This window comes from Streptomyces tendae, from assembly GCF_014650435.1.
GTDB lineage: Bacteria > Actinomycetota > Actinomycetes > Streptomycetales > Streptomycetaceae > Streptomyces > Streptomyces tendae.
In genome coordinates, this window is record NZ_BMUY01000011.1 from 57,672 (window position 1) to 113,962 (window position 56,291).

Genomic DNA, 56,291 nt, shown 5'->3' on the forward strand with positions numbered 1-56,291 from the left:
CCGTGGGCGCGCATCACGTGGTGGCATGCCTCGCGCAGGTCCTGACGCAGGTCGTGGTGGAGGACGACGGACAGGCGCCGCTCGCGCAGCAGCCGGGTGTTGTCCTGGTCGAGGTCGTGGGCGACGAACACCTCGCAACTGCGGCCGAGGTCCTCGAAGGCGCGCAGGGTGGCGATGTTGCCGCCGCCCATCGAGTAGACCGCCCGGATGTCCGGGTCGCGTTCGAGCGCGGCCCGCACCAGGTCGTACTGGGTGGCGTCCAGGCCCTGCCCCTCGGCGATCTCGACGAGCCCCCGCCCGGGGTGGCGGGCCCGCATGACGCCGCGGAAGCCCATCTCGCGCTCCTCCTCGTTGCGGAAGAAGCCGCTGCTGAGGCTGGTGAGGACGTTGCCGGGGCGGTCGCCGAGCCACTGGCCCATGAGGTAGGCGGCGGTCGCGCCCGCCGCCCGGTCGTCGATGCCGACGTAGGCGACCCGGGGGCTGGCCGGGAGGTCCGTCGCCAGGGTGACGACGGGGACGCCCGCGGCGGTCAGCCGGGCAACGGCGGCGGTCACCTCGGGGACGTCCGGGGCCTTCAGGATCACCCCCTGGGAGCCGCGCCGGGCGATCCGGTCCAGGGTGTCGGTCAGCCCGCCGGCCGGGCCCGTCTCGCGGAAGTGGAAGCGGCAGCGCACCACGGCCGGGTGCAGCGCGGGCAGTTCCGCCTCCAGCGCCGCACGCACCGCGGTGGTGAAGCGCTCCGGTGCCTGCATCACGATGTCGCACATGAACGTGCGGCCGACCAGCCGGACCTGGGTGCGCTGGCGGTCCAGGTCGGTGATGGCCCGTCGGACCTCGTACGCGGTGCTCTCGCGCACGCCGCCGCGGCCGTTGAGCACCCGGTCGACGGTGGCCTCGCTCAGGCCCGCCTGCCGTGCGATCTCCCGGATCGGGAAGGGGTGCCCCATGTCCGGCTCCTCGGCTTGGTCGGCGCAGCGCGCCATGATGGGTTTTTGATGGCCCGCTGATGGTTGTTCGACGCGTTTGTCAGGACAAGAATGACAGCACCGCGTCGCCCCTGTCAGCGAAAGGACGACGATGCCCGCAGCGCCCGTCCCCGCCCACCGCGCCCACCTGTCCGCAGGCGACTGCGATCTCGCCGCCTTCCGCGAGCTCGTCGAGCAGTCGACCGACCCGGCCGCCTACCCGCGGGCCGCCGCCGTGGAGCGGAACGTCCCCGTGTACGACGCCGGTGAGCTGCGCGATGACGAGGGCACGGCGGCCGAACTCGTCCACGCCCTCGCCGAGGGCCCCGGCATCGTCGTCCTCGAGGGAGCCTTTCCGGACCCGGCGGTGGTGGACCGGGCGACCGCGGTGTTCGACGCGCTGATCGCCGAGCAGCGCGCCTCGGGGGCCGCCGCCGGAGACCACTTCGCCGCGCCCGGGGCCAACGACCGGGTGTGGAACGCGCTGGAGAAGGCGGCCCTGCGCGATCCGGAGGCGTTCGCCGAGTACTACGCCAACGACGCCCTGGCCCTGGTGGCCCGCGCCTGGCTCGGCCCCGGCCACCAGGTCACCTCCCAGATCAACGTGGTCAACCCGGGCGGTGCCGCCCAGACCGTGCACCGCGACTACCACCTGGGCTTCCTCTCGGGCGAGGCCGCCGCCGCGTACCCGGCGCACGTGCACCGCCTCTCCCCGGTGCTCACGCTCCAGGGCGCGGTCGCGCACTGCGACATGCCGGTGGAGTCGGGTCCCACGCTGTACCTGCCGCACTCCCAGAAGTACGAGCCGGGCTACCTGGCCTGGCGACTGCCGGAGTTCCGGGCCTACTTCGAGGCGCACCACGTGCAGTTGCCGCTGGCCAAGGGCGACGCCGTGTTCTTCAATCCCGCGCTGTTCCACGCGGCGGGCGCCAACCGCTCCGCGGACGTCCGCCGCATGGCCAACCTGCTGCAGGTCTCCTCCGCGTTCGGCCGGGCCATGGAGACCGTGGACCGGGAGGCGGTGGTGAACGCCGTCTACCCGGTGCTGCTGCGGCGGAAGGCCGAGGGCGTGGGCGAGCGGTGGCTGGAGCAGGTGGTCGCCGCGAGCGCGGAGGGGTACGCCTTCCCCACCAACCTCGACCGCGACCCACCGGTCGACGGCCTGGCCCCACCCTCCCAGGCGGACGTCGTACGGCGGGCGCTGCGCGAGGAGTGGACTCCGCAGGCGCTCCGTGCGCGGCTGCGGGCGGACCGGATACGGCGCGAGAGCCGATGAACGGGGGCGCGCGGGGCACCGGCCCCGGCACGCACACCCCACACACCGAGCAAGGAGCAACACAGCACATGCGTATCGGAATCCTCGGCCTCGGCCGCATCGGCGCCTTCCACGCCGAGACCCTCGCCGGACTCGACGCCGTCGACTCGCTCGTCGTCGCCGACCCGTTCGCGGACGCCGCGCAGGCCGCCGCCGAGCGGTTCGGCGCCGAGGTCGCGGACTCGCCCGAGGCGGTGCTGGCCGCGGGCGTGGACGGGGTGGTGGTCGCGGCGGCGACCGACGCCCACCCCGACCTGATCCGCGCCGCCGTCGAGGCCCGTGTGCCCGTCTTCTGCGAGAAGCCCGTCGCCCGCACCATGACGGAGGGCGTCGAGGTGCTCAAGGCGCTCGCGGGCCACGACGTGCCGGTCCAGATCGGTTACCAGCGCCGCTTCGACGCCGGGTTCGCCGCGGCGCGGGCCGCCGTGCGAAGCGGTGAGCTGGGGCCGCTGCACACCGTACGGTCGACCACGCTGGACCCGGCGCCGCCGCCCGCCGCGTACGTCGCCGCCTCCGGGGGCATCTTCCGGGACTGCTCGGTGCACGACTTCGACTCGATCCGCTGGGTGACCGGCCGGGAGGTGAGCGAGGTCTACGCCGTCGGCGGCAACCGAGGCGCCGACTACATCAGGGAGGTGGGCGACGCGGACACCACCGGCGCGATCCTCACCCTGGACGACGGCACCATCGCCGTGGTCTCCAACAGCCGCCACAACGCCCGTGGTTACGACGTGCGGATGGAGGTCCACGGCTTCGACGACTCGATCGCCGTCGGCCTGGAGGACAGGCTGCCGCTGCGCTCGGTCGAGCCGGGCGTGACGTTCCCGGCCGGTACTCCGCACGACTTCTTCATGGACCGCTTCACGGCCGCCTACCGTGCGGAGCTGACCGCGTTCACCGAGGTGATCGCCGGTGCCCGCACCTCCCCCTGCACGGTCGAGGACGCGCTGGAGGCGGGCTGGATCGCGGAAGCGTGCACGCTGTCGCTGCGCGAGCACCGGCCGGTGACGATCGCGGAGGTACGGCGCGGCTGAACGGGGCCGGTCGCGGTCCGGCGGGCCGGTGGGTCAGCTCGCCGGCTCGCTGATGTTCACCATCCAGGGGACGCCGAACCGGTCCGTGCACATGCCGAAGACGTCGCCCCACATCTGCTTCTCCAGGGGCACGGCGACGGAACCGCCGGCGGAGAGCTTCTCCCAGTAGCCGCGCAGCTCGGTCGCGTCGTCGCCGCTGAGGCTCACCGAGAAGTTGCTGCCCGGCCGGTACTCCATCCCGGGCGGGGTGTCGGAGGCCATCAGGGTGAAGCCGCCCGGCGTCTCCAACATGGCGTGCATGACCTTGTCGGCGTACGCGGGGTCCGGCATGCCGGACTCGCCGAAGGTGTTCAGCGACAGCGTGCCGCCGAACACCTGCTCGTAGAACTCCATCGCCTGACGGGCGTCGCCGTCGAAGCTGAGGTACGGGTTGAGACGCGAGGACATGGGTGCCTCCCGGAACGGGACGAGGTGTCAGTGCTCGCACGCTAGCGCGCGCCACCGACAACGGCCCGCCGAGCGGCGCACCGGCGGGACGCTCCCCGCCGGCGCGGCCCGTCTCAGGCGCCGCAGGAGCGCAGGAACTTCCGGGTGCGCACCGCGATGGGCAGCGGCTTGTCCGGCTCGCAGGGATACATGTCCTGCTCGACGATGGCGAACAGGTCGACGCCGAGCTCCTGGGCGGCCGTGAGCACCGGGCCCAGCTCCGGCACACCTCCGGGCGGCTCGCACATCACGCCGCGCTGCACGGCGGGCCCGAACGGCACCCCGCCCTCGCGCACCCCGGCGAGGATCTCCGGGTCGACCTGCTTGAGGTGGAGGTAGCCGATGCGCTCGCCGTAGGTCTCGATCAGCTTGACGCTGTCGCCGCCGCAGTAGGCGTAGTGGCCGGTGTCCAGGCAGAGGTTCACCAGGTCGGAGTCGGTGGCGTCGAGGAAGCGCTCGACGTGCTCCTCGGTGTCGATGTGGGTGTCGGCGTGCGGGTGGACGACGATGTCCAGACCGTAGGCGTCCCGCACCTCGCGGCCCAGGCGCTCCATGCCCCGGGTGAGGTGGCCCCACTGCTCGCCGGTCAGCTCCGGCGGCTCCAGGATCTCGGCGGTCTTGTCGTCGCGCCAGAAGGACGGGATGACGACGAGGTGCTTCGCGTCCATGGCCTTGGTGAGGGCGGCGACGCGGCCGACCTGTTCCCAGGTGGCGTCCCATTCGGAGGGGCCGCGGTGCAGGCCGCAGAAGATGGTGCCCGCGGAGACCTTGAGGCCGCGCCGGGTCACCTCGTCGGTGAGCCGGGCCGGGTCGGTGGGGAGGTAGCCGTAGGGGCCCAGCTCGATCCAGTCGTAGCCGGCCTCGGTGACCTCGTCCAGGAACCGTTCCCACGGCACCTGCCGGGGGTCGTCGGGGAACCAGACGCCCCAGGAGTCGGGGGCCGAGCCGACGCGGATGCGGTCGAGGGCAGAGGGCATGCTCAGGCCTTCCCTTCGGCGGTGCCGGATGCGGTGCTGTCGGATGCCGCGGCATCGGACTTCGCGGCGTCGGTCCTGTCGGCAGTATCGGGTGCGGCGGGCTTCACCGCAGCGCCCGCGTCGTCGGGCAGCGCCTCCACGTCGACGCCGCCGACCTGGGCCAGCTCGTGCTTGAGGGCGGCCAGTTCGGCGCCGCCCGCCATGTGGTTGGTGAGCGCCTCGAGGGTGATGCCGGCGCGGGCCGCGCTCAGTTCGAGGGTGCCCAGGCGCAGCACGCTGAAGTGGTCGCCGACCATGTAGGCGTGGTGGGGGTTGTGGGTGATGAAGATGACGCCGAGTCCGCGTTCGCGGGCGGCGGCGATGTACTTGAGGACCACGCCGGACTGCTTGACGCCCAGCGCGGCGGTGGGTTCGTCGAGGATGAGGACGCGGGCGCCGAAGTAGACGGCGCGGGCGATGGCGACGCACTGGCGCTGGCCGCCGGATAGGGTGCCGATGGGCTGTTCGAGGTCGTCCAGGACGATGCCCATGTTGCGCAGTTCCTCGTCGGCGGTCCGCTTCATGCGGTCGATGTCGAGGCGGCGCACGGGCCAGGGGCCCTTGGTCATCTCGGAGCCGAGGAAGAAGTTCCGCCACACCGGCATCAGCGGGATCGTGGCGAGGTCCTGGTAGACCGTGGCGATGCCGCGGGCCAGCGCGTCGCGCGGGGTGGCGAAGCGCACGGCCTCGCCGTCGACGAGGAACTCGCCCTCGGTGTGCTGGTGCAGCCCGGAGATGATCTTGATGAGGGTGGACTTGCCGGCACCGTTGTCACCGAGCACGCAGGTCACCCGGCCGGGATGGACGGTGAGGTCGACTCCGTGCAGGGCGCGGATGTTGCCGTAGGACTTGCCGGCCCGGCGCAGTTCGACCAGGGGGCGGTCCTGCTCGGGTGCGGGGTCGGCCAGGACGGCGCCGTGGGTGCCGGGGGCTGCGGGGGTCTTGCTGGTCATTTCCGATCACCTCCGGGTCGCGGCGCGGCGGACGTACAGGTTGATGAGGACGGCGCCGAGGAGCATCACGCCGAGGAATGCCTTGAACCAGTCGGGGTTCCAGCCGGCGAAGACGATGCCCTGGTTCACCATGCCGAACATGAAGGCGCCGAAGACGGGGCCGATCGCGGAGCCGTAGCCGCCGGTGAGCAGACAGCCGCCGATGACCGCCGCGGCGATGTAGATCAGCTCCTGGCCGACACCCTCACCCGACTGCACGGTGTTGAAGGAGAACAGCTGGTGCATGCCGACGAACCAGGCGCCGAAGCCGACCAGCATGAACAGCGTGATCTTGGTGAAGGTGACCGGCACGCCGACCGCGCGGGCGGACTCCTGGCTGCCGCCGACGGCGAAGATCCAGTTGCCGTACTTGGTGCGCAGCAGGACCCAGGTGGCCAGGGCCGCGAAGACCAGCCACCACACCACCGTGATCTTCACCTCGACGCCGCCGACGTCGAAGGACGAGGCGAACAGGGCCTTGGCCTGGTCGAAGCCGTCCATGTCGCTGATGTCGTCGGTGGCGACGTTGCCGGTGACGAGCTTGGTGACGGCGAGGTTGACGCCCTGGAGGACCAGGAAGGTGGCCAGCGTGACCAGGAAGCTCGGCAGGCCGGTCTTCACCAGCACCCAGCCGTTGAAGGCGCCGACGGCGAGCGAGGCGACGAGGGCGACGACCACGCCCATCCAGACGTTCATGGTCAGCTGGTAGCTGAGCATGCCCGCGGTGAGCGCCGAGGTGACCACGGCGACACCGGCGGAGAGGTCGAACTCGCCGCCGATCATCAGCAGGGCGACGGGCAGCGCCATGATGCCGATGGTGGACGACTGGTACAGCACCGTCGCCATGGAGCCGCCGTCGCGGAGGGTGGGCGCGGCGATCAGGAAGAAGACGAACACGGCGACGGCGCCGAGGAAGACCCCGACCTCGGGCCGGGCGAGCACCCGCAGCGCCACGGAGCGCTCACGGGTGCGCCCGTCGGTCTGCTTGGGGCCGGGGGCCGGCGGTGTGGTCACCGCCGGCTCAGCCTGTTGGGCCATGCTCATCACCGGGTGCCCTTCGAGGCGAACTCGGCGACGGCCTTGACGTTGGTCTTGTCGACGAAGGCCGGACCGGTCAGCACCGGCTGCTCACCGCCGCCGCTGTAGTTGCCGTTGTTCTTGTAGAGCCACAGCCCGTCGACCGCGAGGTAGCCCTGGAGGTAGGGCTGCTGGTCGACGGCGAACTCGATGTCGCCCTTCTCGATGGCGCCGGTCAGTTCCTTGTTGAGGTCGAAGGTGGCGACCTTGGCCTTGCTGCCGGACTCGTCCACCGACTGCACGGCGGTCATGGCGAAGGGGGCGCCGAGCGTGATCAGGTGGTCGATGGCGCCGTCCTGCTTGAGCTTGGCGGTGATGGTCGACTTCACCGAGGGCATGTCGGTGCCGTTGACGTAGAGGTTCTCGATGGACCCCTCGAAGGTCTTCTTCACGCCGTCGCAGCGCTGGGTCAGGCCGACGTTGCCCTGCTCGTGGATGACGCAGACGGCGTTCTTCGCCCCGTCCTCGTTGAGCCGCTTGCCGAGCGCCTCGCCGGCCACGCTCTCGTCCTGGCCGAAGAACTCCATCAGGCCGAGCTTCTTCCAGTCCGCCAGACCGGAGTTGAGCCCGACCACGGGTATGCCGGCCTTCTCCGCCTTGTCGAGGACGCCGCGCAGGGCGTCCGGCTTGGCGAGGGTGACGGCGATGCCGTCGACCTTCTGGTCGATCGCGTTCTGCACCAGGTTGGCCTGGTTGCCCGCGTTCGGGTCGGCGGAGTAGACGAGCTTGACGTTGTCCTTGTCGGCGGCGGCCTGGGCGCCCTTGCGGACGATGTCCCAGAAGGTGTCGCCGGGCGCCTGGTGGGTGACCAGGGCGACCGTCATGCGGGGGGTGTTCGCCTTGCCCGCGGAGGCGCCCGAGTCGCTCTCCTCGTCGGCCTTCTTCCCGCCCGAGCTGCTGGAGCAGCCGGCGAGGGTCAGGGCCGCGGCGGCGGCGAGGGCCACGGCAGGGGCGAATCTGCGGGAGCGGGCGTGCGAAGAGCGGTCCATCTTTTCCTGCACCTCACTGTGCGACTGTGCGACGGGAGAGCCGTGTGCCAGACCCGAGTGCCAGACCCGAGAAGAATGGCTGTTGCTGCGCTGGGACCGGATACAAGTCCTTGGGACGCCCACTGTCAATACTTTGTCAAGACATCATTTCACTCGCAGGTCCGAATGTAAGTACAAAGTATTGACAGCGTCGTCCAGGAGTCATACACCTTGGGAGGCGGCAGGCCCCCGCCCAGCCAAAGGAGCGTCGCACATGGCCGAGTCAGTCCCGCGTTTCGATCTGATCACGATGGGCCGCATCGGGGTCGATCTCTATCCTCTGCAGACGGGCGTACCCCTGGCGGAGGTTGAGACCTTCGGCAAGTTTCTCGGCGGTTCGGCCTCCAACGTCGCGGTCGCGGCCGCCCGGCTCGGCCGCGCCACGGCCGTCATCACCCGCACGGGCGACGACCCCTTCGGCGGCTATCTGCACGGCGCGCTGAAGGAGTTCGGCGTCGACGACCGCTGGGTCACCCCGGTCGCCGCGTACCCGACGCCGGTGACGTTCTGCGAGATCTTCCCGCCGGACGACTTCCCGCTGTACTTCTACCGCCGCCCCAAGGCGCCGGACCTGGAGATCCACCCGGAGGAGCTGGACCTGGACGCGATCCGTGCGGCCTCGATCTTCTGGATGACCGGCACCGGACTGAGCGAGGAACCGAGCCGCACGGCGACGCTGGCCGCGCTCGCGCACCGTGCGAAGTCCGGCACCACGGTCTTCGACCTGGACTGGCGCCCCATGTTCTGGGCCGACCCCGAGCAGGCCCGCCCGTACTACGCCGAGGCGCTCGGCCACGCGACCGTCGCGGTCGGCAACCTGGACGAGTGCGAGATCGCCACCGGGGTGCGCGAACCCCGCGCCTGCGCCGAGGCGTTGCTGGCGGCCGGTGTGGAGCTGGCCGTCGTCAAGCAGGGCCCGAAGGGTGTCCTCGCCGTGCACCGCGACGGCCGGTCGGCCGAGGTGCCGCCGGTCCCGGTCGAGGTGGTCAACGGCCTCGGCGCGGGCGACGCGTTCGGCGGCTCCCTGTGTCACGGTCTGCTCTCCGGCTGGGAGCTGGAGCGGATCATGCGGTACGCCAACGCGGCCGGCGCCCTCGTCGCCTCCCGTCTCGCCTGTTCCTCCGCGATGCCCACCGAGGCGGAGGTCGACGACCTCCTCGCGCGAGCCACTCCCTGAACGGAGCAAAGCCTTGTCCCGCAGTATCTCCAGCATCCCGGACCTCACCGCGGTCCGCGCCCGGCACCCGGAGGCGATCGCCGAGGCCGCGGCCGGCCGGGTACGCCGCCCGCTGATCGGCGACTCCGGCCGCCTGATGATCGTGGCCGCCGACCACCCGGCGCGCGGCGCGCTCGGCGTCGGCGACCGCGGGCTCGCCATGGCCAACCGGGCCGACCTGCTGGAGCGCCTGTGCACCGCGCTGTCCCGGCCCGGCGTCGACGGGGTGCTGGCCACCGCCGACGTGCTGGAGGACCTGCTGCTGCTCGGCGTGCTGGAGAACAAGGTCGTCATGGGTTCGATGAACCGGGGCGGCCTCGCGGGCGCCGCCTTCGAGATGGACGACCGCTTCACCGGCCACCGCGCCGAGGACATCGCCCGGCTGCGCTTCGACGCGGGCAAGCTGCTGCTGCGCATCGACTACGACGACCCCGGCTCGCTGGCCACGATGGAGGCGAGCGCCCGGGCGGTGGACGCCATGGCCGCACGTGAACTGCCGCTCTTCGTCGAGCCGTTCATCTCCCGCCGGATCGACGGGCGGGTGCGCAACGACCTGTCGGCCGAGGCCGTGACCCGCTCCATCGCCATCGCGTCCGGTCTCGGCGGCACCTCCGCCTACACCTGGCTGAAACTGCCCGTCACCCGGAACCCGGACGACATGGCCGAGGTCCTGGAGACCTCCACACTGCCCGCGGTCCTGCTCGGCGGCGACATAGGGGGCTCCCCGGCGGACCAGACCGCGGCCTACGAACGCTGGCGCAAGGCGCTGCGGCTGCCCACCGTGCAGGGCATGGTCGTGGGCCGCTCGCTGCTCTACCCGGCCGGGGGCAGCGTGGAGGAGGCGGTGGACACGGCCGTCGGACTGCTGTGACCGATTGCCGTGACCGATTACCGGACCGACTGCCGTGACCGATTGCTGTGACCGACTGCTGTGACCGAGGAGAGGCGGAGAAGCGGACGATGACGTATCACCTTCCCGCGGGCAAGGCGGCGGCCGACGGCCCGTACGCCGTGGACGTGACGCCCGAGAGTGCGGGCTGGGGCTACTCGAGCCTGCGCGTGGTGAGCCTGGCCCCCGGCGGCAGCCACACCTTCGACAGCGGCGAGAGCGAGTGGATCGTGCTGCCGCTGAGCGGCGGCTGCACGGTCGCGACCGCCGACGACTTCGGCCGGGAGACCTTCGAACTGACCGGCCGGGACAGCGTGTTCGACGGTGTCACCGACTTCGCCTACGTCCCCCGCGACGCCCGCACGACCCTGACCTCCACCGGCGGCGGCCGCTTCGCGCTGACCGGCGCCCGCTGCACCCGCCGTCTGCCGGCCCGCTACGCACCGGCGTCCTCGGTGCCGGTGGAGCTGCGGGGCACCGGGAACTGCTCGCGGCAGGTCAACAACTTCGGCGCGGCAGGCGTGTTCGAGTGCGACAAACTGATCGCGGTCGAGGTGCTGACCCCGGGCGGCAACTGGTCCTCCTTCCCGCCGCACAAGCACGACGAGCACCGCCCCGGCGAGGAGTCGGTGCTGGAGGAGATCTACTACTTCGAGTTCGCGGACCACGACGGCACCCCGGGCCTCGGCTACCAGCGCGTCTCCCCCTCCGGACGGGGACAGGGCACCGACGTGCTCGCCGAAGTGCGCGACGGGGACGTCGTACTGATCCCCGACGGCTGGCACGGACCGTCGATGGCGGTCCCCGGACACCACATGTACTACCTCAACGTCATGGCGGGGCCGGAGCCCGAACGCGCCTGGCTGATCTGCGACCACCCCGGCCACGCCTGGATCCGCGACACCTGGCCCGAGCAGCCGGTCGACCCCCGGCTCCCCCTCTACACCGCACCGGAGAGGTCCGCATGAGCGCCGCCGCCACCCGCCGACTGACCACCGCCCAGGCCCTGGTGCGCTTCCTGGCCGCGCAGTACACCGAACGCGACGGCGTGCGGCACCGTCTGATCGCCGGCACCTGGGGGATCTTCGGCCACGGCAACGTGGCCGGCCTCGGGCAGGCACTCGTCGAGTACCGCGAGGCGATGCCCTACCACCAGGGCCGCAACGAGCAGGCCATGGTGCACGCGGCCGTCGGTCACGCCCGCCACCTCAACCGCCTGTCCGCGCAGGCGGTGACAACCTCCATCGGACCCGGCGCCACCAACCTGGTCACGGGTGCGGCCCTGGCCACGATCAACCGTCTGCCGGTCCTGCTCCTGCCCGGCGACTACTTCGCCTCGCACGCCGCCGACCCGCTCCTCCAGCAGCTGGAGCACCCGGTCGAGGCCGACGTGTCCGTGAACGACGCCCTGCGGCCCGTGTCCCGGTACTTCGACCGGATCACCCGCCCCGAGGCGCTCCTCACCTCCGCGCTCAACGCCGTGCGCGTGCTGTCCGACCCCGCGGAGACCGGCGCGGTCACCCTCGCGCTGCCGCAGGACGTGCAGGCACAGGCATACGACTGGCCGGAGGAGTTCTTCGCCGACCGGGTGTGGCGGGTGCGCCGTCCCGCGCCCGACCCGGCGGAACTGGCCGAGGCCGTCCGGGCGATCCGCGCCGCCGCACGTCCGCTGATCGTCGCGGGCGGCGGCGTCCACCACAGCGAGGCCGAACCGGCCCTCAAGGCACTGGTGGACGCCACCGGCATCCCGGTCGCCTCCACCCAGGCAGGCAAGGGCGCGCTGCGCCACGACCACCCGGCGGACCTCGGCGGCATCGGCCACACCGGCACCGCGGTGAGCGACGCCCTCGCCCGCACCGCGGACCTGGTGATCGGCGTCGGCACCCGCTACTCGGACTTCACCACCGCCTCCGGCACCCTCTTCCAGCACCCCGGCGTGCGCTTCCTGAACCTCAACATCACCGCCTTCGACGCCCACAAGCTCGCCGCCACCACCCTGGTGTGCGACGCCCGGTCGGGGCTGGCCGCGCTGACGGACGCGCTCGTCGGGCACCGGGTGGACGCGGCGTACGAGACGGAGTACCGCACCGGCAGGGCCCGTTGGGAGGAGGCGGTCGAGGGGGCGTTCCGCGCCGACGACGACAGCGCGGTGCCCACCCAGACGCAGGTGCTGGGCGCGCTCGACACGGTCGTCGGCGACCAGGACGTGGTGATCAACGCCGCCGGTTCGCTCCCCGGCGACCTGCACAAGCTGTGGCGGGCCCGCTCCCCGCGCCAGTACCACCTGGAGTACGGCTACTCCTGCATGGGCTACGAGATCCCGGCCGCGCTCGGCGTCCAGCAGGCCGCGCCCGGCATCCCCGTGTGGGCCCTGGTCGGCGACGGAACGTACCTGATGAACCCGACGGAGATCGTCACGGCGGTGCAGGAGAACCTGCCGGTGAAGCTGGTCCTGGTCCAGAACCACGGCTACGCGTCCATCGGCGGACTGTCCGAGTCGGTGGGCGCCGAGCGCTTCGGCACCGACTACCGCCACCGCGTCGCCGACGGCTCCTTCACCGGCGCCCCGCTCCCCGTCGACCTCGCCGCCAACGCGGCCAGTCTCGGCATGGACGTACTGCGCGCCAAGACGGTGCGGGAACTGCGCGAGGCGCTCTCGACGGCCCGCGCGGCCACCCGCCCGACGTGCGTGTACGTCGAGACGGCGCCCCCGGGGACCGCGCTCCCGGCCGAGGCGTGGTGGGACGTGCCGGTGGCCGAGGTGTCGGCCCGCGAGGCCGCCACCGAGGCGCGGGCGGCCTACGAGCGCGCGGTCGCCGACCGCCGCCGACACCTCTGACCCCTCCGGCACCCCCGCCACCCAGCCAGTCCCCTACGCAAGGGAGGTACGTCCATGGCGAAGACCGGCGACCCCGCACGTGCCGTGACCGCCCCCGCGATCGGCACCCTGGACTTCGCCCTGGACCGGAGCAGTCCGGTGCCGCTCTACTACCAACTGGCCCAGCAGTTGGAGGCGGCGATAGAACACGGCGCCCTCGCGCCGGGGAACCTGCTGGGCAACGAGGTCGACCTCTCCGTCCGCCTCGGCCTGTCCCGGCCGACGGTCCGGCAGGCCATCCAGTCCCTGGTCGACAAAGGGCTGCTGGTACGGCGGCGCGGCGTCGGCACCCAGGTGGTGCACAGCCAGGTCAGGCGCCCGCTGGAGCTGAGCAGCCTCTACGACGACCTGGAGGCGGCCGGCCAGGACCCCGGGACCCGGGTGGTGCGCAACGAGGGCGTCCCGGCCACCGCCGAGGTCGCGGCGGCCCTCGGCGTCGCGGAGGGCACCGAGGTGGCCGTCCTGGAGCGGCTGCGCCTCACCCACGGGCAGCCGGTGGCGATGCTGTGCAACCACCTCCCGGCCGGCCTGCTGGAACTCGACGACGCCCGCCTGGAGTCGACCGGTCTCTACCGGATGATGCGCTCCTCGGGCATCACCCTGCACAGCGCCCGGCAGACCGTCGGCGCCCGCATCGCCTGCCGCGAGGAGGCCGAGCGGCTCGGCGAGCGGGAGGGCGCCGCGCTGCTCACCATGCGGCGCATCGCGTACGACGACACCGGGCGGCCGGTCGAGTACGGGACGCACGTGTACCGCGCGTCCCGGTACGCGTTCGACTTCCAGCTGCTGGTCAGGAACTGACCGGGCTCAGTGGACCGTGTCCAGGCGGGCACGCTGGTCCGCGGTCAGCTCCAGCTCCACGGCCGCCAGGTTCTCCTCCAGCTGGGCGACCGACGAGGCCCCGGCCAGCGGCACGATCGGCAGTTCCGCGCCGATCTGCCAGGCGAGGACGACCTGGTTGACCGTGGCCCCGGTCTCCCGGGCCACCTCGCGGAGCACGGCGAGCCGGGCCGGGGTGCCCGGATGGTCGTAGTCCGGGGGCAGCGGCTTGTCCTCGCGGACGTAGGCACCGGCCAGCAGCGGCGAGTAGGCGACCAGGGTCAGCTCCGGCTCCGCCCGCAGGTAGCCGAGGAGTTCGGCGCCGGCATGGCCGAGGCTGCCGTACGGGGAGAACTCGCTCGGCACGTCGAAGCGGGGCCGCAGGTGGCTGTGCTGGTACTGCAGCACCTCGTAGCCGGGCAGTCCGGCCGCGGCGGCCAGGGCCCGGGCCCGCTCGACGCGCCACATCGCCTGGTTGCTGACGCCGAGCAGTCCGACGGTGCCCTCGGCGACCAGCGCGCCGAACGCCTCGACGGTCTCGCTCTGCGCCACGGTGAAGTCGTCGATGTGTGCGTACAGCAGGTCGAGCCTGTCCACCCCCAGCCGTCGCCTGCTGCGGTCTGCCGCCTCGCGGATCACCTTGGCGGACAGGCCCTCGGGGTTGTCGGTGTAGCCGGTGCCGGGCGCCAGCGGACGCGCCCCCAGCTTGGTGGCGATCACGACCTCGTCGCCGATCCCGCGGCTGCGCCGCCAGCGGCCGAGGAGTTCCTCGCTCTGGCCGCCCTGGCCGCCGTCGGTCCAGAAGGCGTAGTTGTCGGACGTGTCGATGAAGTTCCCGCCGGCCTCCACATAGCGGTCGAGGACGGCGAACGAGGTCTTCTCGTCGGTCAGCGAGCCGAACAGCATCGCGCCGAGCGCGAGCACGCTCACCTCGCGGCGGTGCGCGGGGTCGGCGCCTATGGTGCGGTACTTCACGGTTTTCCTCCCCATTCGTGCCCGGTCGTCCGGGTACGCAGGGAGTCTTCATTTTGAAGTGCACTTCAAGTCAAGCGCCGCGTACTCTCGGCTCGCGTGAACAGGCGAAAGCACAAGAAACTGTCCCGGCGTCTCGTCGACGCAGCGCTCGTCGGTGAGCCGGCGCGGGTGCGGGCCGCGCTGCGGGCCGGAGCGCCCGCCGAGACGGCGGACACGGCCGGGAGCACCCCGCTGTACCTGGCGTCCGTGAACGGGGACGCCGACATCGTCCGCGTACTGCTCGCGGCCGGCGCCCGGCCGGACACGGAGAGCGGAATCGGCTCGGAGGGCACACCGCTGTGCGGGGCGGCCTGCTGGGGGCACACCGAGGCCGTCCGCGCGCTCCTCGAGTACGGAGCCGACCCGAACCTGCGCGAGGACCACGGCACCGGCTGGACGCCGCTGGACTGGGCGTCGAACGGGCCGCACCGGGAGACGGTGGACCTGCTCGTCGCCGCGGGGGCGCGGCCGCGGGACTGACCACCGGGAGGAGACGACGAAGAAGGGCCTTCACGGACTCGCGTCCGTGAAGGCCCTTCTTCACACCGTCGGGACGACAGGATTTGAACCTGCGACCCCTTGACCCCCAGTCAAGTGCGCTACCAAGCTGCGCCACGTCCCGGTGTCGTCACGCGCGGTGAACCGCGCGATCACGCGACAGCACTTTACCCCACGGACGGGGCCGCGCCTAAGCGGGCACGGGAGAGGGACAATCGGTCCCATGGACAGCCCTGCCGACAGCCCCGTGGACAGCACCGCCCCCGACCGCCCGGAGGAGGGGCGGGACCGTGACGACGAGGGCCGGGCACGCAACGCCCGGCCGCGGGACGGGCTCGGACGCCCGCTGCCGTACGGCGCGGACGGCGTGCCGCGCCAGCCCGAGGGCGTCGTACGGGCTCCCGAGGCGACCGTCGCCGAGGCGCAGCGGCTGCTGGACGACGGCAAGCCGTTCCACGCGCACGAGGTCTTCGAGGACGCCTGGAAGTCGGGGCCCGAGGAGGAGCGGGAGCTGTGGCGGGGCATGGCCCAGCTGGCCGTCGGGCTCACGCACTCGGCGCGCGGCAACGCCACCGGCGGGGCGAGGCTGCTGCGGCGCGGGGCGGGTGCCGTCACGGCGTGGGCGGCGTCGGAGGCCGGGCGGGAGCGGCCGTACGGGATGGATCTGGGCGCGGTCGCCGGGTGGGCCGGAAAGCTGGCCGGCGAGGTGGAGGGCGGCGCTCCCGTGGACGCGGCGGCGCGGGCGCCCCGGCTGCGGGGCTGAATCCCGCCGGGGCGGCCCGGTCGGGGCGCGGTCGGTGGCGTACGGCAGACTCGTGGTGTGCGGACCATTCATGTGATCGGTATTGGCGCGGGCGACCCGGAGCAGCTGACGCTCCAGGCGGTCAGGGCGCTGCGCGGCACGGACGTGTTCTTCGTCCTGGACAAGGGCGAGGCCAAGGCCGACCTGGTGCGGCTGCGCCGGGACATGCTGGAGGCGCACGTACCGGCGGGGACGTACCGGGTCGTCGAGGCGCGCGACCCCGAGCGGGACCGGAGCGCGGGCGGCGCCGCCTACTCCCCCGCCGTCGGGGACTGGCGCAGTGCCCGCGCGGGCATCTACGAGCGCCTGATCGCCGAGGAGCTGGGCGAGGACGAGACCGGCGCGTTCCTGGTCTGGGGCGACCCCGCGCTGTACGACAGCACGCTGGGCATCCTGGAGGAGATCCTGGAGCGCGGCGCGGTGGCGTTCGAGTACGACGTGGTGCCCGGCATCAGCAGCGTCTCCTCACTGGTCGCCCGGCACCGGACGGGGCTGAACCGGGTGGCGCGTCCGGTGCAGATCACCACGGGGCGGCGGCTGGCCGAGGGCTTCCCCGAGGACACGGACGACGTCGTCGTGATGCTGGACGCCCACCAGACCTTCCGGCGGTACGCGGACCAGGACATCGACATCTACTGGGGTGCCTACTTGGGCACCCCGGACGAGATCCTCGACTCCGGTCCGATCGCCGAGGCCGCGCCCCGCATCGAGCGGCTGCGTGCCGAGGCGCGGGAGCGCAAGGGCTGGATCATGGACACCTACCTGCTGCGGCGCAACCCCGGCGACCGCTGACCGGACCGGGCCCTGACCGGGCCCCCGGGCACACCCGGGCGGACCGCTCCCGCATGCGTGGCCGGTGCACCGGTGTGATCGTGACCGTGTGACAGTCGCCGAGGAAGCACCGCGGACCGCAGCCGCTCAGCCGCCCGTGCTGGACCGGCGGCGGCGCAACGTCGTCTTCGTCACGATCATGCTCGGCATGCTGCTCGCGGCCCTGGACCAGACGATCGTCGGCACCGCGCTGCCCACCATCGTGTCGGACCTGGGCGGCGCCGCGCACATGTCGTGGGTGGTGACCTCGTACCTGCTCGCGGAGACCGTGGCGACGGTGCTGGTCGGCAAGTTCGGAGACCTGTTCGGCCGCAAGGTGGTCTTCCAGGTGTCCGCGGTCGTGTTCATCACCGGCTCGTTCCTGTGCGGGCTGGCGACCAACATGCCGCTGCTGATCCTCTGGCGGGCGGTGCAGGGCATCGGCGCGGGCGGCCTGATGGTGACGGCGATGGCGCTGATCGCGGACGTCATCCCGCTGCGGGAGCGGGGCAAGTACCAGGGCGCGATCGGCGCGGTGTTCGGGGTCGCCACGGTCATCGGGCCGCTGCTGGGCGGCCTGTTCACCGACCACCTGTCCTGGCGCTGGGCGTTCTACGTCAACGTGCCCATCGCGATCGTCGTCGTCTTCGCCGCCGCGCGCACCATCCCGGTGGTCAAGTCGGCCGCCCGTCCCGTCATCGACTACCTGGGCATCGCGCTGGTCGCGGTCGGCGCCAGCGCGCTGATCCTGGCGACGAGCTGGGGCGGCAACGAGTACGCGTGGGGCTCGGCCGTGATCATCGGCCTGTTCGCGGGCGGGCTGATCGCGCTGGGACTGTTCTGCTGGGTGGAGACCCGGGCGGCCGAACCGATGCTGCCGATGCGGCTGTTCTCCAACCCGGTGTTCACGGTCTGCTCGATCCTCAGCTTCATCGTCGGCTTCGCCATGCTGGGCGCGCTGACGTATCTGCCGACGTATCTGCAGTACGTCGACGGGGACTCGGCCACGGTCTCCGGGGTACGGACGCTGCCGATGGTGGCGGGTCTGCTGATCGCCTCGGTGTTCAGCGGCAACGTGGTCAGCAAGACGGGGCGCTACCGGCTGTTCCCCATCGTGGGCACCCTGGTGATGGGCGTCGGCCTGTATCTGATGTCGCTGATGGGTGCGGGCACGGGCGCTGGGCTGGAGTCGCTGTACATGTTCGTGCTGGGCACCGGCATCGGCCTGTCCATGCAGGTGCTGACCATCGCCGTGCAGAACACGGTCGAGTACTCCGACCTCGGCACCGCCACCTCCGGCGTCACCTTCTTCCGCACGCTGGGCAGTTCCTTCGGCACCGCCGTGTTCGGCACGATCTACGCCAACTCGCTCGGTCCCAACCTGCGCGACGGAGTCGCGGCGGCGGCCCGCACCGGTGCCGCGGACCCGTCGGTGATCGCGAGGGCGTCGACCAGTCCGGAGGGTGTGCACCGGCTGCCGCCCCCGGCGTCGGCGCCGGTCATCGGCGCGTACGCGGACACCATCCAGACCGTGTTCCTGTGGACGGTGCCGGTCGCGGTCCTGGGCTTCGTGGTCGCCCTGTTCCTCAAGCAGGTCCAGCTGCGCGACAGCGCCCGCGCGGGGTCCACGGACATGGGCGAGGGCTTCGCCTCACCGCACGACGCCAGCAGCAGGCGGACGCTTGAGGCTTCCGTCGGGAAGATCATCGGCGGTACGGAGCTGGACACCGCGCGTCGGATCATCGCGGACAGCGACACCCGGCTGGACGTCGCCGGTGCCTGGGCCGTGATGCAGGTGGACCTGTTCACGCGGCTGGTCGGACACGCCAGCCTCGGGCTGATCGCCGCCCGCCGCCGGCTGCCGCCGGAGGTGCTGCTGCCGGTCTTCGACCGGATGGTGGAGGAGGGGTTCCTGACCCGCCACGGCTCCCTGCTGTCCCACACCGACGCGGGCGCCCGTGAGGCCCTGGTGATCGGCCGGGCATGGGCGGCATGGCTGGAGGACCGGGTGGAGCGGGACATCGGCCGCCCCACGGACACGGAGCTGCGCGCGGCCGTCGACGCCATCGCCAAGCGCCTGCTGGTGGAGGACCTCAGCAACGGGCTCCCCCAGCGGATCAGGCAAGGAGCAACTGCAGACCGCCCACAACCGTCGCCGCGATCACCAGACGCTCGAACAGGCGTTGGTTGATCCGGTTCACGGCCCACTTGCCGAGGAACGCGCCGGGCACCACGAAGACGACCAGCACCGCGTCGAGCAGCAGCGAGTGGCCGTCGATCAGACCGAGCCCCGCGCTGAAGGGCAGCTTGGAGACGTTGACGATCAGGAAGAAGAACGCCGAGGTGCCCAGGAAGCCGAGCTTTCGGAACCCCGCGGAGAGCAGGTACATCGACATCACTGGGCCGCCCGCGTTGGCGACCATCGTGGTGAACCCGCCCAGGACGCCGTACGAGCGGGCCTTCACCCGGCCGGTGCGCGAGGTGACCTCGTCCGGCTGTTCGGCGGCGTCGGCCCGCCGCCGGCGCCACACCGTCACCCCGGCCATGAACAGCAGGATCACACCGATCGAGGTGCGTACGACCGCGTCGTCGGCCCACACCAGGAACAGGGTGCCGACGACCACGCCCACGCCGACCGCCGGGAACAGCCGCCACAGGGTGGGCCAGTGCGCGTGGCGCCGGTAGGTGAGGACGGCCAGGACGTCACCGGCGATCAGGATCGGCAGCAGGATGCCGGTGGAGGCGCGGGCGGGCAGGACCGCCGCGAAGATCGCGAGGCTGACCGTGTTGGCCCCGCTCACCGCCGTTTTGGAGAAGCCGACGAGCAGGACCGCGAAGGCGAGGGCGGCGAATTCCCAGCCGGTGAGGTGCCAGAGCGTCATGGTGTCCATTGCGGGGACCGATGCTATGCGCACCCCACCGGTGTCGTAAGCACCGTCTCGCCCATTGATCCTTAGCGGTCGGCGTACCGCACGCGCAGCTCCCGCTTCAGCACCTTCATGCTCGGCCCGAGCGGCAGCTCGTCCGCGAACTCCACCCGGCGCGGGTACTTGTGCCGCCCGAGGTGCTGCTTGGACCACTCGGTGACCGCGGCGGCGTCCGGCACCGCGTCGGGCGTCGTGCCGGGGGCACGCACGACCACCGCGCAGACCTCCTCGCCGTGGAGTTCGTCGGGGAGCCCGATGACGGCGACCTGGGCGATGCCGGGGTGGCGCATCAGCACCTCCTCGACCTCGCGCGGGTAGACGTTGTAGCCGCCGCGGATGATGACGTCCTTCTTCCGGTCGACGATCCTCAGGAATCCTTCCTCGTCCTTGGTGCCCAGGTCCCCGGTGCGGAACCACCCGTCGACGAGCGCCTCCGCGGTGGCCTCGGGGCGGCCGAGGTAACCGGAGAAGACGTTGTGGCCGCGGACGACGACCTCGCCCAGTTCCCCGGGCGGCAGCAGTTCCACGGCGTCCTCGACCTCGGCGCGGGCGATCTCCACGTCGACGCCCCAGAGCGGGTGGCCGATGGTGCCGGGCCTGGCACCGAAAACCGGCTGGTTCACGGCCGCCGCCGGAGAGGTCTCCGACAGCCCGTACCCCTCGTAGATCTTCGCCCCGAAGGCCCGCTCGAACCGTTCGAGCACGGCCACCGGCAGCGAGGCGCCGCCGGAGACGCACACCCGCAGCTCCGGCAGGGCCTCGGCCCCGGCCGCCGCGGCGGCGAGGGCGACGAACATGGTCGGCACCCCGTGGAAGGTGTTGACGCCCTCCTTCACCATCAGCTCGATGGCGCGCGCCGCGTCGAAGCGCGGCAGCAGGACGAGGGTCGCGCCCGCCCGCCAGGTGGAGTTGAGGGAGACGGTCTGGCCGAAGGCGTGGAAAAGCGGCAGCGCGCCGAGCGCCACGTCGTCGGGCCGGATGTCGTTGGCGTCGAAGGCGTTGACCGTCGCGTTCATCACCAGGTTGAAGTGGCTGAGCACGGCGCCCTTGGGGACGCCGGTCGTGCCGCTGGTGTAGAAGACGACGGCGGGATCGTCGGCGTCGCGGGTGACGTAGGTGGGCAGCGGCTCGGCGTCCGCTGCGAGCCTGTCGAAGTCCTCGCCGAGCGTGATCATCCGTACGCCGGTCTCCCGCGCGGCGGCGGCGCCGGTCTCAGCCTGCGCCGGGTGGCACAGCAGCAGGGTGGCCCCGCTGTCGCGCAGCACGTGCTCGACCTCGGCCGCGGACAGCAGCAGGTGCACCGGTACCACGACGGCGCCGGCCGCGGCGACGGCGTAGTAGGCGATCGGGAAGTCGGCGGTGTTCGGTGCCATCAGCGCGACCCGGTCCCCGGGCCGGACGTCCAGGCCGACGAGCGCACCGGCCTGGGCGCGGGCCCGCCGCCACACTTCGGCGAAGGTCAGCCGCAGGTCGCCCTCGACGAGCGCCTCCTTGTCGGGACGGCGCCGGGCGTTCTCGGCGAGGACGGCGGCGACGGAGAGGGTTGCCATGGGGTGTTGCTCCGTTTCCTTGCTTTCTTTGCTGCGGCTCTGCAGAGGGGGCGGCTCTGGGGGCTGGGGCCCTTCGGCTGGGGCTCCGCACCTGGAGGGCTCCTCAGCCGGGTGGGACCTAGTGGCGTTCGACGAGGACCGCGCTGCCCTGGCCGACGCCGACGCACATCGTGGCCAGCCCGCGGCCGGCGCCCGTGCGGCGCATGCGGTGGAGCAGCGTGGTGAGGATGCGGGCGCCGGAGCAGCCGATCGGGTGGCCCAGCGCGATGGCCCCGCCCGTGGGGTTGACCAGGTCGGGGTCGATGCCGAGCTGGTCGACGCAGGCGAGGGCCTGGGCGGCGAACGCCTCGTTGAACTCGGCCTCGGCGAGGTCGCCTACGCTCCAGCCGGCCCGGGCCAGCACCTTGCGGGTGGCGGGGACCGGGCCGATGCCCATGACGTCGGGGTGGACGCCTGCCGAGCCGCCCGCGACGTAGCGGCCCAGCGACTCCAGGCCGAGGTCGTTCAGCGCCTCCTCGCTGACCAGGAGGAGGCCGGCGGCGCCGTCGTTCATCGGGGAGGCGTTGCCCGCGGTGACCGTGCCGCCGGGGCGGAAGACCGGCTTCAGGCGGCCCAGCTTCTCCAGGGAGGTGTCCTCGCGGACGCACTCGTCGGTGTCGACGACCACGCCGTCGGGGCGCTCGACCGGGAGGATCTCGTCGTCGAAGCGGCCGTTCTTCCGGGCCTCGGCGGCCAGGCGGTGGCTGCGCAGGGCGAACGCGTCCTGGCGTTCGCGCGGGATGCCGTAGCGCTCGGCGACCTCCTCGGCGGTCTCCCCCATGGCGAGCAGGCCGTGCAGATCCTTCATCGCCGGGTTGACCAAGCGCCAGCCGAGCCGGGTGTCGGCGGTCTCGATGCGGTGCGGCAGCGCCTCGTCGGGGCGGGGCAGCACGAAGGGGGCCCGGCTCATGGACTCGGAGCCGCCCGCGAGGACGATGTCGGCCTCGCCCGCGGCGACGGTGCGGGCGGCGGCGGTGACGGCTTCGAGGCCGGAGGCGCACAACCGGTTCACGGTGGCGCCGGGCACGGTCTCGGGCAGGCCCGCGAGCAGGGCGGCCATGCGGGCGACGTTCCGGTTGTCCTCGCCCGCCTGGTTGGCGGCGCCCCAGTACACGTCGTCGATCCGGGCGGGGTCGAGCGCGGGCACGTCGGCGACCAGGCCGCGGATCACGGCGGCGGCGAGGTCGTCGGGGCGGACGGTGGACAGCGCGCCGCGCAGCTTGCCGATCGGGGTGCGGCGGGCGGCCGCGAAGTGGACGGGACGCACGAGGGACTCCTGACCGTCGTCGCGCGGTCACCGGACGGCGCACCGCCGCCGCGTCGACCACCGCGAACCTTGATGAGCACTACCCTTAATTAGCACTGCTAGTTTTGGACTATAGACCGCCGGACGGCGTCCTGGGAAGATCCTCCGGAGGACGTCACCCACCAGCCGGAGGAGACATGGCCGAGGCCCGCGAGCACACGCTGACCGGAACGCGGGGGCGGATCGCCGTCCGCGAGTGGCCCGGCGGGCACCCCCGCTACGTCGCACTGCTGGTCCACGGCTACGGCGAGCACACCGGGCGCTACGAGGAGGTGGCCGGCGTCCTGAATGGCCACGGCGCGGCCGTCTACGCACCGGACCACGCCGGACACGGGCGCTCGGACGGCGAGCGGGTGGTCGTGGAGGACTTCGAGGACGTGGTCACCGACGTCCATGCCGTCGCCGAGCTGGCGCGGGCCGCCCACCCCGGGCTGCCGGTCGTCATGATCGGGCATTCGATGGGCGGGCTCATCGCCGCCCGCTACGCTCAGCGCCACCCCGGCGAGCTGACGGCCCTGGTGCTGTCAGGGCCCGTCATCGGCGACTGGGAGCTGCCGCGCCGGCTGCTCGCCCTGGAGGAGATCCCCGACACCCCGATCAGCCCGGCCTCGCTCTCCCGCGACCCGTCGGTGGGCGCGGCGTACGCGGCGGACCCGCTGGTGTGGCACGGGCCGATGAAGCGGCCGACCCTGGAGGCGTTCGTGCGGACGCTGGCGACCGTGGCCCAGGGCGGCGACGTAGGACGGCTGCCGTTGCTGTGGGTGCACGGGGACGACGACCGGCTGGTGCCGCTGCCCGGCAGCCGCGTCGGCGTCGAGCCGCTGAGCGGCGGCGACCTGACCGAGCGGATCTACCCGGGCGCCCGGCACGAGGTCTTCAACGAGACGAACCGGGCGGAGGTCTTCGCGGACGTCACGCGCTTCCTGGACGGCGTGCTCGCCCGCTGAGCCGGCTGGGCACCCGTCCCACAGGACGGCGGGACCGTCCCTCCGGACCCGCCGGGCGTTTGCCTCCCGCGCCCCATGGGCACCCGCGCCCGCATGGAGTGGTTGCGCCGCGCCGCCTGCGTGGATGAGGACCCCGATCTGTTCTTCCCGGTGGGCACCGCCGGGCCCGCCCTGCGGGACACGGCGGCCGCCAAGCGCGTGTGCGCCAGATGCCCGGTGACCCCCGAGTGCCTGGCCTTCGCCCTGGAATCGGGGCAGACGTCGGGCGTGTGGGGCGGCACCGACGAGGCGGAACGCGTCGCGCTGCTCCGGCTGACCACGCAGCACGCACGTACGCACGACGAAATGAGGGACACCTCATGGCCGACGCCCTCGAACTCGACGCGCTGTGGGAGGACTTCCACCGCGTGGTGAACATGACCTCCGCGGAACTCGCCAGCTGGCTCCGGGTGCGCGACTCCGGCGAGCTGACCGAACCGCTGCCGGACGACGCCGGTCCGCCGCTCGGACAGCACGTCCTCGCGATCCTGCAGAAGCGGCGCACGGACCTGACGGAGGACGACCTGCGTGCCATGCGCAAGGTCGTGGACACCGTGACCTCGCAGACCGACCTGGAGAACGAGCCCGCGTCCGACGACACCCGCCTGCGGCACCGGCTCATGACGGTCGGTCACGACCCGCTGAAGCCGTAGCCGTGGCCCGCGACGAACGGCGGACCGTGCTCGAACTCGTCGACGCGCACGGGCAGACGTACGCCGAGGAGGCGGGCATCCGGCTCAAGGACACCCCGCAGCCGCTGTACCGGCTGCTGGTCCTCGCGCACCTGCTCAGCGCCCGCATCAGCGCCTCCATCGCGGTCGCCACCGCCCGCGCCCTGAGCGAGGCGGGACTGCGCGATGCGCGCCGCATGGCCGGGGCCACCTGGCAGCAGCGGGTGGACGCGCTCGGCCGGGGCGGCTACCGGCGCTACGACGAGCGCACCGCCACCCAACTCGGCGAGGCCGCCGAGCTGCTGGCCGAGCGGTGGGGCGGTGATCTGCGCAGGCTCCGCGACGAGGCGGACGGCGACGTCTCCGAGCTGCGGCGGCTGCTCCAGGAGTTCCCCGGCGTCGGGCCGACCGGCGCGGACATCTTCCTGCGGGAGGCCCAGCTGGTCTGGCCGGAGGCGGGCCCCCTGCTGGACCGCAAGGCCCTGCAGGGCGCGGAGCGGCTCGGTCTGCCCGGGGACCAGGACCGGCTCCTCGCCCTGGCCGGGAAGACGGAACCCGCCGTCCTCGCGGCCGCCCTGGTGCGGGCGGCGGTGGACAAGGAGGTGGCCGAGGACACCCTCGACCGCGTCGGCTGAGGGCACCGGGCCCGGCGCCGTCGGCCGGGGGCGCCGGGCCCGGCGGTCCGCCCCGCTCCTGCCGCCCCGCCCCGATGGCGGTCACCCGAACAGGCCCGTGCGCTGGTGCGCCCCCGGACCCGGTGATGCGCTGAGGACACCTTTCCCGTCCCAGGAGGCATCCCGCGATGAGCCGTCGTCCGTCCCACCCCGTCCGTCTCCTGGCCTCCGCCCTGGCGGCGGGCGCGCTGCTCACCACAGCGGCCTGTTCGGACGGCGGCGGGTCGGAGAGCGCCTCGGACACCGCCGCCGAACAGGCCGGGGTCGCCCGGCCCGACGCCGCGAAGCAGACCCCGACCGGCTCCCCCAGCGCTCCCGCCGCCCTCACCGAGGCCGGCGCCAAGGCCGCCCTGATCACCGAGGCCGACCTGGAGGGCGGCTGGAACCAGGTCCAGGACGCGGACAAGTGGCGCGACCGGCTGCTCGTCGGCAAGGTCGACGTCGCCGCCTTCCTCACCGCGAAGTCCAGCGCGACGGACTGCCAGGCACTGCTGGACGCCCTCTACGACGACGGCCTGCTGGGCGACCCGTCGGGACCGTCCGCCCTCACCGGCTTCGAGCAGGGCGACTCCCGCCTGCTGGAGCAGGTCGCCGGGTACGACCGCGCGGGCCTGGACGCCCGGCTGAAGTGGCTGCGTACCCTGCCGGACACCTGCGACGAGTTCACCGCCACCGGCTCCGGGGGTGCCGAGCGCACGGTCCAGGTGACCGAGGCGTCGGTGCCCGACGTGGGCGACGCCCGTGCGGGACTGCGGGTGAGTGTCCAGGGGGACGCCGACGGCGGCCCCGCCACGCTCACCCTGGACATCGCCGCCGTGCGCGTCGACACCTCCGCCGTCACCGTCATGGGCGGCGGCCTCGACGGCGGGCAGACCGACTCGGTCGCACAGGCGGTGCGCCAGGGCACCGAGCGCCTCAAGACCGTCCTGGACGGCGGGACCCCCTCTCCGCAGCCCACCACCATGGACTGACCCCGGCCTTCACCGCGTCGTGCGCACATCCGGCGAAACCCGGACAGGGTGATCACCGGGCGGCACAATGGTCCGCGACGGACGGCGCACGCGCGAAGGAGCCGAGACGTGAGCGAGAGCGACCCCGTGCCCGGCGGGCGTCCCGGTGACATCGAGCGGGCCACCGCGCTCAGCGGCGAGCTGACCGGGCAGGGCGTGCACGGCGTGGTGCTGGCGTACGTCGACACCGCCGGGATCGCCCGGGTGAAGACCGTGCCCACCGCCAAGCTCGCCCCGGCCGCCGCCTGGGGCGTGGGCATGTCGCCGGTGTTCGACACCTTCCTGGCCGACGACTCGATCGTCACCACGGACGTCCTCGGCTCCCCCGACGGCGACCTGCGCCTCTACCCCGACCTCGACCGGCTCACCGTACTGGCGGCGCAGCCCGGCTGGGCCTGGGCGCCGGTCGACCGGATCACGCAGGAGGGCGCACCGCACCCGGCGTGCGGGCGCACCGTCCTGCGCCGCACCGTGGCCAAGGCCGCCGCGCGGCACGGCATCACCTTCCGGGCCGCCGTCGAGATCGAGTGGGTCGTGGCGCGGGAGGGCACGGACGGCGACGCGTTCGTCCCGGCGGTGTCCGGACCGGCGTACGGGGCCGCCCGGCAGGTCGAGCTGAGCGACTGCGCCGCCGACCTGCTCGCGGCGCTCGCCGCGCAGGGCGTGGACGTGGAGCAGTTCCATCCCGAGTACGCGGCGGGGCAGTTCGAGGTCTCGGTGGGCGCGCTCGACCCGGTGGCGGCGGCCGATCACAGCGTGCTGGTGCGGCAGACGATCCGGGCCGTGGCACGGCGGCACGGGCTGCGCGTCTCCTTCGCCCCGGCGATCGTCGGACAGGGCGTCGGCAACGGCGGGCACCTCCACCTCTCCGCCTGGCGGGACGGGACGAACCTGCACGCGGGCGGCACGGGCCGGTACGGCATGACCGCCGAGGCCGAGTCCTTCGTGGCCGGGGTGCTCGGCCACCTCCCGGCGCTCACGGCGATGACCGCGCCGAGCCCGGCCAGCCGGCTGCGGCTGCGCCCCTCGCAGTGGGCGGGCGTGTTCACCGCCTGGGGCCGGGAGACCCGCGAGGCGGCGCTCAGGATCGTCACCGGCACCACCGGGGTCCGCGACCGAGCGGCGAACCTGGAGGTGAAACCGGTCGACCTCGCCGCCAACCCCTACCTCGCCCTCGCCTCGGTGATCGCCGCCGGACTCGACGGGCTCTCCGCGTCCGCGCCGCTGCCCGCGGAGACCACCGGCGACCCGGCCCGGCTCGGCGCCGACGAGTCGGCGGCACGGGGCGTGCGGCGGCTGCCGGTCACGCTCACGGAGTCGGTGGAGGCGTTCCGCGCCGACGGCGTACTGCGCGAGGCGCTGGGTCCGGTGCTGGCGGACGCGGTGATCGCCGTACGGCTGGGCGAGGCCCGGTCGGCGGAGGGGCTGGACGACGACGGCGTGGCGGCGGCCTACCGCTGGAAGTACTGAGATGGCCGCCGGACCCGTGCACGAGCGGCTCGCCGCGTTGGAGCTGGTGGACCACCACTGCCACGGCGCCGTCACCGGCGATCTGGACCGGGCGGGCTTCGAGTCGCTGCTCACCGAGGGCGAGGCGTGGCCCGGCGTCTCCCCCTTCGACAGCCCAGCCGGCCTCGCCGTACGCCGTCACTGCGCGCCCTTGCTGGGCCTGCCCCGCCACGCCCCCGCCGACGTGTACCTGGCCCGACGGTCCGAACTGGGCGCCGCCGAGGTCAACCGGCGGTTCCTGCGGGCCGCGCGCACCGACGTGTTCTGCGTGGACACGGGGTACGCGCCGCACCGGGTGACGAGCCCGGCCGAGTTGGCCGACGCGGCCGGCGCGACGGCGTACGAGGTGGTCCGGCTGGAGGGCGTCGCGGAGGCGGCGGCGGCGGGCGGGGTCGAACCGGACGCGTACGCGCGGGCGTTCCGCGCCGCCGCCTGGGAAGCGGTACGGCAGCCCGGCGTGGTGGGCGTCAAGTCGGTGGCCGCCTACCGCACCGGGTTCGACCTGGACCCGGCCCGTCCCTCGCCCGCCGAGGTCACCGAGGCCGCCCGGCGCTGGCTCGCGGGCGGCGGCGGGCGGCTGGCGGATCCGGTGCTCGTGCGGCACCTGCTGTGGACCGCCGTGGACCTCGGGCGGCCGCTGCAACTGCACACGGGGTTCGGCGACGGCGACATCCGCCTGCACCGGGCGGACCCCGCCCTGCTGACCGACTGGCTGCACCTGACCGCCGGCACGATCCCGGTCCTGCTGCTGCACTGCTGGCCCTACCAGCGTCAGGCGGCCCATCTGTCCGCGGTCTTCGAGCGGGTGTACCTCGACGTGGGGCTCACCCTGCACCACGTCGGACCCGCACGGGCGGGCGCGGTCCTCGCCGAGGCGCTGGAGATCACCCCGTTCCGCAAGCTGCTGTACAGCTCCGACGCCTACGGGGTGGCCGAGTTCCACCACCTGGGGGCGTTGGCCTTCCGGCAGGGACTGGCCGAGCTGCTGCAGGAGCGGCTGGACGCCGACGAGCTGTCCCTGCCGGACGCGTTGCGCCTGGCCCGCTGGGCCGGACGGGACAACGCCCGCCGGGTCTACCGGCTGCCCGGCGGTCCGGCGGACGACGGCTGAGCGGCGTGGGACCGGTCACAGTCCCGGAGCGCCGCCCTGGAAGCACGAACGGCTGAAAGTATGATCAAGCGATGTCTGACATGACCGAAACCACGCCGGGCTGGCTGACGAGCGACGAACTCGAAATGGCGCGCGCCCGCATGCCGATCCTGTACGTCGAGGCCGTGCCCGTGCGGGTGGACGACAGCGGCGAAGTCACCAGCGTCGGCCTGCTCCTGCGCATCGGGCCCGACGGGACGGTCAGCCGGACGCTGGTCTCCGGCCGGGTGCTGCACCACGAGCGGGTCCGCGACGCCCTGCTGCGCCACCTGGAGAAGGACCTCGGGCCGGTGGCGCTGCCCCGGGTGCCGTCCTCGCTCCAGCCGTTCACGGTGGCCGAGTACTTCCCGACGCACGGGGTCACGCCGTACCACGACCCGCGGCAGCACGCGGTCTCGCTCGCCTACGTCGTGCCGGTGACCGGTGACTGCCGCCCCCGCCAGGACGCCCTGGACCTGGTCTGGTTCGATCCCCGCGAGGCCCTGTCCGAGGCGGTGCAGAGCGAGATGCCGGGCGGGCACGGGGTGCTGCTGAAGCAGGCGCTGGCGCACGTGGGCTGCGTGGGCTGACGCACTCCGGGGCTAATCCTCCCGCTGTGTCCCGTCGCTCAGCTGCGGGTCCAGGTCGTCCCTGAGCAGGCCCCGGGATCCCGTCTGCCCGGTGCGGTAGGCGGAGCGGGCCACCAGATGGGAGGCGACCGGGCTGGTGAGGAACTGGAAGAAGGCGATGAGCGCGAGGGTGCCCACGTCCGTGCCGTGCCGCAGCCTGAGCGCGACCCCGGCGAGCACGAGGAGCATCCCGAGGGTCTGCGGTTTGGTGGCGGCGTGGCTGCGGGAGAGCACGTCGGGGAAGCGGAGCATCCCGATCACGCCGAGGAGGCACTGCAGGCAGCCGAGGAACAGCAGGACCGTTCCGGCCAGGTCGGCGGCCTGGGCCCAGGCGTTCACCGGTGGTCCTGCCGGCCGTCCGCCCGCACGGACGGCCGGTCGCGTACGGCGATGAAGCGGGCGATGCCCACCGAGCCGGTGAAGCCGAGGAAGGCGAGCACCAGCATCACGGGGAAGTAGAAGGAGTCGCGGTCGTGGGCGGCCTTGACGCCGATGCCGGCGATGATGAGCGCCGCGGCCACGTCCAGGGCGACGGCGCGGTCCAGCATCGAGGGGCCGTACCAGATGCGGTACAGCAGCAGGGCGCCGGCGACGAGGATCATCGCGAGCGAGGCGACGAGCAGGGCGTCTTCGACGGCGTGCAGGGTGGTCACGACGAGGGGTCACCTTCCGGTACGGGGCGGGCGGCGTCGGCGATGTCCTCGGCGGTGCCGAAGGCTCGGGCGACGAGTTCCTCCATGCGCCACACCTGCCGCTGGGCGCCCTCGATCTCGCCGGGGTTGCCCGCGTCGAGGACGTGCAGGAACAGGGTGGCCGTGGACCGGCGCACCTCGATCACGGAGCCGCCGGGGACGTTGGAGACGGCGACCGCGGTGGCCGTGAGCATGAGGTCGCTGCGCACCCGCAGCGGGACGGCCACGACCGCGGCGTGGTAGGGGCCCTTGGCGAAGATCTGGCGGGTGACCTCGACGCTGGAGGAGAACATGTCGTACAGCAGGTAGACGGCGAGGCGCAGGATGCCCAGCGGGCGCAGCCTGAGGCCGATGTCGACGGCGGGCAGCGGGAAGGCCAGGCACAGGCAGACCGCGACGAGGACGCCGTTGACGAGGTTGGCCCAGGACGGGGTGCCCCACAGCAGGACCCAGATGACGGTGAGCCAGCCGACGAGCGGCAGGTCGAGCACGCGTCGGCCGCGGCCGACGCGGAAGGACCAGCTGTAGGGGGAACGGTCGCGGAAGAGGTTGCTCACCGGCCGAGCACCGCCTCGATGTAGGGGGTGCGGGCGAGGAGTTCGGTGGCGGCGGCCTGGGTGAAGGTGGTGAGGGGGCCGCCGAGCACGGTGTACGACAGGCCGAGGGCGACGGCGGCGCCGGTGGCCACCAGCATGGGCCAGGGCAGGTGCTTGGTGGTGGTGATGGACTGCCCGAGGAAGCCCGCGGAGACCACGGCGCCCGCCGGCACCGGCAGCCCGCTCCCGGACCCGGTCGGCCGCTCCTCCTCGTCGCCGGTGTCGCCGCCCGTGTCGTCGTCCTCGGCCGACTCCAGCACGACGCCCTCCTCCTCGGCGCCGGGTGGTGCGTCGCGCCAGAACGCGAGGTTCCAGACCTTCGCCATGACGTAGAGGGTGAGCAGGCTGGTGGCGGCGGACCCGGCGACCAGGGCCCAGGCCCAGCCGCCGCCGTCGGCGACGCCCGCCCGCATCAGGCCGAGCTTGCCGATGAAGCCGGACAGGGGCGGGATGCCCGCGAGGTTCATGGCGGGGACGAAGAACAGCACGGCGAGCAGCGGCGCCGTCTTCGCCAGGCCGCCGAGGCGGGTGAGTTCGGTGGTGCCGTCGCGCCGCTCGATGAGCCCGGCGACGAGGAACAGGGTGGTCTGCACGGTGATGTGGTGGGCCACGTACACGATCGCCCCGCCGATCGAGCCGCGCCCCGCGAGGGCGATGCCGAAGACCATGTAGCCGATGTGGCTGATGAGGGTGAAGGACAGCACCCGCTTCAGGTCGGTCTGGGCGACGGCGCCGAGGATGCCGACGGCCATGGAGGCGAGGGCGGCGAGCATCAGCAGGTCGCCCAGCCGGTGGCCGGGGAAGAGCAGGGTCTGGGTGCGCAGCATCGAGTACACGCCGACCTTGGTCAGCAGTCCGGCGAAGACCGCGGTGACCGGCGCGGGGGCGGTCGGGTAGGAGTCGGGCAGCCAGGCGGCGAGCGGGAAGACGGCCGCCTTGATGGCGAAGACCGTCAGCAGCATCGCCTCCAGCAGGGTGCGCACCCCGAGCGGCACCTCCTGGAGCCGCTGGGCGAGTTGGGCGAAGTTCACGGTGCCGGCGACCGCGTAGGTCATGGCGATGGCGACCAGGAAGAGCACGGAGGAGAACAGCGAGATGATCACGTACGTCGATCCGGCCCGGATCCGGGTGGCGGTGCCGCCGATGGTGAGCAGCACGAAGCTGGCGACGAGCATGATCTCGAAGCCGACGTAGAGGTTGACGAGGTCGCCGGCGAGGAAGGTGCAGGAGACGCCCGCCACCAGGATGAGGTAGGCGGGGTGGAAGACGCCGACCGGCGCCTGGTCGTCGCGGTCGGCCATGCCCTGGCCCAGCGAGTACACGAGGACGAGCAGGGTGACGGCGCTGGAGACGGTGAGCATCAGGCCCGCGAGGCGGTCGGCGACCAGGGTGATGCCGACCGGCGGTGCGAAGTCGCCGAGGTGCACGCTGAGCGGGCCGTGGCGGTCGGCGGCCACCATGAGCACCACGGAGAGCACCAGGACCGCGCCGAGCACGGCGATGCTGATGAAGCGCTGGAACCGGTGCAGCCGGGGCCCGATGGCCAGCTTCAGGCCGGTGACGCACAGGGGCAGCACGACGGGGAGCGGGACGAGCGCGTTCATCTGGTTCCTTCGGTGCCGGCGCCGCCCGGGTCGTCGGGCTGGTCGGGCGGCGGGTGGCAGGAGTCCTCGCCGGGGAGCGAGTCGGGCTCGCGGCCGGTCTCCTCGGGGTCGTTGGAGGGTCCGGCGACCCGTGCGGGGGCCGGCCCGGGGCGGCCTGCGGCATCGGTGGAGCCCAGCTCCCGGCCCTCCCGGTAGTCCTCGGGATCGGCGCCGAGGATGTCGTTCCAGAGGTTCCCGGACACGTCGTTGGCGCGGGCCTGGTAGGCGCGTTCCTCGCGGACCCGCCGGCGCAGCCGTCTGCGGGCGGCGCGGTAGCGGGCGCGCTGCTCGGCGTCGGCGCCGCCGTCCTCGGCGCGGGCCTCGCGGTAGCGGTCGCGCAGTTCGCCGCGCCGGTCGAGGAACTCGGCGCGCAGGGCGACCAGCCTGTCCTCGGTGTCGTCGCTGATCTCGTCGGAGCCGGTGACCTGGTGGCTGCGGTAGGCCATGGCGAGCAGGAAGGCGGTGGTGGCGAGGGTGATGACGATCGCGGTGAGGGCGATGGCCTGGGGCAGCGGGTCGGTGACGCGGTTGCGGATGATGTGCGGGTAGAGCAGCGGTGCGTCGCCCGCGCTGCCGGTGGCGGCGAGGACCAGCAGGTTGACGCCGTTGCCGAGGACGACGGCGCCGAGCAGGATCCGGGTCAGGGAGCGGGTCAGCAGCAGGCTGGCGCCGACGGCGTTGAGGACGGCGGCGGCCACCAGCAGGGACAGGCTCACGGTCATGCGCGGCCCGCCTCGGGGCGCGGGGCGGCCCGTTCGATCTGGCGGTCGATCCGGGCGCCGAGGGCCCGCACGATGTCCAGGACGACGCCGAGTACGAGCAGGTAGACGCCACAGTCGAAGAGGACGGCGGTGGACAGGTGGGCGTCGCCCCACACGGGCAGGTGGCCGTGCCAGGTCCAGCCGTGCAGCACGGTGCCCTCGCCGAGGCCGCCGAGCGCGACCCCGGTGGACAGGAACAGTCCGAGACCGGTGAACAGGCCCGGTTTGAAGGGCACCGCGTCGGCGAGTTCGTGGCGGCCGCCCGCGAGGTAGCGGGCGATGAAGGCGACGCCGGCGGTCAGTCCGGCGACGAAGCCGCCGCCCGGCAGGTTCTCCGCGCACAACAGCAGGTAGACGGAGAGGACGAGGACCGGGTGGAAGATCAGGCGGGCGACCACCTCGAGGACGAGGGAGCGGCGCTCGGGGGCGAGGGTGGCGCTGGCGGCGAGCCAGTTCCGCTCGGGTGCGCCCTCGTCGCCGCTGGGCAGGCCCGCCGACTCGTAGCGGCTGGCCCGCCAGGCGGTGCGCAGTCCGGCGTGCGGATGGTCCCCGGGCAGCGGCAGTACGGGCTGCTCGGCGCCGTCGGCGCGGCGGTGCAGGTAGATGAGGCTGGTGACGCCGATCGCGGCGGCGGCGAGCACCGCGGACTCGCCCATGGTGTCCCAGGCCCGCAGGTCGACCAGGATCGTCGCGACGACGTCCTTCAGCCCGTGGTGCGCGGTCTCCTCGACCATCGCCGCTCCCGCGCTGTCGGCCCGGCGGTGTCCCGCCATGATCCAGACGACGACGGCGACGGCGGCGCCGCCGGCGAGGGCCACCGGCATCCGCAGCAGACGCCGCCACCGGCTGAAGTTCTCCTCGAAGCGCACCGGCATCCGGCGCAGCACCAGCACGAAGACGATCATCGAGACGGTCTCCACGCAGAACTGGGTGAGCGCGAGGTCGGGCGCGCCCTGCGCGACGAAGAGCAGCGCGGTGCCGTATCCGGTGAGGCCGGCGAAGACGACGGCCTTCATCCGGCGCCGCACGCCCAGGCACAGCAGGGCCGCCGCGCAGGTCAGCAGGGCGACGGCGGCCTGGGCGGGTTGGTCCCACAGGCGGGGGGCGGGCACCGCGGCCCAGGGTTCGTCGGCGACGAGCACGGCGAGCTGCCCGGCGAGTACCACGCTCATCGTCGTCACCAGGTACACCGACAGCGAGCCGCGCTGCACGAGTCCGGTGCACTGCAGGGCGGTGCGCTCCAGGGCGAGCAGCATCCGGCCGAAGACGAGGTCGGCGGAGCGCCAGGCGGCCGCCTGGCCGGCCCGCTGGACGGGGCCGGCGGCGAGGAACAGCACGATCCCGCCCGCCCAGGCGGCGCCGGACAGGCCGAGGGCGAGGCCCGCACCGTGCCACAGCGCCAGGTGGTAGGGATGGGCGGGCGTCGGGAACTGCCCGGCGTAGGTGCCGAGCAGGCCCTGGAGCCAGGTCACTCCGGGGCCGAGGACGAGGCAGGCCAGGGCGAGCACGGCGGGCGGCGCCAGGAAGGCCGCCGGGACGGGGTGCGCGTCGGTGTCGGGGAGCCCGGGCTTGCGGGCAAAGGCGCCCCATAGGTAGCGCAGGGTGTAGGCGGTGGTCAGGGCGGAGCCGGCGACGGCCGCGGCGAGCGCCCAGCGGTCACCGGTGCTCCCGTCCAGGAGCGCCTGGAAGGCGGCCTCCTTGGCACTGAAGCCGAGCAGCGGCGGCACGGCTGCCATGGACGCTCCGGCGAGCACGGCAACGGCGCACACGGCGGGCAGCCGGCGTCCGAGGCCGGAGAGCTTGCGCAGGTCGCGGGTGCCGGTGGCGTGGTCGACGATGCCGGTGACCAGGAAGAGCGGCGCCTTGAACAGGGCGTGTCCGAGGATCATGGCGGTGGCGGCGAGGCCGGTGTCGTGGCGGCCCGCGCCGGTGAGGACGGTGAGGAAGCCGAGCTGGCTGACGGTGCCGTAGGCGAGGACGAGTTTCAGGTCGTGCAGCCGCAGCGCCCGCCAGCCGCCGAGCAGCATCGTCGCCGAGCCGAGGACGAGCAGGAGCGGGCGCCAGGGCGTGACGTCGGCGAGGGCGGGGGCGAGCCGGGCGACGAGGTAGACACCGGCCTTGACCATCGCGGCGGCGTGCAGATAGGCGCTGACGGGGGTGGGGGCGGCCATGGCGTTGGGCAGCCAGAGGCTGAAGGGCCAGATCGCGGACTTGGACAGGGCACCGACGAGGATCAGCACGACCGCCGTGGACAGCGCGGGCGACGGGGACGGCGGGTCGGCCAGGATCGCCGAGATGCGGTAGGTGCCCGCCTCGTGGCCCAGGAGCAGGAAGCCGACCAGCATGGTCAGTCCGCCGAGCGCGGTGACGGTCAGGGCCTGCAGGGCGCTGCGCCGGTTCCGCTTGTGGTCGCTGGTCTGGCCGATCAGCAGGTAGGAGAAGACGGTCGTCAGTTCCCAGAAGATGTAGAGCAGGACGAGGTCGTCGGCGAGCACCAGGCCGAGCATCGCCCCGGCGAAGGCGAGAAGGTTCCCCGCGAACCTGCCGAGCTGCCGCGAGCGGTCGTCGAAGTAGGAGGCGCAGTAGACCAGGACGAGGGTGCCGACGCCCGCGGCGAGCAGCACCATGAGCTCGGCGAGGGCGTCCAGTCGCAGCGCCCAGTCCACGTGGTACGACGGGAGCCAGCGCCACTCGGCGGTGTCGGCGCCGCCCGCGGCCGTCGTGCTCCACCGGGTGGCGGCCCAGGCGGTCGCCGCGGCGGGCGGCAGGGCCAGCACGAGGAAGGCGCGGGTTCCGCACCGTCTCACCAGTGGCCCGGCGAACAGCGCGAGCGCGAAGTGGCAGAGGATGAGCGCGGACACCCGACAGTGATATATCGGGCATCTCGCCGCAGCGCCCAGGCACGCCGCATAACGCACGATCGAGGGGCGGTTTCGGATCTCTCCGAAACCGCCCCTCGATCAACGACTGTCTCCAGTCGGGACGACAGGATTTGAACCTGCGACCCCTTGACCCCCAGTCAAGTGCGCTACCAAGCTGCGCCACGTCCCGATACCCGTCTGACCTGGGGTTTCCCCCGGTCCAACGCGCAGGAAAACCATACCGCACTCGGACCCGTGGTCGCGCATCGCTTTTCCGGGGCGGGCTCCGGCGGTGTCAGCACTTCTGTGTGCGGGGGGACGGCCCGGTCACGGCCGGGGTGCCGCTCGGGCCCGCCGCGGCCGCCTCCACCCGTACCAGCCCGCGCACCGCCGGTATCAGCAGCAGGGCCGCGCACACGGCGAAGCTGGTCGCGCCCGCGACGAGCAGGACGTGGTCGGCGCCCAGGGCGGCCGCGGCCGGGCCCGCGAGTGCCTGGCCGACCGGCATCATCGCCAGCGAGCCCGCCACGTCGTAGGCGTGGATGCGGTTGAGGACGTCCGGCGGGACCTGGGTCTGCACGCTGGTCGCCCACATCACGCCCCAGAAGGACATGCCGGCCCCGGCGACGGCGGCTCCGGCCGCCATGGCGGGGACACCGAGCCCGGCGCCGACGCTCGCGGGAAAGGCGGCGAAGCCGACGAGGGCGATCGCACCGGCCCGGAGCATGCGCAGCGGTCTCAGCCGCAGGGCGAGCAGACCGCCCACGACGGTCCCCGCGCCCAGCGCGGAGTTGACCAGCCCGTAGGCGCGCGGGCCGTGCTCCTGCACCACCTCGGTGGCGACCAGGGGGACGGTCGGGCCCCAGACGGCGATCATGTAGACGCACCAGACGGCTATGACGCTCCACAGCCAACGGCGCGCGACGAACTCCCGCCACCCCTGGACCAGATCGGCGCGGAATGCCTTGCTCCCGCGGCCGGAGACCGACCGGCTGCCCGGCGGGAGCGGGGGCAGCCGGAGCAGCAGCAGGCACAGGGCACTGATCGCGTAGGTGGTGGCGTGCGCGGCGAAGACCCCGCCCGGTGAGGCGAAGCCGACCAGGAGACCGGCCACGGCCGGGCCGGCGAGCTGGGCGGCGGACTCGGCCACGCGTATCGCGCCGTTGGCGCCCTGGACGTCGGAGGCGAGCCGGGGCACGGTGCTGGCCACGCCGGGCTGGAAGACGGCGCCCGCGACCCCGTTGGCGAACCCGATGGCGCAGATCTGCCAGAGCACGACGTGTCCGGAGAAGAACAGCGCGGCGGCCACGGCCTGGGTGCCGAGCCGCACCAGATCGGCGCCGATCATCAGTTTGCGGGTGCTGAAACGGTCGGCGAGGACTCCGCCGAAGACGACCAGGCCGGCGAAGGCGGCGGCCGTCGCCGCCATGGCGAGGCCGACCGCCCCCGCCCCGTACCCGTGCTGGAGCAGTCCGGCGGCGAGCGCGACGGGCAGCATGGTGTCGCCGAGCCGGGCCACGGCCCGGGCGGCGAAGAACAGCCCGAAGTCCCGCGACCAGACGGCTCGCGCCGCCGTCGGCCGCAACGACGTACCGGCCATGCCGTGCTCCCCCTCCCCTAGGGCCCCTCTGACAATTCCCGTCTGCCTCGCGACGCCATGCACGCGCTCTCGCCGCACCGTGCGTCCGACAGCCGGGACCCCCCTCCGGTCCCGGCTGTCACGCACGTCTTCGGATCATGCCACGGGGCACTGACAACGCCCGAGGGGTTTTCAGTCCCCGGCCGGCAGCCCCAGCCCGGGGTGGGCGTCGAGCAGCCGGGGCGGGGCCGCCTGGCGCCAGGAGTCGGCGAGGATGTCGCGCAGCTCGTCCTCGCCCTCCAGGGCGGCGAGCCGGGCCCGCACCCAGGCGAACTGGGCCTCGTGGCCGGCGATCCAGAACTTCTCCGGTTCCGCCAGCACCAGTTCGTCGCGCTCCTCCTTCGGGCAGCGCACCGCGAGGGAGGTCTCCTCCTCGGGGAGCGTCGCGAACATCTTTCCCGCGACCCGGAAGGTCGGCATGCTCCAGGCGATCTTCTCCGTGGTGTCCGGCAGGGACAGGGCGATTCTGCGTACGTCTTCTGCGTCCGGCATGACAGGCACGGTAGCCGCCGCCACCGACAGTCACCCGGCGACGGCTGCCGCGGCCGCCGGCGGGCCGACCTGCTTGAAGTAGAGCGTCGTCGGCCGCAGTTCCCCGCGCGGGTCGGCCGCGTAGTCCGGGATCGTGCCGGCCCGGGTCCACCCGGCGGACCGGTACAGGTGCTCGGCGGGGCTGTCGGTCTCGGTGTCGAGGTGGAGAAGGGTGAGGCCGGCCGCCACGGCCGCGTCCTCCACGGTGGTCAGCAGCCGGCGGCCCAGCCCCCGGCCGCGGGCCTCGCGGGACACCATGAGCTTCACCAGCTCCCCACGGTGCCGGCTGTTGGGCTTGTCCGGCAGAGCGAGGCTCACGGTCCCGGTCACCCGCTCGCCCTCCCGCGCCACCCAGACGGCGAGCCGCCCGGCGGCCACGGCGGCGGCCCGCTCCCGCCACCAGTCCACTGCCTCCGGGTGGCCGAGCGGGTCGAGGAAGCCGACGGAGGCGCCGCCGGCGACGGTGTCGGTCAGCAGGCCGGCCAAGCCGTCCAGCAGCGCCGTCACCTCCTGCTCGTCGAGCCGGTGCACGATCACGGCAGCACCACCGCCAGCGCGTAGCGCGCGCCCTCGGGTCCGGCACTCCGGAACCGCGTCGGACCCCACACGCGCATCCGCAGGCAGTCCCCGGTCACGAGGTGGTGCGCCACGTCCCGCACCGTGATCTCCAGGGCCCCTTCCAGGACCCAGACGTGCTGTTCCAGGCCGGGCACGGGCGGCCGGTCGTAGGCGATGTCGGCCCCCGCGGTGAGCCGTCCCTCGACGAGTTCGCCCCGCAGTCCGGCGTGCGGCGGCGACACCGAGCGGCGTACGAACCCGGCCGTGCGGTCCTCCCACCGGGGCTGCTCGGCGGCCCTCACCAGCAGCGCGGGTTCCGCCTCGACCTCGCTGAGCAGTCGGGACATGGTCCGTCCGTAGACCGCGCACAGCCGGTTCAGCACGGCGGCGGTGGGGCTGGTCTCGGCCCGCTCGGCCCGCGACAGCGTGGAGCGACTCACCCCACTGCGCTCCGCCAACTCCCCCAGCGACCAGCCGTGTTCGGCCCGCAGTTCGGCGAGTCGGGCGGCGAGCCGGGCGTCCACCGGATCGGGGTCTGGGGTCGCGGTCGCGGTCCGGGCAGGATCCGGGACTGGAACCGGGACTGGAACCGGGGCAGAGCCGCGGTCTTCATCTCTCATATCCGGGAAGCTATCCCGAATATGAGACACCCGTGTTACGGCGACCTCACACCCGGGCCGCCTCGCCGAGCGCGTCCAGCACCTGGCGGATCAGCGGGTGTTCCTCCGCTCCCCGGCGCACGGCCGCGAAGACGCGGCGGGTCGGCGCGACCCCGTCGACCGGGCGGACGACCACGCCGGTCAGGTCGGTGCCGAGCAGCGCCGAGCGCGGGACGAGCGCCACCCCGGCGTCGGCCGCGGCGAGGGACACCACGGCGCGGAAGTCGTCCGAGGAGTGTTCGAGACGGGGCTGGAACCCGGCGCTCTCGCAGGCCAGCACCACCACGTCGTGGCACGGGTTGCCCGGGTAGGGGCCGATCCAGGTGTCCTTGGCCAGCTCGGCGAGCGGCACCTCCGCGGCGTCGGCGAGGCGGTGGGCGACCGGCACGACCGCGTCGAAGGGCTCGGCGTACAGCGGGACGTGGGTCAGCCGCGGGTCGTCGGCGGACGGCGCCCCGCGGTATTCGACGGCGACGGCCACGTCGACCTGCCGGTCCAGGACCATCGGCAGGCTGGCGTCGCCCTCGGCGTCCTGGACGCGGAGACGGATGCCGGGGGCCGAGGCGGCGAGGCGGGCCAGGGCGGGACCGACCACGAGGGCGATACCGGTCGCGAAGGAGGCGACCGTCACCGTGCCCGCCTCGCCCGAGCCGTAGGCGGCCAGCTCGGCCTCCGCCCGCTCCAGCTGGGCGAGGACGGCGTTGGTGTGGCTGAGCAGGATCTCTCCGGCCGGGGTCAGCCGTACGCCCTTGGCACCGCGCTCGAACAGGCGGTGCCCGGTCTCCTGCTCCAGCGCGGCGAGCTGCTGGGAGACCGCCGACGGGGTGAGGTAGAGCGCGGCGGCGGCCGCCGTCACGGTGCGGTGGTCCGCCACCGCTCGCAGGATGTGCAGCCGCCGCGCCTCGATCATGGGATCGATTCTCTCAGGTCACCGGGTGTTTCAGGCGGCGAGCTGCTCCCGCGCGGAGACGAAGGCGTCCACCGCGCGGTTCACGTCGTCCGTGGAGTGCGCGGCGGACAGCTGCACGCGGATGCGGGCCTTGTCCTGCGGGACGACCGGGTAGGAGAAGCCGATCACGTACACCCCGCGCTCCAGGAGCAGCTCGGCCATGCGGCCCGCCTTCGTCGCGTCGCCGATCATGACGGGTGCGATGGGGTGGTCGCCGGGGAGGATGTCGAAGCCCTCCTCGGTCATCCGGCGGCGGAACAGGGCGGTGTTCTCGGCGAGCCGCACGCGCAGGTCGTCGGCCGACTCCAGCAGGTCGAGCACCTTGAGGGAGGCGGCGGCGATCACCGGCGCGAGGGTGTTGGAGAAGAGGTACGGGCGGGAGCGCTGGCGCAGCAGGGCGACGATCTCGGCGCGGGCCGCGACGTAGCCGCCGGAGGCACCGCCGAGCGCCTTGCCGAGGGTGCCGGTGATGATGTCGACGCGGTCCATGACGCCGTGCAGCTCGGGGGTGCCGCGGCCGCCGGGGCCGACGAAGCCGACGGCGTGCGAGTCGTCGACCATGACCATGGCGTCGTAGCGGTCGGCGAGGTCGCAGATCTCGTCGAGCGGGGCCACGTAGCCGTCCATGGAGAAGACGCCGTCGGTGACGATCAGGCGACGCCGGGCGTCGGACGCGTCCTTGAGCTGTCGCTCCAGGTCGGCGAGGTCGCGGTTGGCGTAACGGAAGCGGCGGGCCTTGGACAACCGGATGCCGTCGATGATCGAGGCGTGGTTGAGGGCGTCGGAGATCACCGCGTCCTCGGGGCCGAGGAGGGTCTCGAAGACGCCGCCGTTGGCGTCGAAGCAGGAGGAGTAGAGGATCGTGTCCTCCTGGCCGAGGAACGCGGAGAGCCGGGCCTCCAGTTCCTTGTGCACCTCCTGGGTGCCGCAGATGAAGCGGACGGAGGCCATGCCGTAGCCCCAGCGGTCCAGCGCCTCGTGGGCGGCGGCGACGACCTCGGGGTGGTCGGCGAGGCCGAGGTAGTTGTTGGCGCAGAAGTTGAGGACCTCGCCGGGGCGGCCGCCCGCGGTGACGTTCACGGTCGCGGACTGCGGGGTGCCGATGACGCGCTCGGGCTTGTGCAGGCCGGCGGCGCGGATCTCGTCGAGGGTGGCGCGCAGGTCGTCGCGCACGGAGTCGAACATCTCAGAAGCTCCTAAGGGTACGTACGTGCGTCTTCACGCGGTCCAGTCGAGGATGACCTTGCCGCCCCGGCCGCTCGCCGCGTCGGCGAACGCCGCCTCGAAGTCGCGGTGGGAGTACCGGCCGGTGATCACCGGGGCCAGGTCGAGGCCGCCTTCGAGCAGCACGGACATGGCGTACCAGGTCTCGAACATCTCGCGGCCGTAGATGCCCTTGACGGTGATCATGGAGGTGACGATCCGGGCCCAGTCGACCGGGAACTCCTCGGCGGGCAGGCCGAGCATGGCGATCCGGCCGCCGTGCGTCATGTTGGCGATCATGTCGCGCATGGCCTCGGGGCGGCCGGACATCTCCAGGCCGATGTCGAAGCCCTCGCGCAGGCCCAGCTCGCGCTGTCCCTCGGCGATGGTCGCGTCCGAGACGTTCAGGGCGAGGCTGACGCCGACCTTGCGGGCGAGGTCCAGCCGCTCCTCGCTCACGTCGGTGATCACGACGTTGCGGGCGCCCGCATGCCGGGCCACGGCGGCGGCCATCAGGCCGATCGGTCCGGCGCCGGTGATGAGGACGTCCTCGCCGACCAGCGGGAAGGACAGGGCGGTGTGCACGGCGTTGCCGAACGGGTCGAAGATCGCGGCGACGTCGAGGTCGACGGGGACGCGGTGCACCCAGACGTTGGTGGCGGGCAGGGCGACGTACTCGGCGAACGCCCCGTCCCGGCCGACGCCGAGACCGACGGTGGCGCGGCAGAGGTGGCGGCGTCCGGCCAGGCAGTTGCGGCACTTCCCGCAGACCAGGTGGCCCTCGCCGCTGACGCGGTCGCCGGTCTTGATGTCGGTGACGTCGCGTCCGGTGTCGACGACCTCGCCGACGAACTCGTGGCCGACGACGAGCGGGGTGCGGATGGCCTGCTGCGCCCAGCCGTCCCAGGCCCGGATGTGCAGGTCGGTGCCGCAGATGCCGGTGCGCAGCACCTTGATGAGGACGTCACCGGGCCCGATGGTGGGCTCCGGGACGTCCGCGAGCCACAGCCCGGGCTCCGCCTTCTCCTTGACCAGCGCCTTCAACGGAACGGCTCCTGACGGTGTGAGGTCCCGGCGGTGGGCACGCCGAGGCGGCCCGCGTCCGGGAAGGGGAGGGGAATCGCACAGCAATCTGCCGTACCGCACCGCTCCGGGTCCATCGAGCCTTTCTTAAGCCCGGCCGCAGCTTTCCTTCACGCCGCGTGCCCCGGGCAGCCGATCGCCCTGCGTTTCACAGCGGGAGCCCGTCCTCCGCGCTGCGCTCGATGCGCCGTACCAGGTCGGTCGCCGCCGACTTGATCGTGGCCAGGCCCGCGGTGCCCCAGGTGCGGGGCCGCACGTCGGCGGCGGACACGGTGCCGAGGACGGTCCCCGTGCTGTCGATGAGCGGGGCGCCGAGGTAGGAGCGGATGCCGAAGGCGTCGACGACGGGGTTGCCCGCGAAGCGCGGGTAGTCGCGCACGTCCTCCAGCACCAGCGCCTTGCGCCGGACCACCACGTGGGGGCAGAAGCCGTGGTCCCTGGCCTGGACCCGGCCGAACTCGGGGCTGGTCCCGTCGCCCCGGGTCACCGGCGGGACCTCCGGCACCCGCAGGCCGGCGAAGAACTGGCCGCCCTCCACCAGGAAGTTGACCATCGCGTACGGCGCCTCGACGAGACCGGAGAGGTGCCCGGCGTAGGCGTCGAGGGCCGGATCGGGGCGTTCCGCGAGGCCGAGCCGACGCAGCCGCTGTACCCGGGCGGGGGCTTCCCGGTCCTCGGGGGTGAGCAGTAGTCGTCCGGCCGGGCGCGGTGGGTCGTAGGTCATGGGCGGACTCCGGCGCCGAACCCCGACGCCGGGGCCGGGGTGTGGGCGATGAGGTGGCGTACGAGGGTGAGCAGCGTCTGGACGCCGGAGCTGGAGATCCGGGCGTCGCAGCGCACGATCGGGATCTCGGGGTGCAGGTCCATGGCCGCGCGCACCTCCTCGAGGTCGTAGCGGTGGGAGCCGTCGAACTCGTTGATCGCGACGACGAAGCCGAGCCCGCGTTCCTCGAAGAAGTCGACGGCGGCGAAGGACTCCTCCAGGCGCCGGGTGTCGGCGATGATCACCGCTCCTAGCGCGCCCTCGCACAACTCGTCCCACATGAACCAGAAGCGTTCCTGGCCGGGCGTTCCGAACAGGTACAGGACGTGTTCGGGGTCAAGGGTGAGGCGGCCGAAGTCCATGGCCACGGTCGTTTCGAGTTTGTTCTCGATTCCGTCGAGGTTGTCGGTCGCGGTGCTGACCGTGGTGAGCAGTTCCTCCGTGCTCAGCGGTGCGATCTCGCTGACCGCGCCGACGAAGGTCGTCTTGCCGACGCCGAATCCGCCCGCCACGAGGATCTTCAGGGCGGTGGGGAACGGGTCGGCGCCTTCGCCGTGCGCGTAGTCAGAGCTGTCGTCGTAGTCCATCGAGCACTGCCTCCAGAAGGGCCCGGTCCGTGGGGTGGTGGTGGAACGCGGCGGGGGGTTTGGTGGTCAGCGCGCCGCAGTCGACGAGATCCGAGAGCAGCACCTTGGTGACCGCCACCGGAAGTCGCAGATGTGCGGCGAGCTCGGCGACCGGGAGGGGCGCCCGGCACAGGTCGAGTGCCTGCGCGTGCTCGGGTCCGAGATAGCCGAGGGGGGTCGCCCCGGTGGCCATGACCTGGGACATCAGGTCGAGCGCGACGGTGGGCCGGGTACGGCCGTTGCTGACGGTGAAGGGGCGCACCAGCCGTCCGGCCGCGTCGTCGAGCCAGGGGCCGTCGCCGGCCGCGGCCACCGTCAAGGCCTCATCGCCGGGGGTTCGACGGCGTGCTGCCGGGGTGCGGTGACCAGGTAGGGGCGGACGCTCTTGACGAGCATCGCCATCTCGTAGCCCAGGACGGCCGCGTCGGCCTCGCGGCCGGCCAGCACGGCGAGGCAGGTGCCGGAGCCCGCGGTGGTGACGAAGAGCAGGGTCGAGTCGAGTTCGACGACGACCTGCCGCACGTCGCCGCCGTCGCCGAAGCGGACGCCGGCGCTGCGGCCGAGGGAGTACAGGCCGGAGGCCAGGGCCGCCATGTGGTCGGCGCTGTCGGCGTCGAGTCCGTGGACGGACTTCACCAGTCCGTCGGCGGACAGGAGCACCGCGCTGCTGGTGTGCGGCACCCGCTGGACGAGACCGCTCATCAGCCAGTCGAGGTCGGACACTTGGCCGGTCGGCGCATCGCTCGCCATGGTGGATCGACTCCTTGGGGTACGAAGGTCTGCGGGACCGCTGGTCGTGAGGGTTGGGGAGGTGGGGGTGGGGAGGTGGGGGCGGAGGTGGAGGTGGAAAGAGGCATGGGGGTGGTGGGGCGGGTCGTACGGGTGGTCATTCGGCCGGCACGCCCGGGTCCCGGCGGGTCGGTGCCGGCGGCGCCGGTTCGGTGTGCTGCTGGGCCTCCGCGAGGCCGATGCCGCGCTGGAAGGCCGCCATCAGGCCCGGGTCGTGGCCGGTGTACTGCTCGGGTTCCTGGCGGGGTGCGGGGCCGCCGCGCAGCTGGGGCGCGATGTGCTCCTGGGCGCGGCGGCGCGGCAGTTGGGGTTTCCCCATGGTGCCGCGCACCGCGCTGTGCCGCGGGACGGGCGGGGTGGCCGCGTGCTCGGCGAGGACACCCCGGTCCTCGGACCGCACGCCGGGCACGGCGGCTGCCGGGGTGGGACGGTTCCGGTGCGTACCGCGCACGGGCAGGGGCTCGCCGTCGGCCCTGCGCACCTGGACCTGACCGGTCACCGCGGGGCCGGGGGCCGGTGGGACCGGAGCGGGTGCGGCCGCGGAGGGTGCGGCCACAGCGGGCGGGACCGCAGTGAGCGGGGCCGCAGTGAGCGGGACCGGAGCCGGGGTGTCCGGTCCCGCCGGTGGCATCGCGGGGGCCACGGCCCGCGGCTGCTGCCGGGGCTGCGGCACGGGTACCGGCTCGGTCCCGGCGGCCTGGGACGGGTGGGCCGCACCACCGGGGAGCGCACCCGGCCCGGTGCCCAGCAGGGCCTGCGGCACGACCAGCACGGCCTGTACACCGCCGTAGATGTTGGTCTGCAACCGCACGGTGATCCCGTGCCGCTTGGCGAGCTGGGAGACGACGAACAGCCCGATGCGCCCGTCGGCCAGCAGGCGGGCGACGTTGACCTGGTCGGGGTCGGCGAGCAGGGCGTTCATCCGGCTCTGCTCGCCGACGGGCATGCCCAGTCCGCGGTCCTCGACCTCGACGGCCAGGCCCGAGGTGACGAGGTTGGCGCGCATCAGCACCTGGGTCTGCGGGGCGGAGAACAGGGTGGCGTTCTCGACGAGTTCGGCCAGCAGGTGGATGACGTCGGCGACGGCGTGGCCGCGCAGGGTGCCGTCGATCGGCGGGACCAGCCGGACGCGGGAGTACTGCTCCACCTCGGCGATGGCCGAGCGCAGCACCTCGGTCATGTCGACCGGGTTGCTCCACTGGCGGCGGGAGACGGCGCCGCCGAGCACGGCCAGGTTCTCGGCGTGGCGGCGGATGCGGGTGGCGAGGTGGTCGACGTGGAAGAGGCTTTTGAGGAGGTCGGGGTCCTCGATCTCGTTCTCCAGCTCGTCCAGGATGGAGATCTCCCGGTGCACCAGGGACTGCAGGCGCCGGGCGAGGTTGACGAAGACCTCCAGTTTCTGTTCGCTGCCCGCCTGGCTGGAGAGCTGGGCGGCGCGGACGACGGCGGTGACGGCTCCGTCGTGGGCGCGGGACAGGTCGGCGGCGAGCAGTTCGAAGTCGTCGGCGTCGTCCGGCGGTCCGCCGCGCGGTGTGCGCGGGGACGGGGCCTCGCCGCGGCGCAGGGCCTCGACGACGGCGCGCAGGTCGCCCTCCTGGCGCGCGGTGCTGCGCCGCAGGGCGCCGACGCGGTCGTGCACGGACCGCGCGGCCCGGTCGGCGGCGACCGCGGCGATGACGACGGCGGCGACGGTCACCGAGACCGCCCCGGCCAGTACGCCCCACAGGACGGGGCCGGGTCGCACGCCGGTGGACCGGACGGTGAACAGGACGACCGCGCAGGCGCCGAGGGCGACCGCGACCGGCGGCAGGACGGCGAGCCGCAGGAGTTGGGACCGTATGTGGGTCTCGGGCAGCGCGGCGGTGGTCCGTGGGGCCGGCCGGCCGTGCCGCCCGCCCTCGCGGCGGTCTGCTCGCGCGGCCGGAGCGCGGAGGTGAGACATCGGTGTCCTCGTACTGGTCCGTGTACTGGTCCGTCGGCCCTACGTCGCCCGACGGACACTGACAGTAGTCGGCTGCCCCTCATGTGCGGTGGGCAGTTGCCAAAGTCCCCCGGACAACGTCCCGCTCTGGTATGAGGCCTCGTACGACAGACCGATAAGCCGGATTCGTAGCCGTTCCGTCACGACGGAGAACCGGTCGGACTCGATCAAAAGCGGTCACCGTCGGTGACCAGGCACGGGGAACCGGATGCACGCCCCCGTGAGAGGCGGCGAGCCGGATTGCCGACGGACCTCCGGGTTGCCGACGGACCTGCTCCGACTGTGCGTGCGCGGCGGCCCAGGTCTTGGGTCATGAACGGGTAGACGTCCCTGCGCCGGTTGAAGTCGGCCGCGCGGGTCGGCTTCGCCTGGTCGGCCCAGGAGGGCAGCCGATGCCGGAGGGTCTGCCGGGACCGCGCCGCGCGCACGGGGACCGTTCGACGGGCACGGCCCGATCGGCAGCAGGGCCCCACGCGGGGCGTCTCCCTGCTAAATTCTGAACATGTCGCGGGGGACGGATCCGTACGTGGCGGGCGCGATGGACCGCCGGATCGCTCTGGCCCATGAGTGGGACGAACTGGTGGAGCGTGTCCGCCGGTTGGGGCCACGGTTCGCCTCCTTCCTGGCACCACCGCGCACACAGGACTTCCTCTCGGCGGTCGGCGACGGCACCGCCGTGCTGATCAACGTGGCCAGGGAGTGCCACGCGCTCCTGGTGACGGCCTCCGGGGTGACAGCCGTGCCGCTGCCCGGCCTGTCCGCCGCGGAAATCGCCGACCGTACCGAAAGGCATCTGACGGCACTCCGCCGAACGGACCTGGCTGCTCAGCGGGTGCACCACACCCAGCAGCGAGCCCGGGTGCGCAAGGTTCCCGCCACGTATCAGGCCCACCACGCGGCGAAGATCGAGATGGCCGAGGCCCAGGCCGAGTTGGACCGGACCCTTCTGCCCCAGCTCGCCTGGCTCTGGGACACCGTCGCCGAGCCGGTCCTTCGGGCACTCGGTTCTCCCGCCAGGGCGGGCGCCGAGGCGGGACACAGAATCTGGTGGTGTCCGACCGGGCTGCTGTCCTTCCTCCCGCTCCACGCCGCCGGGTACCACGACGGGAGCGGACGCACGGTCCTGGACCGCGCTGTCTCCTCCTGCGTCCCGACCCTCCGGGCGCTGGCGAGGGCCGCCCGTGCGCCGGAAACGGAGCCGGCCGAGACCGACAAGCTGCTGGTGGTCGCCGTCCAGGAGGCAGACGGCATGTCTCCCCTCCCCCAGGTCGACGAGGAACTCCGGCTGCTCGAGGACATGTTCGGGCCGGACCGGCTGACCGTGCTGGAGGGCCCGAACGCCACTCGGGAGGCCGTCCTCGGTCAACTGCCTCAGCACCGCTGGGCTCACTTCAGCTGCCACGGCCGACAGGATCCGCTCGCCCCGTCCACCGGTGGACTACTCCTCACCGACGGAGTCCTGGGCATCAAGGAACTCGGCGCCCGCGCCTACAATGGCGACTTCGCCTTCCTCTCAGCCTGTATGACGGCTGCCGGCGGCCTCTCGCTGAGCGACGAGGCCATCACCGTCGGGGCGGCGCTGCACTACTCGGGCTTCCGGCACGTGGTGGCGGCCCTGTGGTCGATCGACGCCGACACGGCGACCGCTCTCACCGGCGACGTCTTCGGATCACTGACGCGCGGTGGGCGGTTCCGCCCGCAGGCATCCGCGGCCGCCGTCACGGAGGCCGTGATCAGGCTGAGGAACGACAGCCCCGCGCACCCCAGCAGGTGGGCGGCGTTCACTCACATCGGCCCCTGATCCGCCCGCTTCACACCACAAGAGGGGGCTCCCCATGGCACTCGTCCCGTACGAAGAGGTCAACCAGCGCTCGTTCGAGGAGGAATCCGCCAGGCGGTTCACCCTCGTCCAGGTCGCGAAGGGCACCGCCGAACTCCGCGGCCCGTGCCCCCGCTGCGGCACGGCCATCCAGATTCCCCTCGTCAGCGGCACCTACAAGAGCTTCCGGCTGTGGCGCCGCAACGGGGTCCGCCCGACCCCGCCGCCCGGAGAGGTCCACGAGGAGACAGTCATCTGCACCTGCGAGGAGGACCACCCTGGGCGGCCGGAGGGCAAGATCGGCTGCGGTGCCTACTGGTGCCTCGAGATCACCACGTCGTGAGCGCATCCCTGCGTCCGGGCCGCCCCGCGGACCCGTCCGACGCCGCCCACGCACAGGAGCACCATCGAACCCTGCGGGCCGAACTCGCGCTGGTGCGCGAGTCCGCCCACTCGTGGCGGATCGGTCTGGGAGGCCTGCTCCTCGCACTGATCGGCTTCAGCCTGATCCGGGGCCCCAGCGAGGTCGACAAGGTGGCGCCGCCCTGGCACGCGGTCATCGGCTGCTTGCTGCTCGTGTCCCTCGCCACCGGCGGGTACGGCGCCTACCGCCTGCTCAGCGCACACAACGGCAGACCCCGGACACGTCCGGTCGACCTCAGTTCCTCCCCGTCCACGCAGAACCACCTGCTCGCCCTGACGGCCTTGAGGGACCTGCGTCACGGGATCACCGCGACGTTGCTCTGCACGGTGTTCCTGGTGGCCGCCGTGGGCACCACCTGGTACGGGCCGGAGAAGGAGAAACCAAAACTGCTGGTGCGCACCGCAACAGGTGCCGTTCTGTGCGGCGACGCGGCGACCGGCGATGGACGCCGCCTCACCCTGCGGACCAAGTCCGGGCGCGTCGGAGTCGCGCTGTCGGACGTCCTCGTCATGGAGACGGTGGAGAAATGCCCATGAAACGACGATCCGGTGAGCGGGAAACGCACGAGGAGCGGCTCTACTTCGTGGAGAACCCGGCGACGGCCTGGCTGTCCGACCTGAACACCGCCGTCGAAGCCAACGAGGCCCACCTCGCCGCCCACCCCGACTGTCCCCTCCGCTGGCTGTACCAGGCCCACACCGGCGACCTCCGTGCCGCACGCGGCGAGCGGACGGAAAGCCGGGAGGACCTGGTCCGGGCGGCCGAACTGCTGAGGGAGGCGTCCACGGACCCGGAGCCCTCGATCCCGCCCGGCCGGCGTGGAGGGGTCCTCTTCAATCTCGGCAACCTGCTCACCAAGCAAGGACTCGCCGAATCGTTCACCGCCTTGAGCGAGGGCGTCGACGCCTACCGGCAGGCACTCGAACTGCTGACCGGCGCGGAGCGCCTCGCCTGTGTCTCCAACATGCTGCCGGAACTGCTGGCCGTTGCCGACCGCTCGGGTCGCCCCGAACCGCGCGAGGAGGCCCGAGAGCTCGCCCTGCGGTTCCTGGACGAGGCGGCCACGCATCCCGTCTCGGAGATCGGCGTCTGGAACGCGGCGATCGCATGCCTTCATGCGGAACCGGTCCCGACGGAGCTGCACCTCCGCCTGATCGCCAAGGCGGAGCCACTCGTCCGGCAACCCGCGCCCGACGACGTCCGCGGGCTGCGGTTCCACCGGCTGGAGACACTGCTGAGCGCGTGCTGGGAGCGGACCGGGGAACGCCGTTTCCTGTCGCGGGCCGTCGAGGCGGGCCGACAGGCCGTGGCGCTGTGCCCCACCGAGGGCAAGACGGTGGCCAACTTGGCACTCGCCCTCAAGAAGGCAGGCGCACTCGACGGGGATCCGGAACTCCTCACGGAGGCAGCCCACTTCTGTACCAGGGCTCTGGAGCTCACCCCTGCGGAATCCGACGACCATCCGTCGATGCGGGGCGATCTGGCCGGCATCCGCGTCCTGCTGAGCGAATACCAGGACCAGGAAGAGAATCTGCGCGCCGCTCTCCACGAGACCTCCGAAGTCGTCGAACACGGCCGGCACACGGGGAACTTCGGGCTCGTGCGAACGTTTCTCCCGAACCTCGCGCTGGTGCGACTGCGGCTGGGGATGGTGATCGATGACCGAGGCCTGAAGACGGACGCCCTCGACGCATTCCGTGAAGCGCTCAAGCTGCACCTGCCGCCCGGCACACGCGCCCGGTTGCTCGTCAATTACGGCTCCGGTCTGGCCCAGCTCGCCGCGCACGACGACCGTCCGGCCGACAGACTCCACGAAGCCAACCAGGCCATGACCGAAGCCCTCATCCTGCTGCCGGACGACGAACCACAACTGGGCGAGTTCCTGCGCGCCCACGCGGTCAACGCGTTCACGCTGACGGTGCACGCCGACACGGCGACGGCCCTCGACACGGCCATCGCCACGTGGGAACGCGTCCTCGCCAGGGCCACGGCGTGCTCCCTCACCGAACCGGCCCAGGTGTGCCGGGAACTCCTGGCAGTCCACTACTTGGATCGCTACGACGGCACAGCGGACGTGGCAGACCTCGGACGAGCCGTCGAACACGGCGAACACGTGCTGCGCAACCCCCACCAGGCTCTCGGAGCCGCCTGGCTGTTGCTCACCGTCTACGCGGTCGGCGATGCCTACCGTCTGCGCGCACTGGTCACCCACGACCCCAGCGACTTCGAGCACGCCATCGCGTCGGTGGCCGAGGTACTGGAATGGCCGGACCTCCCCCTGCCCATGCGGCAGAACTTCCTGACCGCCCAATCCGCCACCCACAACGACCGCTTCAACGCCTTCGGCAGGCCATCGGATCTCGACACCGCGCTGGCCTTCGCCCAGCAGGCGGTCGCCGTTCCCGTGCCCACGGGGCCGGAGTCAAGCACGCACCATCAGCTGGCCGCCTGCCTCAGCCAGAAGTACCAGCAGAGCGGCCTGGTCGAGCACCTGGACCGAGCGGTGGAGATCTGGCGCGCGGCCCGGTCGTCCATCCGCTCGAGACTCGGTGAGGACGACGACCCTCTGACCGTGTGCTACACGGACTCCGATCTCTCCGTCATCCACAACCTGTCGACCACCCTCGCCCAGCGCTACCACCTCCATCAGATCCCCTCGGACCTCGACGAGGCGCTGGACGCGATGACGATCGTGCTCCGCCACACCTCCGCGAACCGGCCCGCCCGGCCCGACCGGTTGACCTCCGCGGCGAACATGTTCCGCAGCCGCTGGTCGCGCGACGCCACGCCCGACGACCTCAGCCGGGCCCTGTCCTACGCGGAAGAGGCCGTCGCCTCCGCGCGTCCGGGATCACACACCCACCTCAACGCGGTCACCGCCCTGCTCGCCATCCATGCCGACGACCGGGACGTCCTCGGCGACGGGGGCTTCGCGGACGACGGCGGTCACGCCGAGTCGCGCGATCGGGCCGTCGAGTTCGGTGTCCGGCTGACCGAGTCGGCGGACGTCGCCGCCCTCCGGAGGGGGATACTGCTGACGCACAACACCGCCATGACGATGCGACAGCGGTGGCGTGTCTCCCGGGACCACAGCGATCTGGACCGCGCCATCTCCCTCCTCCGGAAGGTGCTCGAGCGGGTCGGCGTGGAACGCTCCCCGCTGTCGGCTCTGGCGCTGGGTTGGACTCTGCTCGATCACTCACGGACGGAGGAAACGGAGTGCTCGCCGGACTCGCCGCTGTCCGCAGCGGAGGCGCGCCGGGGAGCCGCAGCCGCCTTCCGCAGTGTGGCCTCCTCCGCCACCGCCCCCACCGGTGCGCGCTTCCAGGCCGCCCGCGGCTGGGCCACGGTCACCGGCCGCCCGGACGAGGAGACGCTGGCGGCCTGCAGGCAGTTGATGGAACTCCTGCCACTGGTGGTCTGGGTGGGAGCTCCTCGCACCGTCCGTGAGGCGGTCCTCGATGACGAGTCGGCCCTGGCACCCATGGCGGCCCTGGCAGCTCTGGAGGCCGGCCGGCCCGCCGACGCGGTGGAGTTCCTGGAGCTGGGACGCGGTGTCCTCTGGTCCCAGAGCCTCGACCTGCGCACCGACCTCACCGAGATCGAGGAGGCGGACCCGGAACTCGGCGCGCGGCTCGCCGCGGTCCGCGAGGCTCTGGACACGCCCACCACGGATGCCGGGGCGGCGGACCTCCCCCTCGTGGCCGAGTCCTCGGTACCGGCTCCCCCGGACCCCGTCGACCCGGACTGGGAGGCGGTCATCCTTCAGGTGCAACAGAGCTCGGCGAGCGGTGACCGGGCCGGCCTCTACGACCACCTCGGTCCGCTGACCACCGCCGACGATCCCCGTGTCGCCGGCTACGCGGAATTCGGCCGAGGGCTCGCCCTCATCGACCGCGGGGAACCGGAGGCCGCCCGCGAGGCACTCTCCCGCGCCGCCGCACACGGCGGTCCCTTCGCCCCCGCCGCGGCCAACACGCTGGGGGACCTGCTGGTGGCGGCCGACGACTACGGGGCCGCACGGGCTGCCTACGAACGGGCCCGCGACTCGTCCGACCAGGAGCAGTCCAGGGTGGCGGCCGCGAGCCTGGGCCGTCTGGACGAGATCGAAGCCGCGCAGACCCGGCTCGACCACGGTCTGGCCCGTGTCCTCGTACTCGGTGACGTCCCGGAACTCATCGGGCTCGCGGTGCGCCTGTTGGAGCAGAGGAGGTTCGCCGACTGCCGCCTCTTCGTGGAGCGTGCCTTCCCGCGCATCCCGTCCGAGGACCAGCCGTCGATGGCCTCGTTCCTGGCGCTTGTCCGCGGGCGGACGGGTGACGTCCCCGGGGCCCGCAGCGCCTGGGAACACGCCCTCACCAGCGACGATCCGGAGACGGCAGCGAACGCCGCCCTGGGTCTCGGCGATCTCCTGGCCGGTGAGTACACACTCGACGAAGCCCGCTCCGCCTACGCCCGCGCCCAGGACTTCCCGGGCACGGCCGACGAGGCCCGCGCCCACCTCGCGGCCCTCTCGGTCCCCTCCCCCGAGGACGCCCCCGTCGACCGGGCTCTCCGCCTCACTTTCGACTACGGGCACTGGCTGGCCCACCGCCGCCCCGCGGAGGAAGCCCTCACCGTCCTCGAGGAGGCCCTCGCCGCAGGGTGCGCCGACCCCCGCGCCCACTACTACGTCTTCGAGGTCGTCAGGCTCCGCAGGGAACCCTCGGCACAGTGGATGAGGGAATGCCTCCACCGTGTGCTCGCCCGGTCTCCCGATCCCGGTTCGCCCCTGGCTCTCATCAGCAGGGCGCGCCTGCGCCAGCTCCGCGGGGACGAGGAAGGCGCCGTGCGCATCCTCGACGACGCCTACGGCGCCGCCATCGCCCGGGGCGACGCCGAACTCGCCGCCATCGCCGCCCTGGTGCAGGCCACACACCACCAGCACGTCGAGAACGTCAACGCCGCCCACGACGCCTACCAGCGGGCCATCCGCTCGGGCCACCCCGAACTCTCCCCGACCGCCGCCTACTGGATGGCGGTCATGCTCGACGAGGCCGACCGTGGGGAGCAGGCCCGCGCCGCCTACCGGCACGTCATGATCAGCGGCCACCCGGTCCAGGGCGGCATGGCGGCTTTCACCCTCGGCATGAGCCTGGGCAGGGCCGGTGACGTCGACGGGGCCGTCAAGGCGTTCACATGGGCCGCCAACGGAGTCTGGGAGCAGTCGGCGGCCGACGCCAGGAAGATGCTGGCGAGAATCTCCGCCGACGGATCCGACTCCGCCGACCCGCCCGACCGCCCCGGCCCTCGGGGCACCGGCTGATCGGGACGTCGGCGCCGGGCACGGGCGTTGGCCGGGGGCAGGGGCCTCAGTGACGGGTCGTCACCTGGCGTCTTATCCCGTGGAAGACTACGGTGCCTGGCTCGCATACTGGCCCGATGAGGCCGCACTCCACGCATCATCGGTTCCGGGACCCGCGCAGCACGAAATACGACTTCCTCGTCTCGGTCCTCGTTCGCTGTCCCGGCTGCGCGAAAGCCGCGCACGTCGTGACTGCCCCGGCCCCGGAAGGCGGGCACGACGGTGGCCTCTTCGCTCCGAGGCGTCTCGTCTGCCGCAGCTGCGGGACGTCGAAGCAGTGGAGCGGTCGGAGTGTGGCCCTTCACCGTGACCCGCACACGTCGGCAACCGACCCGTACTTCGGCATTCCTTTGTGTCTGCAGACCGAAACCCGGCACGGATGGGTATGGGCCTACAACCTGGAACACCTTGACCTGATCAGACGCTTCGTGCAGGCGTCGCTGCGTGAGGGGATTCCCTGGCACGACCACGGCCTGAAGATGACCACGGTGGCCCGCCTGCCCTCATGGATGCAGCACGCCAAGAACCGCGACGAGGTACTGCGGGCCATCGACCGCATTCACGCCTCACTGGTTCACACCTGAGCCGGTGCGCGGCATGCAGCACGGCAAAGGCGCGGCCCGCTCGAGTCGACTGCCTGCTCACGTCGTCCCGGCAGACGGCTGGCATCGGCGGCCAGGAGGCGAGAAGGACTGCAGGAACGGGGTCGTCAACGACAACAGCGTCAACGTGTCCATCCCTGCGTCGGCGGACCTGCTCGCCATTTCGACACAGCGAGGATCGACGATCTCATCGAACTCGACGCGCCACGTCAGGTCCAGGCCGAAGCTGCCGAGGCGAACCAGTAGCTCTGCTGCTTCGGCTTCCTCGAGCGCCATGCGGCCCTCTTCCGTTCAGGGAGCAGTAGGACACGTCCCGTCAGCAAAGAGACGCTCCAGCATCTGGACCATCTCCCCCAGCTCCGGCCCGACCGACGTCACCTCTCCCCCGCAAGGTCGAGATCACCCTTGCTCGTCCCCGCCACGCCCTCGACGATCCGGGGACGGCGCCACGGGTGCGCGATCGGTGACGACACCGCCCGCCACCACGCCCCCGCCGGCAGCTTTCCGGCCGGCTCGAACGGCTCCCCCGGGGTGGGGAACGCCACCGCCTGACCGGCCTCCTCGGCCGCGTCCTTCGTCCACTCCCCCGGCTCCGCCCACGCGTGCGGCGCCAGGTTGAAGGTGCCCCAGTGGATCGGCAGCAGGGCGCCGTGCGGCCGGCCGCCCTGGAGGTCGAGGTGGGCCCGGACGCCTTCCTCGGGCGTCATGTGGATGTCCGGCCAGAACTCCGCGTACGCGCCCAGCTGGATCATCGTGGCGTCGAACGGGCCGTGCGCGGCGCCGATGTCGCGGAAGCCGTCGAAGTAGCCGGTGTCCCCGCTGTGGTACACGCGGTGTTCGTCGCCGGCGACGACCCAGGACGCCCAGAGGGTGTGCTGGGTGTTGCGCAGCCCGCGCCCGCAGAAGTGCCGGGCCGGGGTGGCGGTGAGGGTGAGGCCGCCGACGCGCGTCGACTCGTGCCAGTCCAGCTCGCGCAACCGGTCGGGGGAGACCCCCCAGTGTTCGAGGTGGCCGCCGACGCCGAGCGGCACGGCGAACACGGTGTCCGTGCCGGCCAGCGCCTTGATCGTCGGCATGTCCAGATGGTCGTAGTGGTCGTGGGAGATGACGACGACGTCGACCGGGCCCAGGGCGGCGAGCGGCAGCGGCACCGGGTGCAGGCGCTTGGGGCCGGCGAAGGGGAACGGGGAGCAGCGCTCGCCCCACACCGGGTCGAAGAGCACGCGCTGCCCGTCGATCTCGGCGAGCACGCTGGAGTGGCCCATCCAGGTCAGCCGGAGCCCGGTGGCGGGTGGCCGGGCGAGGTCGGCCAGGGTGGTGGCGTGCACCGGGATCGGTCCCCGCGGGGACCGGCGCAGCCGCGCCTCCTTGTTGAAGTAGATCTTGGCGAATTCGGCGGCCGATCCGGAGGGCCGGGTCCGGGCGGTGCCGCCGGGGTTCTGGAAGACGCCGTCGCGGAAGTGCGGCGATCTGCGGATGCGCGCCATGCGCTCACCGCT

Annotated in this window: 54 protein-coding genes and 2 tRNA genes (2 of these 56 cut by a window edge); 24 read left to right on the forward strand and 32 right to left on the reverse strand. The window is 72.7% G+C overall.

The genetic code is table 11. The features are described 5' to 3' along the window. A protein-coding gene (locus IE258_RS27310) for a LacI family DNA-binding transcriptional regulator (RefSeq protein ID WP_189747720.1) crosses the window boundary here: on the reverse strand, positions 1-947 show its 5' portion. It extends 88 nt beyond the left edge of the window; the window shows 947 of its 1,035 coding nt (coding positions 1-947); the start codon lies at positions 945-947; its stop codon lies beyond the left edge, outside the window. A gap of 130 nt (positions 948-1,077) precedes the next feature. Between IE258_RS27310 and IE258_RS27315 the strand changes: the two genes are divergently transcribed. Both IE258_RS27315 and IE258_RS27320 read left to right on the forward strand, forming a co-directional pair. Beyond that, complete coding sequence (locus IE258_RS27315; RefSeq protein ID WP_189747722.1) at positions 1,078-2,241, forward strand: phytanoyl-CoA dioxygenase family protein; 1,164 nt, start codon at positions 1,078-1,080, stop codon at positions 2,239-2,241. 68 nt (positions 2,242-2,309) lie between these two features. Further along, the gene (locus IE258_RS27320; RefSeq protein ID WP_189747724.1) at positions 2,310-3,314 is read left to right on the forward strand and encodes a Gfo/Idh/MocA family protein; all 1,005 of its coding nucleotides are present in this window, start codon (positions 2,310-2,312) and stop codon (positions 3,312-3,314) included. A 33-nt stretch (positions 3,315-3,347) separates the two neighbouring features. On the opposite strand, the gene IE258_RS27325 is transcribed toward IE258_RS27320, so the two are convergent. From IE258_RS27325 to IE258_RS27345, 5 genes are all read right to left on the reverse strand, one after another. Beyond that, positions 3,348-3,761 (reverse strand): VOC family protein, encoded by a 414-nt coding sequence (locus tag IE258_RS27325; RefSeq protein WP_159325941.1) that lies wholly within the window; start codon positions 3,759-3,761, stop codon positions 3,348-3,350. 113 nt (positions 3,762-3,874) lie between these two features. Next, a complete protein-coding gene (locus tag IE258_RS27330; protein WP_189747726.1) occupies positions 3,875-4,777 on the reverse strand; it encodes a sugar phosphate isomerase/epimerase family protein in 903 nt (300 codons plus the stop codon). A gap of 2 nt (positions 4,778-4,779) precedes the next feature. Continuing rightward, positions 4,780-5,769: an ATP-binding cassette domain-containing protein gene (locus IE258_RS27335; protein ID WP_189747728.1), complete on the reverse strand. Its 990-nt coding sequence runs from the start codon at positions 5,767-5,769 to the stop codon at positions 4,780-4,782. A gap of 6 nt (positions 5,770-5,775) precedes the next feature. Beyond that, entirely contained in the window at positions 5,776-6,852 is a 1,077-nt protein-coding gene (locus tag IE258_RS27340; RefSeq protein WP_161270370.1) for an ABC transporter permease, read from the reverse strand. Beyond that, the gene (locus IE258_RS27345) at positions 6,852-7,874 is read right to left on the reverse strand and encodes a sugar ABC transporter substrate-binding protein (RefSeq protein ID WP_159325938.1); all 1,023 of its coding nucleotides are present in this window, start codon (positions 7,872-7,874) and stop codon (positions 6,852-6,854) included. Before IE258_RS27345 ends, IE258_RS27340 begins: the two co-directional genes overlap by 1 nt. 253 nt (positions 7,875-8,127) lie before the next feature. On the opposite strand from IE258_RS27345, the gene iolC reads away from it, so the two are divergent. From iolC to IE258_RS27370, 5 genes are all read left to right on the forward strand, one after another. Continuing rightward, complete coding sequence (iolC, locus tag IE258_RS27350) at positions 8,128-9,090, forward strand: 5-dehydro-2-deoxygluconokinase (protein WP_189747731.1); 963 nt, start codon at positions 8,128-8,130, stop codon at positions 9,088-9,090. 13 nt (positions 9,091-9,103) lie between these two features. Then, a complete protein-coding gene (locus IE258_RS27355; protein ID WP_189747733.1) occupies positions 9,104-10,000 on the forward strand; it encodes a Cgl0159 family (beta/alpha)8-fold protein in 897 nt (298 codons plus the stop codon). 89 nt (positions 10,001-10,089) lie between these two features. Next, entirely contained in the window at positions 10,090-10,986 is an 897-nt protein-coding gene (iolB, locus tag IE258_RS27360) for a 5-deoxy-glucuronate isomerase (protein WP_189747735.1), read from the forward strand. Further along, positions 10,983-12,857 (forward strand): 3D-(3,5/4)-trihydroxycyclohexane-1,2-dione acylhydrolase (decyclizing), encoded by a 1,875-nt coding sequence (iolD, locus tag IE258_RS27365; protein WP_189747737.1) that lies wholly within the window; start codon positions 10,983-10,985, stop codon positions 12,855-12,857. The genes iolB and iolD overlap by 4 nt, the downstream gene beginning before the upstream one ends. Before the next feature lie 54 nt (positions 12,858-12,911). Next, positions 12,912-13,697: a GntR family transcriptional regulator gene (locus IE258_RS27370; protein WP_159325933.1), complete on the forward strand. Its 786-nt coding sequence runs from the start codon at positions 12,912-12,914 to the stop codon at positions 13,695-13,697. 6 nt (positions 13,698-13,703) lie between these two features. On the opposite strand, the gene IE258_RS27375 is transcribed toward IE258_RS27370, so the two are convergent. Beyond that, on the reverse strand, positions 13,704-14,690 hold the full coding sequence (locus IE258_RS27375) for an aldo/keto reductase (protein ID WP_189747739.1): 987 nt from the start codon (positions 14,688-14,690) through the stop codon (positions 13,704-13,706). Between the two features lie 96 nt (positions 14,691-14,786). Here IE258_RS27375 and IE258_RS27380 point away from each other — a divergent pair, with 96 nt between their 5' ends. Next, a complete protein-coding gene (locus IE258_RS27380; protein ID WP_189747741.1) occupies positions 14,787-15,209 on the forward strand; it encodes an ankyrin repeat domain-containing protein in 423 nt (140 codons plus the stop codon). Positions 15,210-15,277: 68 nt separating this feature from the next. On the opposite strand, the gene IE258_RS27385 is transcribed toward IE258_RS27380, so the two are convergent. Then, positions 15,278-15,351, reverse strand: a tRNA-Pro gene (locus IE258_RS27385). A gap of 99 nt (positions 15,352-15,450) precedes the next feature. Between IE258_RS27385 and IE258_RS27390 the strand changes: the two genes are divergently transcribed. The 3 genes from IE258_RS27390 (at position 15,451) to IE258_RS27400 (ending at position 19,030) form a co-directional block, all read left to right on the forward strand. After that, a complete protein-coding gene (locus IE258_RS27390) occupies positions 15,451-15,990 on the forward strand; it encodes a DUF309 domain-containing protein (protein ID WP_189747743.1) in 540 nt (179 codons plus the stop codon). Between the two features lie 57 nt (positions 15,991-16,047). Further along, on the forward strand, positions 16,048-16,821 hold the full coding sequence (gene cobF, locus IE258_RS27395) for a precorrin-6A synthase (deacetylating) (RefSeq protein WP_189747745.1): 774 nt from the start codon (positions 16,048-16,050) through the stop codon (positions 16,819-16,821). Between the two features lie 88 nt (positions 16,822-16,909). Next, positions 16,910-19,030 carry an MDR family MFS transporter gene (locus tag IE258_RS27400; RefSeq protein WP_189747746.1) on the forward strand — a complete coding sequence of 707 codons (2,121 nt, stop codon included), beginning with the start codon at positions 16,910-16,912 and terminating at the stop codon, positions 19,028-19,030. Here IE258_RS27400 and IE258_RS27405 read toward each other — a convergent pair. The 3 genes from IE258_RS27405 to IE258_RS27415 all read right to left on the reverse strand — a co-directional run bounded on the left by IE258_RS27405 (position 18,957) and on the right by IE258_RS27415 (position 22,622). Then, the gene (locus tag IE258_RS27405; RefSeq protein WP_189747749.1) at positions 18,957-19,730 is read right to left on the reverse strand and encodes a sulfite exporter TauE/SafE family protein; all 774 of its coding nucleotides are present in this window, start codon (positions 19,728-19,730) and stop codon (positions 18,957-18,959) included. The two genes, IE258_RS27400 and IE258_RS27405, sit on opposite strands and share 74 nt — an antisense overlap. 62 nt (positions 19,731-19,792) lie before the next feature. Beyond that, entirely contained in the window at positions 19,793-21,316 is a 1,524-nt protein-coding gene (locus IE258_RS27410; protein ID WP_189747751.1) for a long-chain-fatty-acid--CoA ligase, read from the reverse strand. 118 nt (positions 21,317-21,434) lie between these two features. Next, positions 21,435-22,622: a thiolase family protein gene (locus IE258_RS27415; RefSeq protein WP_189747752.1), complete on the reverse strand. Its 1,188-nt coding sequence runs from the start codon at positions 22,620-22,622 to the stop codon at positions 21,435-21,437. Between the two features lie 176 nt (positions 22,623-22,798). Here IE258_RS27415 and IE258_RS27420 point away from each other — a divergent pair, with 176 nt between their 5' ends. The 8 genes from IE258_RS27420 to IE258_RS27455 all read left to right on the forward strand — a co-directional run bounded on the left by IE258_RS27420 (position 22,799) and on the right by IE258_RS27455 (position 29,230). Then, positions 22,799-23,608, forward strand: a complete 810-nt coding sequence (locus IE258_RS27420) for an alpha/beta hydrolase (protein ID WP_189747754.1) — start codon at positions 22,799-22,801, stop codon at positions 23,606-23,608. Between the two features lie 93 nt (positions 23,609-23,701). Continuing rightward, a complete protein-coding gene (locus IE258_RS27425) occupies positions 23,702-24,022 on the forward strand; it encodes a WhiB family transcriptional regulator (RefSeq protein WP_164457433.1) in 321 nt (106 codons plus the stop codon). After that, positions 23,968-24,300, forward strand: a complete 333-nt coding sequence (locus IE258_RS27430) for a DUF3140 domain-containing protein (RefSeq protein WP_189747756.1) — start codon at positions 23,968-23,970, stop codon at positions 24,298-24,300. The genes IE258_RS27425 and IE258_RS27430 overlap by 55 nt, the downstream gene beginning before the upstream one ends. Before the next feature lie 2 nt (positions 24,301-24,302). Further along, the gene (locus tag IE258_RS27435; RefSeq protein ID WP_189747758.1) at positions 24,303-24,953 is read left to right on the forward strand and encodes an HhH-GDP family DNA glycosylase; all 651 of its coding nucleotides are present in this window, start codon (positions 24,303-24,305) and stop codon (positions 24,951-24,953) included. A gap of 167 nt (positions 24,954-25,120) precedes the next feature. Beyond that, positions 25,121-25,963 carry a hypothetical protein gene (locus IE258_RS27440; RefSeq protein ID WP_189747760.1) on the forward strand — a complete coding sequence of 281 codons (843 nt, stop codon included), beginning with the start codon at positions 25,121-25,123 and terminating at the stop codon, positions 25,961-25,963. Between the two features lie 108 nt (positions 25,964-26,071). Continuing rightward, complete coding sequence (locus IE258_RS27445; protein ID WP_189747762.1) at positions 26,072-27,472, forward strand: type I glutamate--ammonia ligase; 1,401 nt, start codon at positions 26,072-26,074, stop codon at positions 27,470-27,472. A 1-nt stretch (position 27,473) separates the two neighbouring features. Next, positions 27,474-28,622, forward strand: a complete 1,149-nt coding sequence (locus IE258_RS27450) for an amidohydrolase family protein (protein WP_189747764.1) — start codon at positions 27,474-27,476, stop codon at positions 28,620-28,622. An 80-nt stretch (positions 28,623-28,702) separates the two neighbouring features. Further along, positions 28,703-29,230 carry an NUDIX hydrolase family protein gene (locus IE258_RS27455; protein WP_161378720.1) on the forward strand — a complete coding sequence of 176 codons (528 nt, stop codon included), beginning with the start codon at positions 28,703-28,705 and terminating at the stop codon, positions 29,228-29,230. Between the two features lie 12 nt (positions 29,231-29,242). On the opposite strand, the gene mnhG is transcribed toward IE258_RS27455, so the two are convergent. The 19 genes from mnhG to IE258_RS27550 all read right to left on the reverse strand — a co-directional run bounded on the left by mnhG (position 29,243) and on the right by IE258_RS27550 (position 46,564). Further along, on the reverse strand, positions 29,243-29,608 hold the full coding sequence (gene mnhG, locus IE258_RS27460) for a monovalent cation/H(+) antiporter subunit G (protein ID WP_159325918.1): 366 nt from the start codon (positions 29,606-29,608) through the stop codon (positions 29,243-29,245). Further along, entirely contained in the window at positions 29,605-29,871 is a 267-nt protein-coding gene (locus IE258_RS27465; RefSeq protein WP_166661578.1) for an MrpF/PhaF family protein, read from the reverse strand. Before IE258_RS27465 ends, mnhG begins: the two co-directional genes overlap by 4 nt. A gap of 47 nt (positions 29,872-29,918) precedes the next feature. Continuing rightward, positions 29,919-30,518, reverse strand: a complete 600-nt coding sequence (locus IE258_RS27470) for a Na+/H+ antiporter subunit E (protein ID WP_189747767.1) — start codon at positions 30,516-30,518, stop codon at positions 29,919-29,921. Then, positions 30,515-32,161, reverse strand: coding sequence for a Na+/H+ antiporter subunit D (locus tag IE258_RS27475; RefSeq protein ID WP_189747769.1), 1,647 nt, complete (start codon positions 32,159-32,161; stop codon positions 30,515-30,517). The genes IE258_RS27470 and IE258_RS27475 overlap by 4 nt, the downstream gene beginning before the upstream one ends. Further along, a complete protein-coding gene (locus IE258_RS27480) occupies positions 32,158-32,922 on the reverse strand; it encodes a Na(+)/H(+) antiporter subunit C (RefSeq protein WP_052841973.1) in 765 nt (254 codons plus the stop codon). The genes IE258_RS27475 and IE258_RS27480 overlap by 4 nt, the downstream gene beginning before the upstream one ends. Beyond that, a complete protein-coding gene (locus IE258_RS27485) occupies positions 32,919-35,822 on the reverse strand; it encodes a Na+/H+ antiporter subunit A (protein ID WP_189747772.1) in 2,904 nt (967 codons plus the stop codon). The genes IE258_RS27480 and IE258_RS27485 overlap by 4 nt, the downstream gene beginning before the upstream one ends. Before the next feature lie 116 nt (positions 35,823-35,938). Then, positions 35,939-36,012 (reverse strand) — tRNA-Pro (locus tag IE258_RS27490). 105 nt (positions 36,013-36,117) lie between these two features. Further along, positions 36,118-37,422: an MFS transporter gene (locus IE258_RS27495; RefSeq protein WP_189747774.1), complete on the reverse strand. Its 1,305-nt coding sequence runs from the start codon at positions 37,420-37,422 to the stop codon at positions 36,118-36,120. A 171-nt stretch (positions 37,423-37,593) separates the two neighbouring features. After that, positions 37,594-37,953 (reverse strand): MmcQ/YjbR family DNA-binding protein, encoded by a 360-nt coding sequence (locus IE258_RS27500; protein WP_164457426.1) that lies wholly within the window; start codon positions 37,951-37,953, stop codon positions 37,594-37,596. Between the two features lie 30 nt (positions 37,954-37,983). Next, positions 37,984-38,529, reverse strand: a complete 546-nt coding sequence (locus IE258_RS27505; protein ID WP_189747776.1) for a GNAT family N-acetyltransferase — start codon at positions 38,527-38,529, stop codon at positions 37,984-37,986. After that, positions 38,526-39,074, reverse strand: coding sequence for a helix-turn-helix domain-containing protein (locus tag IE258_RS27510; protein WP_159325910.1), 549 nt, complete (start codon positions 39,072-39,074; stop codon positions 38,526-38,528). Before IE258_RS27510 ends, IE258_RS27505 begins: the two co-directional genes overlap by 4 nt. 142 nt (positions 39,075-39,216) lie before the next feature. Continuing rightward, positions 39,217-40,119, reverse strand: a complete 903-nt coding sequence (locus IE258_RS27515) for a LysR family transcriptional regulator (protein ID WP_189747778.1) — start codon at positions 40,117-40,119, stop codon at positions 39,217-39,219. A 30-nt stretch (positions 40,120-40,149) separates the two neighbouring features. Beyond that, positions 40,150-41,343 carry a glycine C-acetyltransferase gene (locus IE258_RS27520; protein ID WP_189747780.1) on the reverse strand — a complete coding sequence of 398 codons (1,194 nt, stop codon included), beginning with the start codon at positions 41,341-41,343 and terminating at the stop codon, positions 40,150-40,152. Positions 41,344-41,376: 33 nt separating this feature from the next. Next, the gene (tdh, locus tag IE258_RS27525; protein WP_189747782.1) at positions 41,377-42,405 is read right to left on the reverse strand and encodes an L-threonine 3-dehydrogenase; all 1,029 of its coding nucleotides are present in this window, start codon (positions 42,403-42,405) and stop codon (positions 41,377-41,379) included. 187 nt (positions 42,406-42,592) lie between these two features. Further along, positions 42,593-43,168: a GAF domain-containing protein gene (locus IE258_RS27530; protein ID WP_189747784.1), complete on the reverse strand. Its 576-nt coding sequence runs from the start codon at positions 43,166-43,168 to the stop codon at positions 42,593-42,595. Next, on the reverse strand, positions 43,165-43,794 hold the full coding sequence (locus tag IE258_RS27535) for a GTP-binding protein (protein ID WP_189747786.1): 630 nt from the start codon (positions 43,792-43,794) through the stop codon (positions 43,165-43,167). The genes IE258_RS27530 and IE258_RS27535 overlap by 4 nt, the downstream gene beginning before the upstream one ends. Next, entirely contained in the window at positions 43,772-44,146 is a 375-nt protein-coding gene (locus tag IE258_RS27540) for a DUF742 domain-containing protein (protein WP_052841983.1), read from the reverse strand. Before IE258_RS27540 ends, IE258_RS27535 begins: the two co-directional genes overlap by 23 nt. Positions 44,147-44,148: 2 nt before the next feature. Then, a complete protein-coding gene (locus tag IE258_RS27545; protein WP_030189437.1) occupies positions 44,149-44,583 on the reverse strand; it encodes a roadblock/LC7 domain-containing protein in 435 nt (144 codons plus the stop codon). 136 nt (positions 44,584-44,719) lie between these two features. Continuing rightward, positions 44,720-46,564: a sensor histidine kinase gene (locus IE258_RS27550; protein ID WP_189747789.1), complete on the reverse strand. Its 1,845-nt coding sequence runs from the start codon at positions 46,562-46,564 to the stop codon at positions 44,720-44,722. 541 nt (positions 46,565-47,105) lie between these two features. Between IE258_RS27550 and IE258_RS27555 the strand changes: the two genes are divergently transcribed. From IE258_RS27555 to IE258_RS27575, 5 genes are all read left to right on the forward strand, one after another. Further along, positions 47,106-48,404 (forward strand): CHAT domain-containing protein, encoded by a 1,299-nt coding sequence (locus IE258_RS27555; protein WP_189747791.1) that lies wholly within the window; start codon positions 47,106-47,108, stop codon positions 48,402-48,404. Positions 48,405-48,438: 34 nt separating this feature from the next. After that, complete coding sequence (locus tag IE258_RS27560) at positions 48,439-48,765, forward strand: hypothetical protein (protein WP_189747793.1); 327 nt, start codon at positions 48,439-48,441, stop codon at positions 48,763-48,765. Then, positions 48,762-49,382, forward strand: coding sequence for a hypothetical protein (locus IE258_RS27565; RefSeq protein ID WP_189747795.1), 621 nt, complete (start codon positions 48,762-48,764; stop codon positions 49,380-49,382). The genes IE258_RS27560 and IE258_RS27565 overlap by 4 nt, the downstream gene beginning before the upstream one ends. Next, on the forward strand, positions 49,379-54,151 hold the full coding sequence (locus tag IE258_RS27570) for a tetratricopeptide repeat protein (RefSeq protein WP_189747797.1): 4,773 nt from the start codon (positions 49,379-49,381) through the stop codon (positions 54,149-54,151). The genes IE258_RS27565 and IE258_RS27570 overlap by 4 nt, the downstream gene beginning before the upstream one ends. Before the next feature lie 116 nt (positions 54,152-54,267). After that, positions 54,268-54,774, forward strand: coding sequence for a hypothetical protein (locus tag IE258_RS27575; protein WP_189747799.1), 507 nt, complete (start codon positions 54,268-54,270; stop codon positions 54,772-54,774). Between the two features lie 57 nt (positions 54,775-54,831). Here IE258_RS27575 and IE258_RS27580 read toward each other — a convergent pair whose 3' ends face one another. Continuing rightward, a complete protein-coding gene (locus IE258_RS27580) occupies positions 54,832-55,068 on the reverse strand; it encodes a hypothetical protein (RefSeq protein WP_229892468.1) in 237 nt (78 codons plus the stop codon). Between the two features lie 98 nt (positions 55,069-55,166). After that, positions 55,167-56,291 carry the 3' portion of an MBL fold metallo-hydrolase gene (locus tag IE258_RS27585; protein ID WP_189747801.1) on the reverse strand. Its footprint extends 69 nt past the window's final position, so only the last 1,125 of its 1,194 coding nucleotides appear in the window; the start codon falls outside the window, past its right edge; it ends in the stop codon at positions 55,167-55,169.

Excerpts from the sequence above, each read along its gene's own strand:
- IE258_RS27315 (WP_189747722.1), top strand. The coding sequence starts at position 1,078 with ATGCCCGCAGCGCCCGTCCCCGCCCACCGCGCCCACCTGTCCGCAGGC.
- IE258_RS27320 (WP_189747724.1), top strand. The coding sequence starts at position 2,310 with ATGCGTATCGGAATCCTCGGCCTCGGCCGCATCGGCGCCTTCCACGCC.
- IE258_RS27325 (WP_159325941.1), bottom strand. The coding sequence starts at position 3,761 with ATGTCCTCGCGTCTCAACCCGTACCTCAGCTTCGACGGCGACGCCCGT.
- IE258_RS27330 (WP_189747726.1), bottom strand. The coding sequence starts at position 4,777 with ATGCCCTCTGCCCTCGACCGCATCCGCGTCGGCTCGGCCCCCGACTCC.
- IE258_RS27335 (WP_189747728.1), bottom strand. The coding sequence starts at position 5,769 with ATGACCAGCAAGACCCCCGCAGCCCCCGGCACCCACGGCGCCGTCCTG.
- IE258_RS27340 (WP_161270370.1), bottom strand. The coding sequence starts at position 6,852 with ATGAGCATGGCCCAACAGGCTGAGCCGGCGGTGACCACACCGCCGGCC.
- IE258_RS27345 (WP_159325938.1), bottom strand. The coding sequence starts at position 7,874 with ATGGACCGCTCTTCGCACGCCCGCTCCCGCAGATTCGCCCCTGCCGTG.
- iolC (WP_189747731.1), top strand. The coding sequence starts at position 8,128 with ATGGCCGAGTCAGTCCCGCGTTTCGATCTGATCACGATGGGCCGCATC.
- iolB (WP_189747735.1), top strand. The coding sequence starts at position 10,090 with ATGACGTATCACCTTCCCGCGGGCAAGGCGGCGGCCGACGGCCCGTAC.
- iolD (WP_189747737.1), top strand. The coding sequence starts at position 10,983 with ATGAGCGCCGCCGCCACCCGCCGACTGACCACCGCCCAGGCCCTGGTG.
- IE258_RS27370 (WP_159325933.1), top strand. The coding sequence starts at position 12,912 with ATGGCGAAGACCGGCGACCCCGCACGTGCCGTGACCGCCCCCGCGATC.
- IE258_RS27390 (WP_189747743.1), top strand. The coding sequence starts at position 15,451 with ATGGACAGCCCTGCCGACAGCCCCGTGGACAGCACCGCCCCCGACCGC.
- IE258_RS27405 (WP_189747749.1), bottom strand. The coding sequence starts at position 19,730 with ATGGACACCATGACGCTCTGGCACCTCACCGGCTGGGAATTCGCCGCC.
- IE258_RS27410 (WP_189747751.1), bottom strand. The coding sequence starts at position 21,316 with ATGGCAACCCTCTCCGTCGCCGCCGTCCTCGCCGAGAACGCCCGGCGC.
- IE258_RS27420 (WP_189747754.1), top strand. The coding sequence starts at position 22,799 with ATGGCCGAGGCCCGCGAGCACACGCTGACCGGAACGCGGGGGCGGATC.
- IE258_RS27425 (WP_164457433.1), top strand. The coding sequence starts at position 23,702 with ATGGAGTGGTTGCGCCGCGCCGCCTGCGTGGATGAGGACCCCGATCTG.
- IE258_RS27430 (WP_189747756.1), top strand. The coding sequence starts at position 23,968 with ATGGCCGACGCCCTCGAACTCGACGCGCTGTGGGAGGACTTCCACCGC.
- IE258_RS27440 (WP_189747760.1), top strand. The coding sequence starts at position 25,121 with ATGAGCCGTCGTCCGTCCCACCCCGTCCGTCTCCTGGCCTCCGCCCTG.
- IE258_RS27450 (WP_189747764.1), top strand. The coding sequence starts at position 27,474 with ATGGCCGCCGGACCCGTGCACGAGCGGCTCGCCGCGTTGGAGCTGGTG.
- IE258_RS27455 (WP_161378720.1), top strand. The coding sequence starts at position 28,703 with ATGACCGAAACCACGCCGGGCTGGCTGACGAGCGACGAACTCGAAATG.
- IE258_RS27465 (WP_166661578.1), bottom strand. The coding sequence starts at position 29,871 with ATGATCCTCGTCGCCGGCGCCCTGCTGCTGTACCGCATCTGGTACGGC.
- IE258_RS27475 (WP_189747769.1), bottom strand. The coding sequence starts at position 32,161 with ATGAACGCGCTCGTCCCGCTCCCCGTCGTGCTGCCCCTGTGCGTCACC.
- IE258_RS27480 (WP_052841973.1), bottom strand. The coding sequence starts at position 32,922 with ATGACCGTGAGCCTGTCCCTGCTGGTGGCCGCCGCCGTCCTCAACGCC.
- IE258_RS27495 (WP_189747774.1), bottom strand. The coding sequence starts at position 37,422 with ATGGCCGGTACGTCGTTGCGGCCGACGGCGGCGCGAGCCGTCTGGTCG.
- IE258_RS27500 (WP_164457426.1), bottom strand. The coding sequence starts at position 37,953 with ATGCCGGACGCAGAAGACGTACGCAGAATCGCCCTGTCCCTGCCGGAC.
- IE258_RS27515 (WP_189747778.1), bottom strand. The coding sequence starts at position 40,119 with ATGATCGAGGCGCGGCGGCTGCACATCCTGCGAGCGGTGGCGGACCAC.
- IE258_RS27520 (WP_189747780.1), bottom strand. The coding sequence starts at position 41,343 with ATGTTCGACTCCGTGCGCGACGACCTGCGCGCCACCCTCGACGAGATC.
- IE258_RS27530 (WP_189747784.1), bottom strand. The coding sequence starts at position 43,168 with ATGACCTACGACCCACCGCGCCCGGCCGGACGACTACTGCTCACCCCC.
- IE258_RS27535 (WP_189747786.1), bottom strand. The coding sequence starts at position 43,794 with ATGGACTACGACGACAGCTCTGACTACGCGCACGGCGAAGGCGCCGAC.
- IE258_RS27545 (WP_030189437.1), bottom strand. The coding sequence starts at position 44,583 with ATGGCGAGCGATGCGCCGACCGGCCAAGTGTCCGACCTCGACTGGCTG.
- IE258_RS27550 (WP_189747789.1), bottom strand. The coding sequence starts at position 46,564 with ATGTCTCACCTCCGCGCTCCGGCCGCGCGAGCAGACCGCCGCGAGGGC.
- IE258_RS27555 (WP_189747791.1), top strand. The coding sequence starts at position 47,106 with ATGTCGCGGGGGACGGATCCGTACGTGGCGGGCGCGATGGACCGCCGG.
- IE258_RS27560 (WP_189747793.1), top strand. The coding sequence starts at position 48,439 with ATGGCACTCGTCCCGTACGAAGAGGTCAACCAGCGCTCGTTCGAGGAG.
- IE258_RS27570 (WP_189747797.1), top strand. The coding sequence starts at position 49,379 with ATGAAACGACGATCCGGTGAGCGGGAAACGCACGAGGAGCGGCTCTAC.
- IE258_RS27575 (WP_189747799.1), top strand. The coding sequence starts at position 54,268 with ATGAGGCCGCACTCCACGCATCATCGGTTCCGGGACCCGCGCAGCACG.
- IE258_RS27580 (WP_229892468.1), bottom strand. The coding sequence starts at position 55,068 with ATGGCGCTCGAGGAAGCCGAAGCAGCAGAGCTACTGGTTCGCCTCGGC.